37 protein-coding genes, 1 tRNA gene, 1 pseudogene and 1 riboswitch are annotated in these 44,436 nt (G+C 60.7%); of the genes and pseudogenes, 13 read left to right on the plus strand and 26 right to left on the minus strand.

The features are described from left to right. Positions 1 to 652: 652 nt before the first annotated feature. A pseudogene (locus tag OKC40_RS14495) lies at positions 653 to 1,396 on the minus strand (ADP-ribosyltransferase); the annotation flags it as partial. A 198-nt stretch (positions 1,397 to 1,594) separates the two neighbouring features. Between OKC40_RS14495 and OKC40_RS14500 the strand changes: the two are divergent. Beyond that, positions 1,595 to 1,951, plus strand: coding sequence for a CesT family type III secretion system chaperone (locus tag OKC40_RS14500; RefSeq protein ID WP_270795672.1), 357 nt, complete (start codon positions 1,595 to 1,597; stop codon positions 1,949 to 1,951). A 7-nt stretch (positions 1,952 to 1,958) separates the two neighbouring features. Here the strand turns inward: OKC40_RS14500 and OKC40_RS14505 are convergent, their stop codons facing one another. The 3 genes from OKC40_RS14505 to OKC40_RS14515 all read right to left on the minus strand — a co-directional run bounded on the left by OKC40_RS14505 (position 1,959) and on the right by OKC40_RS14515 (position 6,353). Then, positions 1,959 to 2,795, minus strand: coding sequence for a hypothetical protein (locus tag OKC40_RS14505; protein ID WP_270795673.1), 837 nt, complete (start codon positions 2,793 to 2,795; stop codon positions 1,959 to 1,961). A 36-nt stretch (positions 2,796 to 2,831) separates the two neighbouring features. Beyond that, the gene (locus tag OKC40_RS14510; protein ID WP_270795674.1) at positions 2,832 to 5,096 is read right to left on the minus strand and encodes a methyl-accepting chemotaxis protein; all 2,265 of its coding nucleotides are present in this window, start codon (positions 5,094 to 5,096) and stop codon (positions 2,832 to 2,834) included. A gap of 252 nt (positions 5,097 to 5,348) precedes the next feature. Further along, positions 5,349 to 6,353, minus strand: coding sequence for a substrate-binding domain-containing protein (locus OKC40_RS14515; protein ID WP_042656775.1), 1,005 nt, complete (start codon positions 6,351 to 6,353; stop codon positions 5,349 to 5,351). Between the two features lie 434 nt (positions 6,354 to 6,787). Between OKC40_RS14515 and OKC40_RS14520 the strand changes: the two genes are divergently transcribed. From OKC40_RS14520 to glpG, 7 genes are all read left to right on the plus strand, one after another. Beyond that, positions 6,788 to 7,909 carry a branched-chain amino acid ABC transporter substrate-binding protein gene (locus OKC40_RS14520; RefSeq protein ID WP_058053194.1) on the plus strand — a complete coding sequence of 374 codons (1,122 nt, stop codon included), beginning with the start codon at positions 6,788 to 6,790 and terminating at the stop codon, positions 7,907 to 7,909. Between the two features lie 67 nt (positions 7,910 to 7,976). Further along, complete coding sequence (gene livH, locus OKC40_RS14525; RefSeq protein ID WP_270795675.1) at positions 7,977 to 8,903, plus strand: high-affinity branched-chain amino acid ABC transporter permease LivH; 927 nt, start codon at positions 7,977 to 7,979, stop codon at positions 8,901 to 8,903. Continuing rightward, positions 8,903 to 10,171, plus strand: coding sequence for a high-affinity branched-chain amino acid ABC transporter permease LivM (locus tag OKC40_RS14530; protein ID WP_162518203.1), 1,269 nt, complete (start codon positions 8,903 to 8,905; stop codon positions 10,169 to 10,171). Before livH ends, OKC40_RS14530 begins: the two co-directional genes overlap by 1 nt. A 100-nt stretch (positions 10,172 to 10,271) precedes the next feature. Further along, complete coding sequence (gene livG / locus OKC40_RS14535) at positions 10,272 to 11,045, plus strand: high-affinity branched-chain amino acid ABC transporter ATP-binding protein LivG (RefSeq protein WP_042060828.1); 774 nt, start codon at positions 10,272 to 10,274, stop codon at positions 11,043 to 11,045. Positions 11,046 to 11,055: 10 nt separating this feature from the next. Further along, positions 11,056 to 11,757 (plus strand): ABC transporter ATP-binding protein, encoded by a 702-nt coding sequence (locus tag OKC40_RS14540; protein WP_005339433.1) that lies wholly within the window; start codon positions 11,056 to 11,058, stop codon positions 11,755 to 11,757. A gap of 122 nt (positions 11,758 to 11,879) precedes the next feature. After that, positions 11,880 to 12,203: a thiosulfate sulfurtransferase GlpE gene (gene glpE / locus OKC40_RS14545; RefSeq protein WP_042060826.1), complete on the plus strand. Its 324-nt coding sequence runs from the start codon at positions 11,880 to 11,882 to the stop codon at positions 12,201 to 12,203. Next, positions 12,200 to 13,033, plus strand: a complete 834-nt coding sequence (gene glpG / locus OKC40_RS14550; RefSeq protein WP_058053190.1) for a rhomboid family intramembrane serine protease GlpG — start codon at positions 12,200 to 12,202, stop codon at positions 13,031 to 13,033. Before glpE ends, glpG begins: the two co-directional genes overlap by 4 nt. 66 nt (positions 13,034 to 13,099) lie before the next feature. Here the strand turns inward: glpG and OKC40_RS14555 are convergent, their stop codons facing one another. Then, positions 13,100 to 15,535 carry a VolA/Pla-1 family phospholipase gene (locus tag OKC40_RS14555; protein WP_270795679.1) on the minus strand — a complete coding sequence of 812 codons (2,436 nt, stop codon included), beginning with the start codon at positions 15,533 to 15,535 and terminating at the stop codon, positions 13,100 to 13,102. 297 nt (positions 15,536 to 15,832) lie between these two features. Here OKC40_RS14555 and ubiK point away from each other — a divergent pair, with 297 nt between their 5' ends. Further along, positions 15,833 to 16,090 carry a ubiquinone biosynthesis accessory factor UbiK gene (gene ubiK / locus OKC40_RS14560; RefSeq protein WP_005339429.1) on the plus strand — a complete coding sequence of 86 codons (258 nt, stop codon included), beginning with the start codon at positions 15,833 to 15,835 and terminating at the stop codon, positions 16,088 to 16,090. A gap of 54 nt (positions 16,091 to 16,144) precedes the next feature. Here the strand turns inward: ubiK and OKC40_RS14565 are convergent, their stop codons facing one another. The 6 genes from OKC40_RS14565 to trxA all read right to left on the minus strand — a co-directional run bounded on the left by OKC40_RS14565 (position 16,145) and on the right by trxA (position 22,641). Further along, a complete protein-coding gene (locus OKC40_RS14565) occupies positions 16,145 to 17,179 on the minus strand; it encodes a GGDEF domain-containing protein (protein ID WP_270795680.1) in 1,035 nt (344 codons plus the stop codon). 208 nt (positions 17,180 to 17,387) lie between these two features. Beyond that, the gene (fre, locus tag OKC40_RS14570; RefSeq protein WP_058053186.1) at positions 17,388 to 18,086 is read right to left on the minus strand and encodes an NAD(P)H-flavin reductase; all 699 of its coding nucleotides are present in this window, start codon (positions 18,084 to 18,086) and stop codon (positions 17,388 to 17,390) included. A gap of 155 nt (positions 18,087 to 18,241) precedes the next feature. Beyond that, positions 18,242 to 19,711, minus strand: a complete 1,470-nt coding sequence (ubiD, locus tag OKC40_RS14575) for a 4-hydroxy-3-polyprenylbenzoate decarboxylase (protein ID WP_042060819.1) — start codon at positions 19,709 to 19,711, stop codon at positions 18,242 to 18,244. A 33-nt stretch (positions 19,712 to 19,744) separates the two neighbouring features. Continuing rightward, positions 19,745 to 20,737, minus strand: a complete 993-nt coding sequence (locus tag OKC40_RS14580) for a hypothetical protein (RefSeq protein ID WP_270795681.1) — start codon at positions 20,735 to 20,737, stop codon at positions 19,745 to 19,747. A 108-nt stretch (positions 20,738 to 20,845) separates the two neighbouring features. Next, entirely contained in the window at positions 20,846 to 22,111 is a 1,266-nt protein-coding gene (gene rho, locus OKC40_RS14585) for a transcription termination factor Rho (protein WP_042060814.1), read from the minus strand. A gap of 203 nt (positions 22,112 to 22,314) precedes the next feature. Next, positions 22,315 to 22,641 carry a thioredoxin TrxA gene (trxA, locus tag OKC40_RS14590; protein WP_005339416.1) on the minus strand — a complete coding sequence of 109 codons (327 nt, stop codon included), beginning with the start codon at positions 22,639 to 22,641 and terminating at the stop codon, positions 22,315 to 22,317. A 113-nt stretch (positions 22,642 to 22,754) separates the two neighbouring features. On the opposite strand from trxA, the gene rhlB reads away from it, so the two are divergent. Genes rhlB through OKC40_RS14605 form a run of 3 tightly spaced genes read left to right on the plus strand, consistent with a single transcriptional unit; the run spans position 22,755 to position 25,832 of the window. Continuing rightward, positions 22,755 to 24,044, plus strand: coding sequence for an ATP-dependent RNA helicase RhlB (gene rhlB, locus OKC40_RS14595; protein WP_042656763.1), 1,290 nt, complete (start codon positions 22,755 to 22,757; stop codon positions 24,042 to 24,044). Between the two features lie 12 nt (positions 24,045 to 24,056). After that, a complete protein-coding gene (gene gppA, locus OKC40_RS14600; RefSeq protein WP_270795682.1) occupies positions 24,057 to 25,547 on the plus strand; it encodes a guanosine-5'-triphosphate,3'-diphosphate diphosphatase in 1,491 nt (496 codons plus the stop codon). 30 nt (positions 25,548 to 25,577) lie between these two features. Next, positions 25,578 to 25,832 (plus strand): Rho-binding antiterminator, encoded by a 255-nt coding sequence (locus OKC40_RS14605; RefSeq protein ID WP_234605825.1) that lies wholly within the window; start codon positions 25,578 to 25,580, stop codon positions 25,830 to 25,832. A gap of 71 nt (positions 25,833 to 25,903) precedes the next feature. On the opposite strand, the gene OKC40_RS14610 is transcribed toward OKC40_RS14605, so the two are convergent. The 3 genes from OKC40_RS14610 to prlC form a co-directional block, all read right to left on the minus strand. After that, positions 25,904 to 26,665, minus strand: coding sequence for a class I SAM-dependent methyltransferase (locus OKC40_RS14610; RefSeq protein WP_267967859.1), 762 nt, complete (start codon positions 26,663 to 26,665; stop codon positions 25,904 to 25,906). A 54-nt stretch (positions 26,666 to 26,719) separates the two neighbouring features. Beyond that, positions 26,720 to 29,269, minus strand: coding sequence for a putative bifunctional diguanylate cyclase/phosphodiesterase (locus OKC40_RS14615; RefSeq protein ID WP_182938548.1), 2,550 nt, complete (start codon positions 29,267 to 29,269; stop codon positions 26,720 to 26,722). 198 nt (positions 29,270 to 29,467) lie between these two features. Beyond that, complete coding sequence (gene prlC, locus OKC40_RS14620) at positions 29,468 to 31,510, minus strand: oligopeptidase A (protein ID WP_270795683.1); 2,043 nt, start codon at positions 31,508 to 31,510, stop codon at positions 29,468 to 29,470. 450 nt (positions 31,511 to 31,960) lie between these two features. Further along, positions 31,961 to 32,045, plus strand: a riboswitch (cyclic di-GMP riboswitch). A 47-nt stretch (positions 32,046 to 32,092) separates the two neighbouring features. On the opposite strand from prlC, the gene OKC40_RS14625 reads away from it, so the two are divergent. Continuing rightward, a complete protein-coding gene (locus tag OKC40_RS14625) occupies positions 32,093 to 34,288 on the plus strand; it encodes an immunoglobulin-like domain-containing protein (RefSeq protein WP_139409685.1) in 2,196 nt (731 codons plus the stop codon). 273 nt (positions 34,289 to 34,561) lie between these two features. Here the strand turns inward: OKC40_RS14625 and hemB are convergent, their stop codons facing one another. The 12 genes from hemB to OKC40_RS14685 all read right to left on the minus strand — a co-directional run bounded on the left by hemB (position 34,562) and on the right by OKC40_RS14685 (position 44,436). After that, a complete protein-coding gene (gene hemB / locus OKC40_RS14630; protein WP_033112882.1) occupies positions 34,562 to 35,578 on the minus strand; it encodes a porphobilinogen synthase in 1,017 nt (338 codons plus the stop codon). 3 nt (positions 35,579 to 35,581) lie between these two features. Then, positions 35,582 to 36,367: a TatD family hydrolase gene (locus tag OKC40_RS14635; protein ID WP_139409684.1), complete on the minus strand. Its 786-nt coding sequence runs from the start codon at positions 36,365 to 36,367 to the stop codon at positions 35,582 to 35,584. A 188-nt stretch (positions 36,368 to 36,555) separates the two neighbouring features. Then, complete coding sequence (gene tatC, locus OKC40_RS14640) at positions 36,556 to 37,311, minus strand: twin-arginine translocase subunit TatC (RefSeq protein WP_270795685.1); 756 nt, start codon at positions 37,309 to 37,311, stop codon at positions 36,556 to 36,558. After that, positions 37,308 to 37,772: a Sec-independent protein translocase protein TatB gene (gene tatB / locus OKC40_RS14645; RefSeq protein ID WP_115522059.1), complete on the minus strand. Its 465-nt coding sequence runs from the start codon at positions 37,770 to 37,772 to the stop codon at positions 37,308 to 37,310. Before tatB ends, tatC begins: the two co-directional genes overlap by 4 nt. Before the next feature lie 3 nt (positions 37,773 to 37,775). Beyond that, the gene (tatA, locus tag OKC40_RS14650) at positions 37,776 to 38,027 is read right to left on the minus strand and encodes a Sec-independent protein translocase subunit TatA (protein ID WP_005339385.1); all 252 of its coding nucleotides are present in this window, start codon (positions 38,025 to 38,027) and stop codon (positions 37,776 to 37,778) included. 42 nt (positions 38,028 to 38,069) lie between these two features. Beyond that, positions 38,070 to 39,710, minus strand: coding sequence for a ubiquinone biosynthesis regulatory protein kinase UbiB (gene ubiB, locus OKC40_RS14655; protein ID WP_088868107.1), 1,641 nt, complete (start codon positions 39,708 to 39,710; stop codon positions 38,070 to 38,072). Beyond that, on the minus strand, positions 39,710 to 40,318 hold the full coding sequence (locus OKC40_RS14660) for a ubiquinone biosynthesis accessory factor UbiJ (RefSeq protein WP_139427932.1): 609 nt from the start codon (positions 40,316 to 40,318) through the stop codon (positions 39,710 to 39,712). The genes ubiB and OKC40_RS14660 overlap by 1 nt, the downstream gene beginning before the upstream one ends. A gap of 8 nt (positions 40,319 to 40,326) precedes the next feature. Then, positions 40,327 to 41,079: a bifunctional demethylmenaquinone methyltransferase/2-methoxy-6-polyprenyl-1,4-benzoquinol methylase UbiE gene (gene ubiE / locus OKC40_RS14665; RefSeq protein WP_005342396.1), complete on the minus strand. Its 753-nt coding sequence runs from the start codon at positions 41,077 to 41,079 to the stop codon at positions 40,327 to 40,329. Between the two features lie 65 nt (positions 41,080 to 41,144). Next, the gene (gene crcB / locus OKC40_RS14670) at positions 41,145 to 41,522 is read right to left on the minus strand and encodes a fluoride efflux transporter CrcB (protein WP_270795690.1); all 378 of its coding nucleotides are present in this window, start codon (positions 41,520 to 41,522) and stop codon (positions 41,145 to 41,147) included. A gap of 94 nt (positions 41,523 to 41,616) precedes the next feature. Then, entirely contained in the window at positions 41,617 to 42,882 is a 1,266-nt protein-coding gene (locus tag OKC40_RS14675; protein ID WP_270795691.1) for a cytosine deaminase, read from the minus strand. Then, entirely contained in the window at positions 42,876 to 44,120 is a 1,245-nt protein-coding gene (gene codB / locus OKC40_RS14680) for a cytosine permease (RefSeq protein ID WP_075113661.1), read from the minus strand. Before codB ends, OKC40_RS14675 begins: the two co-directional genes overlap by 7 nt. Before the next feature lie 240 nt (positions 44,121 to 44,360). Continuing rightward, positions 44,361 to 44,436, minus strand: a tRNA-Thr gene (locus OKC40_RS14685).

Below are 44,436 nucleotides of genomic sequence, written 5' to 3' on the forward strand. Positions count from 1 at the left end.
AGGTCCTGCATCGAGAAAACCGACTACCCGTTCCCGGAGGAGTTGGTGCTGTCAACACCGTCCCGGTGAACGGTTACGAGACCTGAGCCACCGCGAAGTCGCAGATAGCCCTGGCCCGATCACCAAAAGCCCCTTCCAGCTGTTGCAGCACCTGCCGTGCCTCGCTGTCGCCGAGACGCCCCAGCTCCGCCTGCATATGGCCGGTGTCAAAGCGCAGTCGCGCCCCGGCATCTAACCGTTCCTCTCGCGGCTTGAGCGCGGTATGGTCCACCCACGCCTGCTCGGTCTGACCGGCAAACTGCATCAGGCCGCCCAGCACCAGCCGCTGGTTGGGACGCGCCGAGGCGAGGCTGTCGAGGGCATGACCAAGGGAAGAGCCCTTGGCATCGCTGCCGCTGGCCAGCGAGAGCGCCAGAGTGCGCAGGGTTTGCAGGTCGCCGCGGGTCTGCAACTTGGCCATGTGGGAACTGTTGATGGAGCCATCGGCAATGTGTTGATGCAGGGCATTGAGATCGCTGCTGCTCAGGGTCACCTCGGTCGAGGTTTGATCCCGCAGCAGGTAGCTGGCCTGATAGCTGATAAGATCCAGCGCCAGCTTGTAGCCGGTGGCCGGGGTCTGCCGCGCCATGGCGACCTGTTCGCGGGCAGCCCCTTTGCTCTCACCGCTTTGGACGGGCACCGCATCCGCTGTTGTGGCCGCGCTTTGCGCCGGTTCGCCAGCGATTTCAGCCTTGACGGCCCGCTGCAGGTCGGCCACTTCACCCATCGCGGTGTGCAGCTGGCTCATCGCCTCCTGCAGCAGTTCGGGGGTGGCGCTGGCGAGCAGCTCGGTCACCTTGCCCCCGACAGTGCCCCACTGCTGGAGCGGGATACCGGCGATGGGGCGGGCCAGCAGCCCGGCAGCCAACTCCCGGAGTTGCGGCTGCTCGGAGCCGACGACAACAGCCTGCAACGCGGTGCAGAGAGAGCGCAGTGGGCCGTTGCCGGTCGCCAGAGTGGCGTGCTCCTTGCCCAGTTGTTCGGCGGCAATGTTGTTCAATACGTCCGCCTTGGCAAAGCCACCCAGCGAGCTACCAAATGCAGCCTGCTTCATCAGACGCTGAAGATCCTCGGGGGAAGTGGCGGTTTGCACCTTCGGCGCAGCGGCACTCTTGCCACTCCCCAGCAAGTTGCCGATCCACTCTTTGATGGCCACAAACGGGCGGGCCAGTTGGGCCCCCAATCGCGAGAGCAGCCCCTGCCCTTTCTGCGGTTCGCTGCGGTTGCCCAGCAAGATCGCATCTTGCCCGGTAGCGACCTGACGCGCCTCCAGCTGGCCCATCCGGCCAACCCCTGTGGTTGCATCACTGTGGTGAGCGACGGCCTGTGTGCCGACGGTGTTTGCTTGAATCTGCATGATGATTGTCTTCTTGTGATGTTTCGCCGCCAGTCTAGGAGAGGCCATCAACAGGGACTATCGGGATTGGTCGCGATTTTTGTACTGAGCGCGGCGCGCTATCTCGCTGACCGGAAAGCTAAAAAAAGAGAGCCACCATTAACAGTGCCGCGGGCGGCGACCTGCTCTAATGGCGCCATCACCAATCTGGAGCCATCAATGAACTCTCTTTATCACGCCGCCATACACCAGCTGTATCTCTCCCTCTCGCTGCCTGCGCCGCAGCAGGAGGAGAGCGTCACCAGCCTGCAGATCGGCGAGCTGACCTGCCATTTGACCGAACACCCGGCCAACTATCTGCTGATGTTTACCCGCCTCGACGCGGCCACCAGCGCCCAGGCCGCCGCCCAGAACCTGTTTAGTCAGGACCCGTGCAAGCCGGTGCTGGGGTTCGATGCCGAGAGCCTGACGCCGGTGTTGTGGAGTCGCCAGCCGTTGCAGCAGCTGGATCGCGCCCAGATCCACCACCAGCTGGAGCAGCTGGTGCACGCCGCCAGCGAGATCAACAAAGGCTGATTTCCCGCTAGATGCGGGTGCTGGTCGCGCGGCGAACCAGCTGCGGGGTTTCGCCGCTGATGCGGGCCACGTCGCGCTTGAGCTGGTCAACCCGCGCCGGATCCTGCTCGCACAGATAGAGGAAGTAGTGGGGCTCGCCATCCCGGTTCTTTTGCACCGCCTCGAAGGTGACGTTCTGCTGGCGCGCCCAGCGCCGCCACTTCTCGACGTTGTTCACCTGCTTGTAGACGCCGATCTTGAGCTTGGCCGGTCGCTCGTGGCGGGCGACCACCGGCTGCGGGATGGCGGTTTCCCGCGCTGGAAAGGCCAGATCCATGGAGTAAACCACCTCGGGCTGGTCAATATCGGCAACGCCAATCTCCACCAGCGGCTGCGCACCGCTGGCCACGAGCGGCGTCGTTGCAATATGGGAACGGGCAATAAAGACGAACGAGGCGACCAGCGCCAGACAGACACAGAACAGGGCACCGACCAGCGTATTGCGAGCGCGTGGCGCGGATGGCAGCGCAACCGGTACCACCACGATCGGCGCTGCAGGCATCACGGTAGCGGCCAAGCGGGATGGCGGAATGGACGGCTCGGCAGGCACAGCGGCTTGCACGGTTGGCGCCGGGGTCTCTGCCGCAGACGGCGCATGCTCGTCCTCGTCAGGCTGCGGTTGCGGGATCTGGCGCTCGGGGAGGGACAGCAGGGATTTGTTGGTCGGTTTCACGCTCTCGGTTCCAAATTCGGCAGCTGGCGCAGGGGGCCAGCTCGGGGCGGCGGCATTATCGGCGAGCCCCCTTGTACCGGAGCTTAAGCGGTGACTGCTTTTGCGCGGCGCGGCACGAAAAAGGGCTGACATCGCTGTCAGCCCTTTGGCTATCCGGCCCGCGCATGACTAGCGCGTGGGCTTGGTCATCTCCTGCAACAGCTGATCGATGTAGCCCACCACCTGCCCGGAGTTCTGTTCGATCTCGCGGTAGAGGGCCTCTGCCGCCTCATGCTTGTGCTGGTTTTTCAACTCGATGACCTGCTGGATCACCTGATGCAGTCTGGCGTGGGGAGTGGCAATCGCCTTGAAGGCCGGGTGCGAACTGCAACAGGATGCCCCCTCGCTGAAGTACCAGCGGCCAAGGCGGCACTCCTTGTCACTGACCGCCTCGCTGCGCGACAGCCCCTCCTGCCCATCCAGATAGGCGCGCACCCGGGTCTTCCAGCCCATGTGGGCGGCGCGGGCGCGGGTCAGCACCATCCTTACGTTGGAACCATCCTGGAACTGCCCGGCCAGATCCCCCAGTTTGTCCACCAGGGTAGCCACATGGGTGGCAATCTGGGCGGTATCCCGCGCCACCAGCGTGGTGGCCTGTGAGATCTCGTGGACGCTGACGATATTGCGGGTGATCTCGTCGCTCACCGAGGATTGCTCCTCGGAGGCGGCGGCGATCTGGGTGTTCATGTCGCGAATACTGTTGACCGCCCCCTTGATCCGGCTGAGGGCGTCCCCCGCCTGATTGGCCCGCTCCACCGATTCCCCCGCCCGCGAGACGCTGTGCTCGATCATGGTGACCGTAGTGCCCACCGCCCGTTGCAACTGCTCGATGGTGCCGCGGATCTCGGCCGTGGAGTGCTGGGTGCGGCCCGCCAGCGAGCGCACCTCTTCGGCCACCACCGCAAAACCACGCCCCTGCTCACCGGCCCGGGCCGCCTCGATGGCGGCGTTGAGGGCCAGCAGGTTGGTCTGCTCGGCGATGGACTGGATCACCGCCAGCACCGAGCCAATCTGCTCGCTGGCCCTGGCGACCTCTTTCACCGTGTCGCCCGCGCTGGCGATCTCCGCGGCCAGCTGTTCGATCATGCTGACGCTCTGCTGCACCACCTCATCGCCGGTGACTGCCTGATTGTCTGCTTCGCTGGCCGCTTCGGCCGCCTGCACCGTGTTGTGGGCCACCTCATGCACCGTGCTGGTCATCTCGGTCATGGCGGTGGCGAGCTGGGTAGTCTGCTCCTGCTGACGCGTCATGCTGCCAAGGTTGCCCGCCGCACTGCGCGATAGCCGCTCGCTCTCGCCAGCCAGATCGCCCAGCGTGGCGGTGAGCTGGCTGATGGTGTCGCGGATCTTGCCAACGAAGGCATTGAACGCCGTGCCGAGGCGGCGGATCTCTTCCGGCCCGGCCACCGGCAGCTTGCTACCGAGATCGCCGGAACCATTGGCCAGCGCCTCCAGCGCCTTGACGCTCTCCAGCAGCGGGCGGTTAAGGCGGCCCAGCAGCCACACCAGCGCCACCGCAATCAGGGCGGTGCCGAGCAGTGCGATCATCACCATCTGCCAGCTCTGGCGCGCCAGCGCGGCGACGACCTCACTGTGATCCCGCGCCAGCTCGATCACCCCGACCGCCTTGCCGGAGAAGTCGCGCAGCGGCGCCGCCATCACCAGAAAATCGCTCCCCTGCTGCTTGATGGTGGCGAAGCGGCTTTCGCCCGCCAGCACTCCCTGATACCAGTCCGCCGACTCGCCGAGCATGGCGGTGCCGGTCAGCAGCACGGGTTTGCCCTGTTCAAACAGATAGATGGCCAGCCGACTGTCCTTGCCCAGCAGATCGGCAAACAGCGAGGCATCGAGGGCACGGCCAAACTCCACCGAGCCGACCGGCTGACCGTTGAAGGTGACCGGCACCACGCCACGGATCCCGGTGCCGCCCTGACCGGTCTCCAGCCCGCCGACCGGTTGATGGTTGCGGTTCACCTCGACCACCGCCAGCCGGGTGGTGGAGAGGTCGTCGCCATGGTTTGCGGGCTTGTGTACCCGATAAAGGGAGGTAGCCGGGGGAACGTGGAAGTGAAACTGCTGGATCCCCTGCGCCTTGAGGGCAGGCCAGAGCGGGTCGAACAGGCTGGCGAGGGCCTGCCAATCCTGATCGGCCACCGCCTTGGCCGCATCCGGCCGCTGGGCGATCAGGGTCGCCGCCAGCACGGTTTCATGGCTGGCATTGCGGATCACCGATTCGATATTTTGCAGCTCTGTTTGCAGTGCACCCTGTTCGGCCGTCACCGCCCGCTGGCGGTTTTCAAACAGGTTGAAGGTAAGCAGGACCACGGCGAGCAATACGATGCCGCTGATTGCCAGCAGCGTGATCTGGTGACCCAGCTTGCGAGGGGGGAACATAAGACACCATCCTTGATAGTCATATCCAACTTACAGGATGGAACGGATAAGGTGGGAGTCCATCAGAACTCGTTTGTTTGTTGATAATGATCAAACGATTAACAGACAAAATGCGAGGTGGATCAAACGGCTGGAATATTCGCCAACGAGGTTGAAATCGGGTCTACGGGTCACTGATTCAAGGTAAACCGCCCATAAACAAAAACCCCCTCGTGATAGAGGGGGTTTTTCGTTTTGGCAACGGGTGCGGGATTAACGCAGCGGTTTGACCGAGCGACGGATAATCAGCTCGGGCTGGACCGTCATCGATTCCACTTCCAGCTCCTTGTTGCGGATCCGGCTGACCAGATGCTTCACCGCCAGCTGGCCCAGTTCGGCCTTCGGGTGACGGATGGTGGTCAGCGGCGGGCTGGAGAAGCGCGCCATCTCCACATCGTCGTAGCCGATGACGGAGATATCGTCCGGCACCTTGACTCCGGCTTCCCAGGCAGCGCAAATCGCGCCGATCGCCATGGGATCGTCGAAGGCAAAGACCGCGGTCGGACGCGGCTGCAGGGCCAGGATGCGCTGCATGGCATCGAAGCCGCTCTGGCTCTCGTAATCCCCTTCAAAGATTTGCTCATCTTTGAGGGTCAGACCCTGCTCGCCCAGCGCATCACGTACCCCGTCCAGTCGCTGCTGGGTGGTCGGCTTGGAGAGCTGGCCAGTGATGCAGACGATGTCACGGTGCCCCAGCTCCAGCAGATGGCGTACGGCCATGCGGGCGCCGATGCGGGCGTTGTCGTTGATGACGTTGGCGAAATCGCACTCCGTGCCCCAATCCAGTACCACCTGCGGTACGTTCTTGTGGATGCGCAGCATGTCGCGCAACGGGGTGTCGATATCGGTACCCAATACCAGCAGGCCATCCACCCGTTTTTCCATCAGCATTCTCAGGTAATGCTGTTGGCGAGGCGGCTGGTTTTCGGTGTTGCAGAGGATCAGGCTGTAGCCCTGTTCGAAGCAGTACGCTTCAACCCCTTGCACCACTTCTGCGAAGAAGGGGTTTACGCTGGTGGTCACCAGCATGCCAATGGTCTTGGTCGAATTTATTTTAAGACTGCGCGCTACCGAGTTGGGCGCGTAGTTGAGTTCTGCCACCGCCTCAATCACTTTCTGGGTCGCGTCTTCGCTGACCCGCCGAGTGTGGTTGAGCACATGTGAGACGGTGGAGATGGATACGCCTGCGCGCGAGGCGACATCCTTGATAGTGGCCATCTCTGTCTCCTGACTGTCAAAGGCGGAACATTAGCAGATTTCCCGAATAAAGGCTTGGTTTTAACGAGCTCTGCCACGGAATTGTCAATGCTGGCTAATCTAGGCGCTCATTTCTGTTTGCGCAAACAGGTTGTGGTCAAAATGGGAGCGCCGTCAGAGTAAAATATCGCCAGATTAATCCTCTGGCGTTCGTCAGAATCGCCTGTCGTTACCAAGATGTTAAGTCAACAAATCGATATTAAGCTCTGATCTGCGAAAAATAACAGGTCATTTGTTTCAAAATAAGCCCATTAAACCCCCTCTGGTTAGTATCTTTAACAGCTTGTTATTGCCCCGTGAGGAATGATAGAACCATACCTATAGCCGGATGCACGGGATGTAGATCCGGAATGACACACGGAAATGAAACAATCCACTGATTAAGGGACGAATCAATGCATAAGTTGAGCAAAATAACAGTAAGCGCAGCGGTTTCTTTGGCTCTGTTTGGATCGATCTCCATCGCACACGCGGCAGACACCATCAAGATCGGTATCGCAGGCCCGGTCACTGGCCCGGTCGCCCAGTACGGGGACATGCAGTTCACCGGCGGCAAGATGGCGGTCGAGCAGATCAACAAGGCAGGCGGCATCAACGGCAAGCAGATCGAAGCGGTCGTCTATGACGATGCCTGCGATCCCAAACAGGCGGTGGCCGTCGCCAACAAGGTGGTGAATGACGGCGTCAAGTTCGTGGTCGGCCACCTCTGCTCCGACAATACCCTGCCCGCCTCCGATATCTATGAAGACGAGGGGATCCTGATGATTACCCCCGCCTCCACCAACCCCAAGATCACCGAGCGCGGTTACCAGCTGACCCTGCGCACCATCGGTCTGGATAGCGATCAGGGCCCGACTGCCGCCAAGTACATCATCGAGCAGGTCAAACCCCAGCGCGTGGCCGTTATTCACGACAAGAAGCAGTACGGTGAAGGGATCGCCTCCAGCGTGAAAGCGGCGCTCGACAAGGCTGGCGTGAAAGTGGTGGCCTTTGAAGGGATCACCGCCGGTGACAAGGACTTCTCCGCGCTGATCGCCAAGCTGCAGAAAGAGAACGTCGATTTCGTCTACTACGGCGGCTATCACCCTGAGCTGGGTCTGATCCTGCGTCAGGCTGGCGAGAAGGGGCTGAAAGCCAAGTTCATGGGCCCGGAAGGGGTGGGTAACAAGGATATCTCCGCCATCGGCGGCCCGGCGTCTGAAGGCCTGCTGGTGACCCTGCCGAACAAATACGATCTGGTGCCCGCCAACGCCCCGCTGGTGGCGGCGTTCAAGGCCAAGGGTCAGGACTCCTCCGGCCCGTTCGTCTGGACCACCTATGCCGCGGTGCAAACCCTGGCAGCCGGTATCGCCAAAGCGGGTGAAGATGACCCGGCCGCTGTGGCCGCCGCCATCAAGGCCACCCCGGTCGAAACCGTGATGGGCCCCCTGAGCTGGGCACCGAACGGTGACCTGAAAGGCTTCGAATTTGGTGTGTTCCAGTGGCACGCTGACGGTACCTCCAGCCAAGTCAAATAATCTGCCGATTGGGGGGTGAGTACGCTCACCCCCTCCTCTCTTTGCGGGCAAGTACAGGGAACGCAGTATGTCCGAACACCTCCTCTATCTGGTTCAGCAACTGCTGAACGGATTAACCATAGGCAGCACCTATGCGTTGATCGCCATCGGCTACACCATGGTCTATGGCATCATCGGCATGATCAACTTCGCCCACGGCGAGGTTTACATGATCGGCTCCTATGTCGCTTTCATGGTGATGGCGGGGCTCATGATGATGGGCATCGACAGCACCTTTCTACTGCTGGGAGGCGCCTTCCTGGTCAGTATCGTCATCACCGGCACCTATGGCTGGAGCATCGAACGGGTCGCCTACCGGCCGCTGCGCGGCGGCAACCGGCTGATCCCCCTTATCTCCGCCATCGGCATGTCGATCTTCTTGCAGAACATGATGCGGATGGCACAGGGCTCGCGGGATATCGCCATGCCCACCCTGATTTCCGGTGGCTGGACCCTGGGCGGTGAGGATGGTTTTCAGGCCAGCCTCTCCTACATGCAGCTGATCATCTTCGTGGTGACCTTCATCACCATGCTGGCGCTGACCCAGTTCATCAACCGATCCCGCATGGGCCGCGCCTGCCGCGCCTGTTCGGAAGATATCAAGATGGCCAACCTGCTGGGGATCGACACCCACGTAGTCATCTCCATCACCTTCGTGCTGGGGGCTGCGCTGGCCGCCGTGGCCGGGGTGCTGCTCGGCATGTATTACGGCGTCATCAACCCCTATCTCGGCTTTATGGCCGGTCTGAAGGCCTTCACCGCCGCAGTGCTGGGTGGTATCGGCAGTATTCCGGGCGCCGTACTGGGTGGCCTGCTGCTCGGCGTGGTGGAAGCGCTCACCGCCGGTTATCTCAGCACCGAGTACAAGGATGTGATGGCGTTTGCCCTGCTGATTGGCGTCTTGCTCTTTATGCCCACTGGCATCCTGGGTCGTCCGGAAGTGGAGAAAGTGTGATGAGAAATCAATTTATCCACGCCTGTATCGCCAGCCTGGTGCTGCTGGTGCTCTCCTTCTGGCTGCTCGGCTTCAAGCTGGAGACCGAAGGCTCCCGCCTGCTGGTGGTGAGCCGCCTCGATGTGTCGCTGGCCTGGCTGCTGGGGGGCGCCACCCTCGTATTCTGGTTCCAGATGCTGCGCGGCCAGATTGCCAAGCTGTTTCAGGCCTCCATCAGCGGCTTCTCGGTCGGCTTCACCAAGCTGGTGCTGCCGAGCCCGGAAGAGGCGCCCAAGCTCTATAACCTCACCGCCGTACTGGTGCTGCTGTTCGCGGTGAGCTGGCCCTTTATGGCCTCACGCGGCGCCATCGATCTCGCCACACTCACCCTGATTTACATCATGCTGGGGCTGGGGCTGAACGTGGTGGTCGGCCTCGCCGGTCTGCTCGATCTCGGCTATGTCGGCTTCTACGCGGTCGGCGCCTACAGCTATGCCCTGCTCAACACCTACTTCGGGCTGAGCTTCTGGGAGTGCCTGCCCATCGCCGGGCTGATGGCCGCCACCTTCGGCTTCCTGCTCGGTTTCCCGGTGCTGCGGCTGCGGGGAGACTATCTGGCCATCGTCACCCTGGGCTTTGGCGAGATCATCCGCATCCTGCTCAACAATATGACCACCCTGACCGGCGGCCCGAACGGGATCTCCGGCATCCCCAAACCGACGCTCGCTGGTCTGGAATTCAACCGCACCGTCAAGGATGGCGGCTTTGATACCTTCCACAACTTCTTCGGCATTACCTACAACGCCAACCACAAGGTGATCTTCCTCTACCTGATGGCACTGGTACTGGTGGTGGCGACCCTGTTCGTCATCAACCGCCTGCTGCGGATGCCGCTGGGCCGCGCCTGGGAAGCGCTGCGGGAAGACGAGATCGCCTGCAAATCGCTGGGGCTCAACCCCACCATCATCAAGCTGACCGCCTTCACCATAGGCGCCACCTTTGCCGGTTTCGCGGGCAGCTTCTTTGCCTCGCGGCAAGGCTTTATCAGCCCGGAATCCTTCGTCTTTATCGAGTCGGCCATAGTGCTCGCCATTGTGGTGCTGGGGGGCATGGGCTCCCAGATCGGGGTGGTGCTGGCGGCCATCGTGATGACGGTGCTGCCGGAGCTGGCCCGCGAGTTCAACGAGTACCGCATGCTGATGTTCGGCCTCTTGATGGTGTTTATGATGATCTGGCGGCCACAAGGACTGCTGCCGATGACCCGTCCGCATCTGGAGTTGAAGAAATGAGTACTCATCAGAAGTTCATAGATGTCTCTGATCTGTCGATGCGCAATGTGGCTGGATTGCTGGCAGTGACTTGCTCCACCTTGAATAGGGAGCTGAAAAAATGAGTGCCAATCAGAAGTTATTGGAAGTCTCTGATCTGTCGATGCGCTTTGGCGGCCTGCTGGCAGTCAACGGGGTAAAACTGGATATCGACAAGGGCGAGGTGATCTCCATCATCGGCCCCAACGGCGCGGGCAAGACCACCATCTTCAACTGCCTGACCGGTTTTTACTGCCCGAGCGGCGGCACCATCCGCTACAAGGGTGAGGAGATTCAGGGGCTGCCCGGCCACCTTATCGCCCGCAAGGGGATTGTGCGCACCTTCCAGCATGTGCGGCTGTTCAAGGAGATGACAGCGGTGGAGAACCTGCTGGTTGCCCAGCACCAGCACCTCAACACCAGCTTTATCGCCGGTCTGTTCAAGACCCCGGCATTTCGCCGTGCCGAGCAGGAGGGGCTGGAGCAGGCCGCCTTCTGGCTGGATAAAGTGGGCCTCAAGGATCTCGCCAACCGCGCCGCCGGTAATCTGGCCTACGGTCAGCAGCGTCGCCTCGAGATCGCCCGCTGCATGGCGACCCGTCCCGAGCTGCTGATGCTGGATGAACCGGCAGCCGGTCTCAACCCGAAAGAGACCGACGAGCTGGATGAGCTGATCATGAGCCTGCGGGACGAGTTCGGAGTCTCGGTGCTGCTGATCGAGCACGATATGAAGCTGGTGATGGGCATCTCCAACCGCATCTTCGTGGTCAGCCAGGGCACCCCGCTGGCCCACGGCAAGCCGGATGAGATCCGCAACAACCCGGCAGTGATCAAGGCCTATCTGGGCGAGTCGTAAGGAAAACAAGATGTTAGAACTTCGCAACGTATCGACCCACTACGGCAAAATTCAGGCGCTGCACGATGTCAGCGTCGAGGTGAAAGAGGGGGAAATCGTCACCCTGATCGGCGCCAACGGCGCGGGCAAGACCACTCTGTTGATGACCCTCTGCGGCGAGCCCAAGCCCAGCAGCGGCTCCATCTGGTTTGAGGGGGAACAGATCAGCTCCCTCACCACAGCCCGCATCATGCGCAAGGATATCGCCGTGGTGCCGGAGGGGCGTCGCATCTTCGCCCGCCTGACAGTGGAGGAGAACCTGCTGATGGGCGCCTTCTTCGTCGACAAGGCCGAGCAGCACGGCCTGCTGGATCAGGTGTTCACCCTGTTCCCGCGGTTGCACGAGCGGCTGGAGCAGCGGGCGGGCACCATGTCCGGCGGCGAGCAACAGATGCTGGCCATCGGCCGCGCCCTGATGAGCAAACCGCGCCTGCTGCTGCTGGATGAACCCTCGCTAGGGCTTGCCCCCATCGTCATCCAGCAGATCTTCGACACCATAGAGCAGCTGCGCCAGAAGGGGATGACCATCTTTCTGGTGGAGCAGAATGCCAATCAGGCGCTCAAACTGGCCGACCGCGGCTATGTGCTGGAGAACGGCCACGTGGTGCTACAAGACACGGGCGCCGCCCTGCTGGCCAACCCGGCAGTGCGGCAGGCCTATCTCGGCGGTTAACCCACTGACCCGCATGCCATATCGACAAGGGAGCCACTGGCTCCCTTATCTTTTGTGGGGTTAGTTTGCGCCACAGCTTGCGGTACACTGGCCCGTAATCAACCTATTCGCAGGACATCCAGATGGACCAGTTTGCCCATATCAATGCCCATGATGCCCACCAGAAACTGAGCGCGGGTGAAGCCCGTCTGGTGGATATTCGCGACCCGCAATCCTTTGAAGCGGCCCACGCGGTCGGCGCCTTCCACCTCACCAACGGCACGCTGGTGCGCTTTATGAATGAAGTGGATTTCGATACCCCGGTCATCGTGATGTGCTATCACGGCAACAGCAGTCAGGGTGCCGCCCAATACCTGCTGCAACAGGGTTATGACGAGGTCTACAGCATGGATGGTGGCTTCGAGGCATGGCGCCGGGAATTTCCCATCGAGGCAGGCGAGGCATGATCCAGCTGCTGGTGCTCGACAACGCCCGCATGGCGCAGGCGCTGGTGGACTATCTGGCGACGCTGGGCATCTCCTGCGAGCTGACCCAGTCCGAGCTGGGGGTCACCATCTGGCTGGCGGACGAGCCGCGCCTCGCTCAGGCCCAGCTGGAGGTAAAACGCTTCCTGGCCGAGCCGGGCCACCCGCGCTACATGGAGGCCTCCTGGCAATCCGGCCGCGCCGATGCCCGCATCGACTACAGCAAGGGGATGACGGACCCCATCACCGACTTCCTCCATCAGGCGGGGCCGCTGACGCTGGTGGTGATCATCGCCTGTCTCGCCATCTACGGCATTGATGCCATCGGCCTGCCGATCTACGATGAACTGGCGTTCCACCCGACCCTGGCCCAGTTCACCGACTGGCAGGCATGGCGCTATTTCACCCCCGCCCTGATCCACTTCTCGGTGCTCCATCTGGTGTTCAACTTGCTGTGGTGGTGGTATCTGGGGGGCCAGATCGAGCAGCGCCTCGGCAGCGGCAAGCTGCTGATCCTGCTGCTGGTTGGTGCGGCCCTGCCCAATATCGCCGAGTTTTTTGCCAGCGGCCCGCTGTTTGGCGGCCTCTCCGGCGTGGTCTATGCCCTGCTCGGCTACTGCTGGCTGCGCAGCAAGCTGCAACCGGCCTGCGGCCTCACTCTGCCACCCGCGCTGATGGGCTTTATGCTGTTCTGGATGGTGCTCGGCTTCTTCGACATGCTCGGCACCAGCACCGCCAACATCGCCCACCTGACCGGCCTGCTGGTCGGCCTGCTGCAAGGCTGGCTGGATCGCAACCACCAGCCGGGCTGATTTTTCAGCTGCCGCAGAAACAACAACGCCGCCCCGAAGGGCGGCGTTTTTTTACACGACAGGCAGTTACTGCTTGATCAGGGTGTCATCGGTTACCTTGACCGCCGCACCGCCACTCATAAAGAAGCTGGCGAACTGGGTCTGGATCTCGGTGGTGACCGCGCCAACCTGATCGAAGTTCTCGTCAGGGGCCAGTAGCGAGCTATGGCCCCCTTTCAGGAAGCGTGCAGCATGGTGACCCGCCGGGAGCACACCGGAACCCTTCAGCTCTTGCAAACCCAGCACCCGGAACAGTGGCTCGGTACCACCCAGCGGTGCGGAGGCGATGCTGTTGGGGATCACCTGATCCGGCAAGCTGAGCGCACCATCGCCAACAATTTCGGTGGCGAATAGCGGGAAGCTCTTGGCGACGCCACTGCCCAGATTGATCGGGTCGGCAGAGTCCAGCAATGACTGGGCGGCAAAGGTATAGCTCTGCAAGGTGCTCGCAGCCCCCGCCTGAGTGGCCGCATCCAGACTGGGCAGGAACTCGTTGACGAAGCAAGTGGCGGCAGGCGTTTTGCAGTTCGGTGCATAGGCGGTAAAGCCCGCTTTCAGCTCCGGACTGCCCGAGGTGAGCACGCTCATCTTGATGGTCGGCCCGAAGCTCGGCGAGTTGAGCAGCAACGGCGCTATGCCGCCACCCGGCATCGCCAGACCGCCGGTATCGAACTTGAACAGGGCATCAGCCAGGGCACTGCCGGTGGTCTGGTTCGCCACCGCCAGCAGATTGGCTCCGGCAATTGCCCCCAGCGAGTGGCCGAGGAAATGTACCTTCAGTCCGGCGCCGCCCAGTTGACCACCCAGCCCCTTGGCATTGGCCAGCCCGACGGCCAGTCGCAGTCCCAGCAGATCGGCCACGCTCTGTTTCAGGTTGTCCCGCGCCACCGTCAGATAGCCCAGATTCAGGTAGGGCGTCGGGTTCTCGGAGGTGGTGACGGTATCCGTGCTGCCACTCAGGGCATAGCCACGCTCACCGTGCAGCGGATGATCGATCACTACCACAGCGACGCTCTTGCTGGCTGTGGCACCGGCGCCGATTTGGCCCAGCGCCAGCGCATAGGCGTTCTCCTTGATGGAGGTGACCCCGTGCTGATAGATGATCACATCGGTGACATTGGCCAGCGGCCCGGTGGCAAAGATCCGCAGCGGTACCGATTGCACTTCGGTCAGGGTCGGCAGCGGATTGAAACGGCCGATATTGCGCTCGGCATCCAGCGGTTTGCCACCGGAGGTGAGGGTCACCCCGATCAGCTTGCTCGCCTCGGTCAGCAATTCACTCTGACGGCTCGGGTCGGCGATCAGCTCACCCAGCAGTGCCGGATCCACCCCCGCCCCGACCAGTCCACCGATCACCTCGGTATCGCCCGCTTTCAGCGCGTTGGCGATGGCATAGAGGCTGGGAATGGCACCATGCCAGGATTGGGTCTTGGCCTTGTCCCAGGAGCCAGCCAGCGCGGGTGTAGAGAGGAAGTAAGGGAGCTTGACGGTGCCGGTGTAAACCTTGGTCAACAGGGCAACACCGTTAAGCGGCATGCCAGTACCAAAGGCGGCACTCAATGCATCTTTCTGATCCTGCGGCAGGAATGGCTCAGCAGCCAGCTGGGTCAGAAAATCCACGCCGCCATTAAGGCTGCTGATGGTATAGGTTGCCGGCAAGCTGGTATTGCCCCTGGCATCCTGTTTCCACAGCGACGCGGCGTCCAGACTCGGGCTCTTCAACACGGAAGCGGCGGCACTCTTCACTGCCAGCAGCACATCGGCACCAGATTGGGTGGCAAACCAGTCGGAGAAGATCACCCGGTCGCTGGTGATTCCGGTGGCCGCCTTGAACAGACCTTCCTGCAGCGAGATCAGGCCGTTGATGGTCTGCTCCTGCGTGGTTGCGCCAGCAGCCGATTTGAAGTTGCTGTAATCACCCCCCGCTTTGAGCGGTGTGCCGCGACTGTCCTTGAGGGAATCGGTCGCCACAATCATGTAGTAAGAAGAGGGATTAAGCGGCTTGAGCGGAACCAGATTGAGTTTGCCGCCGCCATCGCTCACCACAAAGTCGGTGCCATAGGTCAGAGGCTTGTTGTTCTTCACCCCAACAGGTCGCTGAGTCACCGGATCCAGCACCAGCTCCAGCAGATAGAGGGGCGCAACGGCAGAGGCGTACTCGCTGGCCGCAGGTGCTGGCACAGAGACACCGGTCACGGTCGCCGGTACCAGCTGGACAGGTTGCGTTGTAGACCAGCCATCCAGGGTGGAGAGGGCAGACACCGGGTTCGACAGATCCGCAGTCTCGGTCGAAAACTTCAGGGTGCCATCGCTGGCACGGGGGGCCAGCACGCTCGGGCGAATCCCGTTGGCGCCACTCAGGGCGTAGTCGAGGGAGCTGGTGGTATCTCCCTTGTTGTCATCCCCACCACATCCGGCCAGCAGGGCGCTGAGCACAGCGGCATAAATTAGCTTCTTCTTCATTTTTTGTTCTCTTTATAGGTTGTTGTCCATCACAAGCCAACGAAGCATTCACCGCTTCGACCGCACAAAGTTAACATAAAACCAACAACCAACGAGACTCATGTTGGTCATCTTCTGCTCAGGTTTGTGGCGAGAATCAAGGTTTTACGTCAACAAGGGGGCGCAAGGGTAACAACAGCGGAGGATTAACCAGACCCGACCAGCCAGCAGCCATCGTCACGACTAAAAAGCCGCCGCGATCTCGGCAAAGTGAGGGAATTGTCGGTAGAATGTCCGCCAACGCTTAAGGAGGACATCATGATCGACCCGAAGAAACTGGAAGAGATCGCCAAGCAGGTGCACAACTCCCTGCCGCCCGGCATTCGCAGCATGGGTGAAGAGGCCGAGAAGAAGATGCGTCAGGTACTGCAAGCCCAGCTGGGCAAGCTGGATCTGGTCAGCCGCGAAGAGTTCGATGTGCAGACCAAGGTGCTGCTGCGTACCCGGGAAAAACTGGCCGCCCTCGAAAGCAAGCTGGCTCAGCTCGAGCAACAGCTCGGCGCCAAAGGCGAATAACAGAAACCCCAGCTCGGCTGGGGTTTTTACTCTGGGCTGACTCTGTCAAAGCGGTCACATCTGAAGCAGATACCAGGCTCGCTTGCCGCGCGCCTTCGCCTCGTACATGGCTCTGTCGGCCACCTCCAGCGCCTGCCGGAAGGTCAATGCCTCCCCCTCCCATAACGCGATGCCGATGCTCAGTCCCACCCGTTGCGAGCAGCCGGGTTTGGGCACATAGCCGTGCATCCGGCTGATCAGCGCATCGGCCAGTTGCGCCAACCTATGGTGTGAAACATCCCGGTGCAGATGCACCACAAACTCGTCGCCGCCGTAACGGCCGCATAGCGCCGAGCCCGGCATGATGAGGCGCAACCAGTCCGCCATCTGCTGCAGCACCTGATCACCGCAGGCATGGCCCAGCTGGTCATTGATCCCCTTGAAATCATCCAGGTCGATAAAAAGCAGCGCCCCCGCCCCTTGCGGTTTCTGCTGGGCGAACGCCTTGCCAAATCCCTGCCGGTTGAGCAACCCGGTGAGGGCGTCGCTGTTGGCGCGATCGGCCAGCCGCTGTTCATAGGCCTTGCGCTGGGTGATATCGATATGGGAGCCCATGATCCGCAGCGGCTTGCCATCACTATCCCGATCGACGACACGGCCCCGATCCCACAGCCAGGTGATCTCGCCAGCCGGGCTAACGGTACGGTATTCGGCTTCGTAGAAGGGGGTTTTGCCCTCAAGATGGGCGAAATAGCTACCTATGGCGTGGGCGCGATCATCGGGATGGAGCTTGGCGCTCCACTGCTCGAAATGGGGAGCCATGTCACCGACCTGAAAGTTCTGCAGATTGAAGACCCGCAGCTCACCGGTGGGGATGGTGCCCTGCCAGAGGCAGATGCCGGTGCCATCGAGGGCGGCGTTGAGCTTCTCCTGTAGCAGGCCGTTTTCATGTTTCAGCGCGGCGATTTCAGCCTGCAAACGGGCCAGGTCACCACCATGAGAGCACGGGAACAGGGTCGCACCGCGCTCCGCAGCGCCGCCCACCGCCTTGTCATCCGTTGCCGATATCCTGCCCTGTTCGCCCAACCCGACCTCTCCTTGCGCTATCACTACGGATATCCTTACCCTGCTTGCTGACAATCTTCACAAAGATGCCACTAGCCATGGCTGATTAGTAGCCATTCATGTCCAGAATGACGAAAAATCACGAGATAATGCGACTGTGAATGCGCCATTTGACGCCATTTTTATGGCCGCAGGTGAAAAAACAAAAGCCCCCGGCAAAACCGGGGGCTCCATCATCCAAACGGGGATCCCGTCAGATAAATTCGTAGGCGTCACCGAAGATGCGCTCCGGCTCGGCGCCGAGGATCTTGAACTCCTCCCGCGCGGCCCCAGCCATCTCGAAGCGACCGGCGACATAGATGTCGTAATCGTGGAGGCTGACGAAGTCATCCATGATCGCCTTGTGTACCAGTCCGCTCTTGCCGGTCCAGTCAGCATCCGGCTCCTGCACCACCGGGATAAAGGTGAGCGGCGCGTAGTCACGCTCCCACTGCTGCATCTGCTCCAGCTCGTAGAGCCAATGAGCCTGACGCACGCCCCAGTAGAAGAACACCGGGCGCTTGCTGCCCGTGTCGATCAGGTACTCCAGAATGGAGCGGGCGTAAGAGAAGCCGGTGCCGCCCGCCATCAGGATCAGCGGACGGGGGGATTCATCGCGCAGGAACGCCTTGCCAGCCGGCAATTCGACCTCGATCTCGCCCTGCTCGCGCATGCGGGCCAGCACCTGACCGGCGTAGGCATTTTCGGGAGTGGCACCAATTTGCAGCTCCAGCACGCCCGGGCGGGTCGGCGAGTTGGCGATGGAGAAGGGGCGCTTGTCCGAATCGCTCATCACCACCAGCAGATACTGGCCCGGCTTGAAGCTGATCGCTTGCTGCGGCGCCAGGGCCACATGCCAGATGGTGTCGACATATTCGCGCAGTTCCTCTACGCGGCATTTGATACGTTGCATTCTTGTCCTTGTGGCGGGCTCGCTCGGCCCGCTTCGCTCATTGTTTCACTATGGAGTGACGACCAGCAGCCCTGGCCCCGTCAGTCGAGAATACTCAAATAACTGCGGATCGCATCACTTTTTGCAGCAAATGCAACAAAGCAGCCATGTTTGCCTCAGTCGAGGATCTTCAGCTCATCCCAGATGGCATCGACCTTCTGCTTCACCGCCTCGTCCTGCACGATCGGCTGACCCCACTCCCGATTGGTCTCGCCCGGCCACTTGTTGGTGGCATCCAGCCCCATCTTGGAGCCGAGGCCGGAGACCGGCGAGGCGAAGTCCAGATAGTCGATCGGCGTATGCTCGATCAGGGTGGTGTCCCGTGCCGGGTCCATCCGGGTGGTGATGGCCCAGATCACATCCTTCCAGTCGCGGGCGTTGACGTCATCGTCACACACCACCACGAACTTGGTGTACATGAACTGGCGCAGGAAGGACCAGACCCCCAGCATCACCCGCTTGGCGTGGCCCGGGTAGCGCTTCTTGATGGTGACCACCGCCATCCGGTAGGAGCACCCCTCCGGCGGCAGATAGAAGTCCACAATCTCGGGGAACTGCTTCTGCAGCAGCGGCACGAACACCTCGTTCAGTGCCAGCCCCAGCACCGCCGGTTCATCGGGCGGACGGCCGGTGTAGGTGCTGTGATAGATGGCATCGCGCCGCTTGGTGATGTGGGTGATGGTGAAGACCGGGAACTCGTCCACCTCGTTGTAGTAACCGGTGTGATCGCCGTAGGGCCCTTCCGGCGCCAGCTCACCCGGCTCCAGATAGCCTTCCAGCACGATCTCGGCGCTGGCGGGCACCTCCAGATCGCAACTGATGGCCTTGATCACCTCGGTACGGCTGCCGCGCAGCAGACCGGCAAAGGCATATTCGGAGAGGGTATCCGGCACCGGGGTCACCGCGCCGAGAATGGTCGCCGGATCGGCGCCGAGCGCCACCACCACCGGGAAACGCTCACCGGGATGGGCCTCCTGCCACTCGCGAAAATCGATGGCGCCGCCACGGTGATCGAGCCAGCGCATGATCAGCTTGTTTTTGGCGATCTTCTGCTGGCGATAGATGCCGAGGTTCTGCCGCTTCTTGTAGGGGCCGCGGGTGATGGTGAGACCCCAGGTAACCAGCGGCGCCACATCGCCGGGCCAGCAGTGCTGGATCGGGATCTGGTCGAGATCGACCGCATCCCCCTCCTGCACCACCTGCTGGCAGGGGGCGGAAGAGAGGCGCTTGGTCGGCATGTTGAGCACCTGCTTGAAGATCGGCAGCTTCTCCATCAGCTCCTTGAATCCCTTGGGCGGCTCGGGCTCCTTGAGATAGGAGAGCCAGACCCCGACCTGACGCAGGGCACCCACATCGGGCTGGCCCATGCCCATGGCAACCCGATCCGGCGTGCCGAACAGGTTGGTCAGCACCGGCATGGTGTAGCCTTTGGGATTTTCGAACAGCAGAGCCGGACCGCCCGCACGCAGTGTGCGATCGCTGATCTCGGTCATCTCCAGATAGGGATCTATCTCGCGGGTGATGCGCTTGAGTTGTCCGTTTTGTTCCAGCTGCGCGATGAAATCACGCAAATCCTTGTATTTCATGCAAGTTCCCAACCGGGTTCAGGAGGTCAGGCATTATAACCCTGGCCGTCCATCGGGTGTACCCGAATCGGGCAGCAGGCTCGGAGCAATGGGGGGCGTGTCACGCTGGCCGAGCCGTCTGGCCAACGCAGAGAGCAGCTGGGGCTCGTCCACCTCCATCAACAGACCGGCCACCAGTGCGCCGTATTGGCGGTTGGAGAGTTCGGCCAGCAGGTATTTCTGGGCCTGCGGCGGCAAGGGCGAGAGCGCACTGAGCTGGCGCAGGGCCGATGCTTTCAATCCGGGATTGTCACTGGCGGCGATCAGCAGGTCGCTGGCAACATTGCCCTGATGGAAACGGTTGATGGTGAGCAACGCCGTGAGTGCATCCTGATCCACCGGCCGGTGCCACAAGCGGGCATACAGCGCAGGCTCACCGGTACCTTGCAACAGATACAGCAGCAGGCGGTTGTCGGGCAGATAGATATTCTGCGCCGCCAGTTGTCGCGCTTCACGTACCCAGACCGACAGCGGCTGGGTGTCGAGGGCCCGCAACAGAGCTTGCTGCTGCTGGGCAAGCGCGGGATTGCCACGGTAATAGATGCTCTTGAAGCGGAAATTGCCGAGCTCCAGCTGGCGGCGATAGCTGGCTTGCAGCGCCTGTATCTGCCACTCCCCCAGCAACTGCCGGGCGCGCGCGGCAAAATCGTAGACCGGCTGCTGCACCAGAAAACCGTCGACCTGCTGCTCCACCAGCCACTTCGGGGCCTTGCCAGCCTGAGCCTCGACCCACTGTTGCAACGCGGGGGAGGCCGGTTCGGCCGCCGGAATATCGCGCAGCAGTTGCAGCAGCAGGAACTCCCGCTGCTCGCGGCTGAGGGCCGCCAGCAGAGAGTCGATGGCGGCAAATTGCCCCTGTTGCAGACGGCTAGCCAGATAACGCTGGTGCGTCTGCAGCGTCTCGGCGGTCACCGTAACCGGTGCAGCCTGCGCATGAACCGGGATTGCGCTCAGCAACCCCAGCAACAACCAGAAAACAGGCTTCATGACGTCTCCATCCTTGTGACATCGGGATCTCATACTACTAGGGCGACCGGAAAACAGATAAACAAAAACCGCGACCAGGGCCGCGGTTTCGTCATTTTGTGACCGGACTTACTTCTGCTGGCGCCGCATGGCGTCGAAGAACTCGTCGTTGGTTTTGGTGCCTGCCAACTTGTCGATCAGGAACTCGATGCTGTCAATCTCGCCCATCGGGTGAATGATCTTGCGCAGGATCCACATCTTCTGCAGCTCGTCAGGCGCGGTCAGCAGCTCTTCCTTACGGGTGCCGGAGCGGGTGATGTCGATAGCCGGATAGACGCGCTTCTCGGCAATCTTGCGCGAGAGGTGCAGTTCCATGTTGCCGGTACCCTTGAACTCTTCGTAGATAACCTCGTCCATCTTGGAACCGGTATCGACCAGCGCGGTGGCGATGATGGTCAGGCTGCCACCCTCCTCCACGTTACGCGCGGCGCCGAAGAAGCGCTTGGGACGGTGCAGGGCGTTGGCGTCCACACCACCGGTCAGGACCTTGCCGGATGACGGGATGACGGTGTTGTAGGCACGGGCCAGACGGGTGATGGAGTCCAGCAGGATCACCACGTCTTTCTTGTGCTCGACCAGACGCTTGGCCTTCTCGATCACCATTTCGGCAACCTGAACGTGACGGGAGGCAGGCTCGTCGAAGGTGGAAGCGATCACTTCACCCTTCACCATGCGCTGCATCTCGGTCACTTCTTCCGGACGCTCGTCGATCAGCAGAACGATCAGTTCACAGTCCGGGTGGTTGTAGGCGATGCTCTGGGCGATGTTCTGCAGCAGCATGGTCTTACCGGCCTTGGGCGGCGCCACGATCAGGCCACGCTGGCCTTTACCGATGGGGGAGGCCAGGTCCAGCACACGGGCGGTGATATCTTCGGTAGAGCCGTTACCCCGTTCCATACGCAGACGTTCGTTGGCATGCAGGGGGGTAAGGTTTTCAAACAGGATCTTGTTGCGGGAGTTTTCCGGACGGTCGTAGTTGACCTCGTTGACCTTGAGCAGCGCGAAGTAACGTTCGCCCTCTTTCGGTGGCCGGATCTTGCCGGAGATGGTATCGCCGGTACGCAGGTTGAAGCGGCGGATCTGGCTCGGGGAGACGTAGATATCGTCCGGGCCTGCCAGATAGGAGCCGTCTGCACTACGCAGGAAGCCGAAACCATCGGTCAGGATTTCCAGCACACCGTCGCCAAAGATATCTTCGCCACCCTTGGCGTGTGCCTTGAGGATTGCAAAAATAATATCTTTCTTGTGCGCCCGAGCCAGATTTTCCAACCCCATGGATTCGCCAAGCTTGACCAGCTCGGACACAGGAGTGTTCTTTAATTCAGTCAGATTCATAGTGGTGAAAGTCTGTAAGCAAGGATTGAATGAGGAGACAGTCTGCTGGATTGATGCTGATCGGATTTGATTGCCAGGCTGTAGTTAGCAAAGAGTCAGGCAAAAAGGTTAGCAAACGAGCGATAAATTAGCACCAATCGGGGTGAGCGTCTAGGTGATAAAACACAAGGAGCGCATTATTGCAATGCGCTCCTCTTTGATTATTACAGGTTGCCGTCCAGGAACTCTTTCAGCTGAGTCTTGGACAGTGCACCGACCTTGGTCGCTGCCACTTCGCCATTCTTGAACAGCAAGAGGGTCGGGATACCACGAATGCCGTACTTGGGCGGAGTATCAGAGTTATGGTCGATGTTCAGTTTGGCTACGGTCACGCGACCTTCGTACTCTTGGGCAACTTCTTCCAGGATCGGGGCAATCATCTTGCACGGACCACACCACTCGGCCCAGAAGTCGACCAGAACGGCGCCATCGGCTTTGATTACATCTGCCTCGAAGCTGGCATCGCTCAGCTGAACAATCTTGTCACTCATCTCCAACTCCAGTCAGTAATTAAGGCTTTATTGACATATCAACAAAGGCAATAGTTGCCCTATTTGAAATGATCCTGTTTATTATTGCAAGCCTAACCTGATAACCTACCGCCATGAGCAAAACACACTTAACGACCGACAAATTCGCCCAAATGGGCCTCGAACCCGAAGTTCTGGCTGGTCTGGAATCAAAGGGATTTCACTATTGCACGCCCATCCAGGCACTGTCTCTGCCACTGCTGGTAGAAGGTCATGACCTCGCCGGTCAGGCCCAGACCGGAACCGGCAAGACCATTGCCTTCCTGGCCGCGACATTCAACTATCTACTGACTCACCCGCTAACCAAGCCCCGTCTGGTTAACCAACCCAGAGCCATCATCATGGCGCCCACCCGGGAACTGGCAGTACAGATCTATAACGATGCCGACAGCATCGCCGCTTCTACCGGCCTGAAACTCGGCCTCGCCTACGGTGGCGAAGGTTACGACAAGCAGTTGGCCGTGCTGGAGCAGGGCGTCGACATCCTGATCGGCACCACGGGTCGCATCATCGACTACTTCAAGTCCAAGGTGATCGATCTGAGCAACATTCAGGTCGTGGTACTGGACGAAGCGGATCGCATGTTCGATCTCGGCTTCATCAAGGACATCCGCTTCCTGTTCCGCCGCATGCCTGCCCCGACCGAACGTCTGAGCATGCTGTTCTCCGCCACCCTCTCCCTGCGGGTGCAGGAGCTGGCCTACGAACACATGAACCACCCGGAACATGTGCAAGTCGAGCCGGAGCAGATGACCGGTGTGCGGATCAAGGAGGAGCTGTTCTACCCCTCCAACGAAGACAAGATGTTGCTGCTGCTCTCCCTGATGGAAGAGGAGTGGCCAGAAAAAGCCATCGTCTTCGCCAACACCAAGCATGTCTGCGAAGATGTACATGCCTGGCTGGAGAACGATGGCCACCGCGTCGGTCTGCTGACCGGTGACGTGCCGCAGAAGAAGCGGATGAAGATCCTCGAGGATTTCACCAAGGGTGCGCTCGATATTCTGGTCGCCACCGACGTGGCCGCCCGTGGTCTGCACATCCCTGACGTGACCCACGTCTTCAACTACGACCTGCCCGACGACGCCGAAGACTATGTACACCGTATCGGTCGTACCGGTCGTGCCGGCAAGAGCGGTCACTCCATCAGCCTGGCCTGTGAAGACTATGCCTTCAACCTGCCGGCCATCGAGGAGTACATCCACCACGCCATTCCGGTCAGCAAGTACGACCGCGAAGCGCTGCTGGATGATGTGACCCCGCCGAAACGGGTGTTCCGCAACCGTCAGCCGGTGAACCGCAACATGCGGGATCGTCAGGGCGGTGGCAACAGCAACAACCGTCGTCGTCCGCCACGCAAGAGCTAAGGACAGGCCCAGTTGCACAACTCGCCTCTCTATGCCGCCATCGACCTCGGCTCCAACAGCTTTCATATGCTGGTGGTGCGCGAGGTCGCCGGTGCCCTGCGCACCGTCGCCAAGGTCAAACGCAAGGTGCGCCTCGCCGCCGGGCTCGATCAGGAATTTCGTCTCAACCGCGCCGCCATGGAGCGGGGCTGGGACTGCCTGCGTCTCTTCTCCGAGCAGTTGCAGGACATTCCGGCCGACAATATCCGGGTCGTGGGTACCGCCACCCTGCGTCTTGCCACCAACGTCGATGAGTTCCTCAGCGAAGCGGAACGGGTGCTCAACCACAGCATCGAGATCATCTCGGGCGAGGAAGAGGCCAAGACCATCTACGAAGGGGTCTCCTGGACCTCTGCCGGGGAAGGCAACCGGCTGGTGATCGACATCGGCGGTGCCAGTACCGAACTGGTGATCGGCGAACATAGCGAAGCAAAACTGCTCAACAGCCTGCACATGGGCTGCGTCACCTGGCTCAACAACCACTTCGGTGATGGCGAGCTCTCCGAAGCCCGTTTCGAGCAGGCGATTGCCGCCGCCAAGGCAGTGCTGGAGAAGGTGGCGGAAGATTACCGCGCCCTCGGCTGGCGCACCTGCGTCGGCGCCTCCGGCACGGTACAGGCGCTGCAAGAGATCATGCTGGCGCAAGGAAAGAGCGAACGGGTCACCCTGCCGAAGTTGCAGGAGCTGATGGGTCAGGCCATCGCCTGCGGCAAGCTGGACCGACTGCAGCTGGAAGGGCTGGCGGCCGAACGGCTGACCGTGTTCCCCTCCGGCCTCGCCATCCTGATCGCCATCTTCGAAACCCTGAATATCGAGAGCATGACCCTCGCGGGTGGGGCCCTGCGTGAAGGGCTGATCTACGGTCTGCTGGGCAACAATCACGACTGTGATGCCCGGGATCGCACCGCCGACAGCCTGATCAGCCGCTATCAACTGGATAAAGAGCACGCCGAGCGGGTACGCGATACCGCCGTCGAGGCGTTCAACCAGTTGCAACCGACCTGGCGACTCTCGAAACGCTACGGTCGCCCAATCTTGCGTTATGCCGCGCTGCTGCACGAGATCGGCCTCTGTATCGAGTACAAGAAGGCGCCGCAACACGCCGCCTATATCATCGACAACATCGACATGCCGGGCTTTACCCCTGCGCAAAAGAAGCTGTTGTCGGCCCTGCTGTTCAACCAGCGGGACGAATTCAAGCTGGAACCGCTGGAGAAACAGGGTGCCGTCACCGGTCGTCAGGCGATCCGGCTGGCCCGTATCCTGCGCATCGCGCTGATCCTCTGCATGCGCCGCACCCAGGGCACTGTGCCCAGCTTCACCCTGCAGGCAGAAGAGGAGTCACTGACCCTGACCCTGCCCAAGGGCTGGATGGATGAACACTACCTGCGCGCCAGCGAGCTGCGGCTCGAGGTGGAACGCCAGCAGAAGATGGGCTGGCCAACCCACGTACAGGAAGCCTGACTCAGCAACCTGGCTGTTTTGGAGCCGATCATGCCGGATTATCACCCCATCAGCTGCGATCTCTACGACTGGCTCGAAATTGCCGCCAGCTGGCAACTGCCGGTGATCCTCACCAGTCGCGAGGGTCGCCAGTGGGATGACAAGATCCGCACCATCGAAGCCAGCGAGGGGGTCGAGTATCTGTTGCTGCACAGTGGCGAGCGGCTCAGTCTGGCGGAGTTGGCGACCCTGCGCCTGAACTGGCAAGGGGAAGAGAAGCTGATCCGCTTCGCGCCTACCCGCTGAATCCGCTACGAAAAAGGAGGGCCAACATGACGTTGGCCCTCCTTTTTTGCATCCGCAGCTCACTCCGGCTGTTAACCCGCGGCCAGCGCCGCCATCACGTAGACATCGAAGCGGTTGCTCTTGGTCTCGATGGCCATACTGGGTTTGTGCTCGTTGAGCCAGCCCGCATAGTCCGGCCGCTTCACCACCACCCGCTTCTCAGCCATCTTGAGCGCAGCAGGCAGCAGGACATCCGCATCGAGATCCGGCCCCACCAGCGACTGGAACACCCGCATCTCTTTTTTCACCAGCGCCGACTTCTGCTTGTGAGGGAACATGGGGTCGAGGTAGATCACCTCGGGCCGCTCCGGCAGCGCCAGCAGGTTGTCCACCGCCGGGCCCTGCAGCAGTTGCATCCGCTCGCTGACCCAGGGGCCAATCTCGGGATCCTGCGCCGCACGCGTCAGCCCGTCTTGCAACAGAGCCGCCACCACGGGGCTGCGTTCGATCAGGGTCACCTTGCAACCGAGGGAGGCCAGCACAAAGGCATCGCGCCCCAGCCCGGCAGTGGCATCCACCACGGTCGGAGTGGCACCGGCCTTGAGCCCCACCGCCTTGGCGATGGACTGGCCGCGACCGCCGCCAAACTTGCGGCGATGCGCCACTGCCCCTTCCACGAAGTCCACATAGACGGCACCCAGCTTGGGCTCATCCAGCTTGCGCAGTTCCAGCCTCTCTTCAGTCAGTACCAGCGCAAACGGGGCCGGAAACTCCACGTCGGCAAGGCGTAAACGCAGAGCGTCGAGCTCGCCATCACGGGCGGGGACTTCACTGAAAACCTGAATATGGGGCATAGGGGGCAAACTCATGGCACGTACAGAAGCGGCCATGATAACAGAAGCGGTGGATCAGCTCACGACAGTGAGGTTCATCCCCTGACGGTTGAGGGCGAGGTAATCGGTGAGGTCATCATAGGCCAGCGGGCGGCTGAGCAGATAACCCTGGGTGAAGGCACACCCTTTCTGGCAGAGGAAGTTGAGCTGCTCGCGGGTCTCTACCCCCTCGATCACCACCTGCATGCCGAGGTTGTGCACTATGTTGATGATGCCGTCGAGCAGCAGCCGATCCTGCTCGTTGAAGGGGATATGGCGCACGAAAGAGCGGTCGATCTTGACCAGATCCACCGGGAAGGTGCGCAAATAGTTGAGGGCCGAGTAGCCGGTACCGAAGTCATCGATGGCCAGCTTGCAACCCGCCTCGCGCAGGGCATCGATCCGCACCCTGTGCTGATCGCTACTCTCCATCAGCAGAGATTCGGTGATTTCGATGACGATGTCGGCAGGATCGAGCCCAAAGTGCTGGATCACCTTGAGCCACTCGCTCGCCTCGGGGTCGATGGTCTGAAACTCCATGGTGGAGCGGTTGATCGACATCTGCAGATCCGGGAAGCCGGACTGCTGCAACCGTGCCAGATCCCGGCACGACTGCCACAATACCAGCGCCCCCAGCCCCTGAATCAACCCCGCCTCTTCCGCCAGCGGAATGAACTCGGCAGGGGAGACCTGTCCCCATTGGGGGTGATACCAGCGCACCAGCGCCTCCAGCTTGGCGACCCGCCCGCTGCGGTTGTCCCAGATCGGCTGGTAGGCCATGGTCAGCTGCTCAAGCTTGATCGCTTCGGCCAGATCCTGCTGCATCTGGTGGCGCTGGCGCACCTCTTCCCGCATGGAGGAACAGTAAGAGCCTATCAAGCGCCCCTGCCGCTTTGCCGCAAACAGCGCCTGCTCGGCATTGCGCAGCAGCTCGTCGCTCTCGCTGCCATCGATCGGACAGAGGGTCATGCCGACGGTGGCCGTGACGTAGAGATGCTGATTCGCCAGCATAAACGGACGGGCAAAGCTGCCGATCACCTGCTTGGCAAACACCTCGGCCTGACGGCGGGTGACGATGCCGGGCACCAGAAAGGCAAATTCGTCGCCGCCGATGCGGGCCACCAGATCTTCGGTGCGCACCCGGCTCACCAGCCGATCCGACACCTCTCGCAGCAGGGCATCGCCAGCATGGTGATCCATGCTGTTGTTGACCGCCTTGAAGTTGTTGAGATCGAGCACCATCAGTGCAAAGCGCTCGCCCCGCTCGCAGAAGCGGGTGAGGCAGCGGCCAAACAGCCAGCGGTTCGGCAGGCTGGTGAGGTTGTCATAGTTGGCTTGGGTCGCGATCTTCTGCTCGGCCTGCTTGGTCTGGGAAAGATCGCTAAAAATGGCAATATATTGCTGAATCTTGCCGGCTTCGCGCAGGGTACTGATCATCAGCTGCTGCGGATAGAGCTTGCCGTTCTTGCGCTTGTTCCACACCTCGCCACGCCATACCCCCACCCGCTCCAGCGCATGGTACATGTCGGCATAGAAGGTCTGGTCATGCAACCCGGACTTGAGCATGCTGGGCCGCTGACCCCGCGCCTCGTCACCGCTGTAACCGGTGATCTGCTCGAACGCCGGGTTGACCGAGACGATGCGGCTGTCGGCATCGCACACCAGAATGGCCTCGGAGAGGTTGTCATAGACCCGGTGGGAGAGCTTGAGCTGCTCCGCATGGCGCTTGAGAGGATCGATATTCTCCAGCAGCACCATCAGGTAGTCCGGCTGCTGCTGCTCATCGCGGATCAGGGTGACGGTTACCCGCCCCCACAGGATCTCGCCCCCCTTGCAGAAGTAGCGCTTCTCCTGGGTGAAGCTGCTGCGCTCGCCACGGTGGATCTGCTCGTAACATTCGAGACTGCGCTGCCAATCTTCGGGGTGATTGATGTCGGAGATGGAGCGATACAGCAGCTCGTCGAGGGAATAACCCAGCATCTTCTCGATGGCCGGATTGGCCCAGAGAATCCGGCCGGTGAGATCGAGCTTGCCGATCCCCACCGGCGCCTGAAACAGCATGCTCTGCAGCAGCTGGGGGGCATCGGGCACAGGTTGCGGCAATTGCCGCTGCAACATCAGCGCCAGTTCACGCCCGGCCAGCGCCCCCAGCAACCGGAGCAGCCCCATCACCTTGCCCATATTGGCCTGCGGCTGGTGATAGAGCAGGCAGCAGACGCCGATGGTCTCGCCATCCGCATCCTTGAGGGCAATCCCGGCGTAGGCCTGGGCTTGCCACGCCTCGGCGAGCGGCATTGCGGGGAACAGTTGCAACAGACGATCGCTGAACCAGGCCTCTCCCTCCTGCCAGGTAATGGCATCAGGGGTGTCAGTCAGGGGCAGCGTCAGGGTATCGGGGTCAAGGGAGGAGGGGTAGGCAGCCTGCACCGTCAGATGGGAAGCATTTGATTCCCTGCTGGCGATCAGGACGACATCAGCCATCACAGCAGCGGCGATTTCACTCACAAAAGTATCGAAATATCCCTGGCCGCTCGAATGAGCCAGACTGGAGATGATTTGATAGACGGAATCGAGTGCTCGCCTCATGGCAAGTGGCTTTCTCTCCTTGAAGGTTAGAACACGACTCTACTGAAGAGCCGTGGGCAGTGCAAATATGCAATCAGCAAGATATTAAAAAGCCTTGAAAAAAGGGACCAAAAGGTCCCTTTTTGTCGTAAAAATCACGGTTTGATCCCACTATGCCGCAAAAAGTATCTACTTGAAGCTCAGTACGGTAAGGGGCCCTCAGGCGGCAATCCCGCTGTGTCTGAGCAGGGCATCCACCTTGGGCTCGCGACCACGGAAAGCACGGAACAGCTCCATCGGCTCCTTCGAGCCGCCCTTCTCCAGAATATTCTTCAGGAAAGATTGGCCGGTCGCCGGGTTGAAGATCCCCTCCTCCTCGAAGCGGGAGAAGGCATCGGCAGAGAGCACTTCGGCCCACTTGTAGCTGTAGTAGCCCGCCGCATAGCCGCCCGCGAAGATGTGGGAGAAGCTGTGCTGGAAGCGGTTGAACGCCGGTGGCGTCATCACGGCCACCTGACTGCGCACCTCGTCCAGCAGCGCCGGGAGTTGCGCCGGATTGGCCGGGTCAAACTCCTGATGGAGACGGAAGTCGAACAGGGCGAACTCCAGCTGGCGCAGCATCTGCATCGCCGCCTGGAAGTTGCGAGCCGTCAGCATCTTCTCCAGCAGATCGGCAGGCAGCGGCTCGCCGGTCTCGTAATGGCCGGAGATAAAGGCCAGCGCCTCGGACTCCCAGCACCAGTTCTCGAGGAACTGGCTCGGCAGCTCCACCGCATCCCAGGCCACGCCGTTGATACCGGCGACACCGGCCACGTCGATGCGGGTCAGCATGTGGTGAATGCCGTGGCCGAACTCGTGGAACAGGGTGACCACTTCGTTGTGGGTGAACAGTGCAGGCTTGCCATCCACCGGGCCGTTGAAGTTGCAGGTCAGGTAGGCCACCGGCTTTTGCAGCGAGCCATCCTGACGGTAGCGACGACCCAGGCAGACGTCCATCCAGGCACCGCCCTGCTTGTGCTCGCGGGCGTAGAGGTCGAGGTAGAAGCTGCCACGCAGCTCGTCCTCGGCGTCGAAGATGTCGTAGAAACGCACGTCCGGGTGCCAGGTGTCGATGCCGAGGCGCTCGCGCACCTTCATGCCGAACACCCGCTTGACCACCTCGAACAGCCCCTTCACCACCTTGCTGGCGGGGAAGTAGGGGCGCAGCTGCTCGTCGGAGATGGAGAACTTGTGCTGCTTGAGCTTCTCGGCGTAGTAGGCGAGATCCCAGGCAGCCAGCTCGCCCTGACCGTGTTGCTCGGCGGCGAAGGCGCGGATCTCTTCCAACTCGGCCTTGCCCTGCGGCAGGGACTTGGCCGCCAGATCGGTGAGGAAGCTCACCACCTGTTCGGTCTTGTCCGCCATCTTGGTGGCCAGGGAGAGCTCGGCATAGTTGGCAAAGCCCAGCAGCTGAGCCAGTTCGCGGCGCAGGGTGAGCAGCTCGCTCATGATGGCGGAGTTGTCCCACTTGCCCGCATTGGGGCCCTGATCGGAGGCGCGGGTGGTGAAGGCCTGATACATCTCGGCACGCAGTTCGCGGTTGTCCGAGTACATCATCACCGGCAGGTAAGAGGGGATATCCAGGGTGAACAGCCACCCCTCTTTGCCCTTGAGCTCGGCCATCTGACGGGCAGCGGCACGCACGCTGTCGGGCAGACCGGCCAGTTCGGCTTCATCGGCCACCAGCTTGTGCCAGCCCTGGGTTGCATCCAGCACGTTGTTGCTGAAGCGGGAGGCCAGCTCGGAGAGGCAGGCCTGAATTTCGCCATAACGCTGCTGCGCCTCGGCAGGCAGACCGATACCGGAGAGGCGGAAGTCACGCAGGGTATTCTGGATCTCCTTGCGCTGGGCGCCGCTCAGCAGCGGGAAATCATCGCTCTGGGAGAGGGCCAGATAGGCCTGATAGAGCCCTTCATGCTGACCGACATAGGTCTGGAATTCGGAGAGCAGCGGCAGGCAGGCGTCATGGGCCTCGCGCAGTGCTTCGCTGTTGAGTACGGAGTTGAGGTGGCTGACCGGTGACCAGATCCGTGACAGACGGTCATTTACCTCTTCCAGCGGGGCAATCAGGCTATCCCAGGTATGGGGTTCACGCTGGGCCAGCACATCGCTGATCTTCTGCTTGCAATCAGCAATCGCCTGAATCACGGCAGGCTGTACCTGCTCCGGCTTGATCTGGCTGAAAGGGGGCAGCGAATCCATTGTCAGCAAAGGGTTATTCATCCCGGTTACCTCTTGTTTGGTCTTGAACAGACCGCTTTAGCAGCTCTGTATGGCTTTCTAACATGTGGGCAACCCATGCAATAATCAAGCTGGAATCACACTCCCGCCCCCTTTTTGCCATTCGTCTCACAACCAGCGCTCCGCCTGCCCCCTGCGCGTCAACTCATGACACAAGCCGCCGGGCCTGTGACCCATATTTCCCGCGCGACAAAACGGGAGTTCGCTCGCGCCGATTGTGATGGCCAAAGTCCTCACCAAGCCTGTGGCCATCAGCGTTTGCCCCTTGTCGCGCATCGCGTTATTTAAGCAAACATCGTATGGAACACATTGAATTATTAAATTTTTCCAAAATGTGACATACAGAAGAGCACATTGATTAATTTATCTTCCCCCTCCTACCATATGCGGCTAATTTGGGGGCTGCTTGATTCTCTGTACCAGACAGAGGTCGGGTGAAAAAGGCAAGGTGGTTCGAAAGACCTCCACGCAAAGCCACCGGTCTAAGGGATTTTCCTATGACAGCGGAGCTGCCCCCGAAGCCCATCCCCTGATGGGCCTCCTTTTGCAATGTACGGAGCAATGATGAACAAGTTCAAACTCTCCCTGCTGGGCTGCCTGATCGGCGCCACCAGCCCCATGCTGCACGCAGCCACCGCTGGCCAGAGCATGGTCAACCCGCAATCCGGCGTAGTGGTCGGCTACTGGCACAACTGGTGCGGCGGCGCCGGTTATCAGGGTGGCACAGCCCCCTGCGTCAAACTCGATCAGGTCAACCCGCAATACAACGTGGTCGATGTCTCCTTCATGAAGGTCTATGGCAGCAATCCGATCCCGACCTTCAAGCTGGATACCGCCACCGGCATGAGCGAAAGCCAGTTCATCGAGCAAATCGCCGAGCTGAACCGCCAGGGCCGTGCCGTGCTGCTGGCGCTGGGCGGTGCCGATGCGCACATCGAACTGCGTACCGGTCAGGAGCAGGCCTTCGCCGACGAGATCATCCGCCTGGTGGAGACCTATGGCTTCGACGGTCTGGATATCGATCTGGAGCAGGCTGCCGTCACCGCCGCCAACAACCAGACCGTGATCCCGGCCGCCCTGCGTCTGGTTAAGGATCACTACCGCGCCCAGGGGAAAAACTTCCTCATCACCATGGCGCCGGAGTTCCCCTACCTGACCGCCAACGGCCTCTACACCCCCTATCTGCGGGCACTGGAAGGTTACTACGACTGGATCAACCCGCAGTTCTACAACCAGGGTGGCGATGGCATCTGGATCGACGGTATCGGCTGGATTGCCCAGAACAACGATGCGCTGAAAGAAGAGTTCATCTACTACATCGCCGACTCGCTGATCAACGGCACCCGCGGCTACTACAAGATCCCCCACGACAAGCTGGTGTTCGGCATCCCGACCAACATCGATGCCGCCGCCACCGGTTACGTCAAGAATCCGCAGGATCTGTTCGATGCCTTCAACAAGCTGAAGAACCAGGGTCAGCCCCTGCGCGGCGTGATGACCTGGTCCATCAACTGGGACATGGGTCGCAATGCCGCCGGTCAGTCCTACAACGAATCCTTCATCAAGAGCTACGGCCCCTTCATTCACGAGCAGGAGATCACCCCGCCGATCGACAACGGCAAGCCGGTGTTCAGCGGCGTGAGCGATACCCGCATCAAACAGGGCACCGCCTTTGATCCGCTGGCCGGGGTCACCGCCAACGACAAGGAAGATGGCGACCTGACTGGCCAGATCCAGGTGGAAGGCTCGGTAGACAGCCAGCGCATCGGTCTCTACCCCCTCACCTACAAGGTGAGCGATCGCGACAACAACGTCACCGAGCAGGTACGCAGCGTCGAGGTCTACAGCATGAAGCCGGTATTCAGCGGCGTCACCGATACCACGCTGGAGCTGGGCACCCCCTTCGATCCGATGACCGGCGTCAGCGCCCATGACGAAGAAGATGGCGATCTGACCGCCCAGATCAAGGTCAACGGCAGCGTCGACAGCAACAAGGTTGGTCGCTACACCCTCACCTATCAGGTGAGCGACAGCGCAGGCCAGCTGGTGACCCAGCAGCGCAACGTGACCGTCAAGGAGCAGGGCGCCATCTGTGAAAACAGCTGGGATGCCAAGAAGGTCTACGTGGGCGGCGACATCGTCAGCCACAACGGCAAGAACTGGCTGGCAGGCTGGTGGACCCAGAATGAAGAGCCGGGCACCACAGGTGACTGGGGCGTCTGGAAAGTTCAGGGCGACAGCGATTGCGATGGTGGCAACAAGCCGCCGGTGATCAACAGCAGCGACTTCACCGTCAGCGCCATGGGCTCCGACTACACCATCGTCAACGGTCAGGTCAGCATCCGTTTCAACGTGACGACCGCCAACCCGGTCCAGATCACCGCAACCCTGGAGCAGAACGGCCGCAGCCACGGCACCACCAGCAGCAAGGTGAACGGTACCAGCACCCTGGTATTGCAGGGCAGCAACGTCACCGATGGCAGCTACGACGTGGTGATTACCGGTCTGGCTGACGGCCAGAAGCCGGTGGTACAGCGCTTCCCGGTCACTCTGGCCGAAGAGAGCGACAACGGCGGCAACGATGGCGACTACCCGGCCTATGCCCCCAACACCGGCTATCAGGCTGGTGATCGGGTCAGCAATGCCGGTGGCAACTACGAGTGCAAACCCTGGCCCTACAGCGGCTGGTGTGGCGGCTCGACCAGCCACTATGCACCGGGTACCGGCTCTGCCTGGAGCGATGCCTGGACCAAGCTGTAATCAGCAGGTCATAACCAAGAGGGAGCCGTTGGCTCCCTCAGCCACTACGCATCAACCGCGACCGGCTCTGCCTGGAGCGATGCCTGGACCAAGCTGTAATCAGCAGGTCATAAGCAAGAGGGGGCCGCTGGCTCCCTCAGCCACTACGCATCAACCGCGACCGGCTCTGCCTGGAGCGATGCCTGGACCAAGCTGTAATCAGCTATCAGTAACGAAAGAGGGGAGCCATCGGCTCCCCTCTTTTTTATCCGTTACACGCTCGGACACATCAGCTTAGCGGGCATCTTCTTTCAGCCACTGCGCCACGCGCTTGGCGAAATAGGTAAGGATGCCGTCGGCCCCGGCCCGCTTGAAGCAGAGCAGGGACTCCATGATGCACTCCTTCTCTTTCAGCCAGCCGTTCTGGATCGCCGCCATGTGCATGGCGTACTCGCCACTCACCTGATAGGCAAAGGTCGGCACGCCGAACTGATCCTTCACCTGACGGATCACGTCCAGATAGGGCATGCCCGGCTTGACCATCACGCTGTCGGCTCCTTCCTGAATATCCAGCGCCACTTCGTGCAGGGCTTCGTTGCTGTTGGCCGGATCCATCTGATAGGTGGCCTTGTTGCTCTTGCCGAGGTTGCCGGCAGAGCCGACTGCGTCGCGGAACGGGCCGTAGTAGCAGGAGGCGTACTTGGCGGAGTAGGCCATGATCTGGGTGTTGATGAAGCCGTTCTCTTCCAGCGCGGCGCGGATGGCACCGATGCGGCCATCCATCATGTCGGACGGCGCCACGATATCGACCCCGGCCTCGGCGTGGGAGAGCGCCTGCTTGATCAGGATCTCGGTGGTGATGTCGTTCAGCACATAGCCTTCGTCATCGATGATGCCGTCCTGACCGTGGGTGGTGAACGGGTCGAGCGCCACGTCGGTGATGACCCCTAGCTCCGGGAAGCGGGCCTTGAGGGCACGCACGGTGCGCTGGGCCAATCCATTCGGGTTGTAGGCCTCTTCCGCCATCAGGCTCTTGCTCTCCAACGGCGTCACCGGGAACAGGGCGATGGCGGGCACGCCCAACTCCACCAGCTCGGCAGCCTCTTCCAGCAGCAGATCGATGGAGAGACGCTCCACCCCCGGCATGGAGGGAACGGCTTCCCGACGATTCTCCCCTTCCAGCACAAACACCGGATAGATGAGATCGTTGACGGTCAGTACGTTCTCGCGCACCAGACGACGGCTGAAATCATGTTTGCGCAGACGGCGCAGGCGGCGGCCCGGAAAGGCGCCCGGAAGAGTTGTAGCCATGAATCACTCCTGGAGAGGAAGTTGGAAGAACGCGGCGGAGGTGGCCCGGGTGTGGGCCAGCAAGGCCTCGGGCGCTTCACCACGACAGGCCGCCACCACCTGGGCGATGTGCGGCAAAAAAGCGGGTTCGTTGCGTTTCGGTCTGGGTTTCAGATCCCGCGGCACCAGATAGGGGGCGTCAGTCTCGATCATCAGCCGACCGGCCGGAATGCGGGCCACCTGTTCGCGCAGCAGCTGACCACGGCGCTCGTCGCAGAGCCAGCCGGTCACCCCGATATGCAGACCCAGCGCCAGACACTCGTCCAGCTCCTCATCGGAGCCGGTGAAGCAGTGCAACACGGCCCCCGGCAGCTTCGGCAACCAGGGACGGAGGATCTCGATGAAACGGGCGTGGGCATCGCGACAGTGGAGAAACACCGGCATTCCGAGCTCGGCGGCCAGTGCCAGCTGGGCGTCGAACACCGCATCCTGCACCGGACGGGGGGAGAAATCGCGGTTGTAGTCGAGACCGCATTCGCCGATGGCCACCACCTGCGGCAACGCCGCCAGCTCGCGCAAGGCGGGCAGGGTCGCCTCATCGACACTCTTGGCGTCGTGAGGGTGTACCCCGGCGGTGGAGAAGCAGTAGCCCGGCCAACAGGCGGCCAACTCGGCGCTCTCGCGGCTGCCAGCCAGATCGGTACCGGTGAGGATCAGGGCCTCAACCCCGGCGGCGCGGGCGCGGGCCACCAGCTCAGGCTGTTCACCGGCGAACTGTCTGCTGGTCAGGTTTAAACCGATATCGATCATGGGATAAGACGTTCCGAACAAAAGGAAGACATATCAGGTATTTGAAAACCATCTACTCGATGGGCCAACACCATACGCCTCGAACGGGAGCATGAAAAGAGGAAGGGAGCCTCAGCTCCCCTCGTTCTGCTATTCCTGCGGACTTCGTCATCCTCTCGCCGTCCGGCAAACAGGTGACGAACAGAGCCTCAGCTCTCCCCATCCGGTTGTTCCTGTTGCTCTTCATCCTCTTTCTTCACGTAGAAGCGGGCGAAGAACAAACCTATCTCCCACAGCGCCCACATCGGGATGGCGAGCAGGGTCTGGGAGAAGACATCAGGCGGCGTCAGCAACATGCCGACCACAAACACCCCGACGATGACGTAGGGACGCTTCTCCTTCAGGTTCCTGGGCGTGGTCACACCTGTCCAGCACAGCAATATCGTGGCTACCGGAATTTCGAACGCTACCCCAAACGCGAAGAACAGGGTCAGCACGAAGTCCAGATAGCTGGCGATGTCGGTCGCTACAGTCACCCCGGCGGGGGCGGTACTGGTGAAGAAACCGAACACCAGCGGGAACACCACGTAGTAGGCGAACGCCATGCCCGCATAGAACAGCACGGCACTGGAGGCGACCAGCGGCATGATCAGCCGCCGCTCATGCTGGTACAGACCGGGGGCGATAAAGGCCCAGGCCTGATAGAGCAGATAGGGGATCGCCACGAAGAAGGAGACCACCAGGGTCAGCTTGATCGGCGTCAGGAAGGGGGTCGCCACATCCGTCGCTATCATGCTGGTCCCTTCCGGCAACTGGCTGAGCAGCGGCTGGGCCACGAAGTCGTAGATGTTGTTGGAGAAGTAGATCAGCGCCAGAAACACCACGAGGATGGCGGTAATGGAGCGCAGCAAACGGGTTCTCAGCTCAACCAGATGGCTGATCAGGGGTTGTTCGGCCTGACTCATGACTTCACCTCCCCTTTTACTGCGGAGTCGCTGACCGGCACCGGCTCGCTCTCCCGCTGGCTGTTGACCGGCGGCACGTCGTGGCTCAGCTGCACCGCAGGCTCAACCGGCGTGGCAGGCTCAGCCTGGGCGACTGGCTCTGGCCGCGGCGGACGGATCTCGTTCTCCACCTGATAGGGGCGATTGACCGACTGGGCCGCCGCTTTGAGCTGTTCGATGGACTCCTGCAGCTCGGGGCTCAGATTGCTCATCTGCAACTGTTCGGCCTTCTTGAGGTCGTTATGCAGCTCTTGCAACTTGAGCTCCTGCTCCAGCTCGGACTTGACCGAGTTCGCGGTCGAACGAATGAGGCGGATCCAGTGGGTAGCCGTGCGGATGGCAACCGGTAGCCGCTCGGGCCCCAGTACCACCAGTGCTACCACACCGATAACGACCAGCTCCCAAAAACCGATATCGAACATGGCTTAGGCCTGGTCTTTGTCTTTCTGCTTGGCGGTCTCACTGCTCTGAGTGGCCGCTTCGTTCAGCTGTTTCGGGGGAAACTCGGCATCTTTCTGCTCGGCCTTGGCATCAGCCGGCTCGTCGGAGAGGGCTTTCTTGAACCCTTTGACCGCCGCGCCCAGATCACCGCCAATACCGCGCAGTTTCTTGGTACCGAACAGCAGCACGACGATGACTGCGATGATCAACAATTGCCAAATACTGATACCACCCATGATTTTCTCTCCAGAACAGGCGCCTGACGGCGCGGTTGTTGATTAATGGGAACGGGTTCGCAACCAGCCGACCAGCCAGCAGAGGGCTGCACCGGCGAGACTGGCTTGTCCCCACTCAATGTGTTGTTTTTGGGTCAGCAAGAATACACCCGCCAATAGCAGGCTGGCTCCAACCCCTAAGAGGTAGCGGGCCTGCCCCTGCCGACGGCTGTGACGGCGGAACTCGGCAAACATCTGGTCGAAATGACGCTGCTGATGACGGGTCTGACGCAGAGTCTCATAGACCAGCTCCGGCAGCTCCGGCAGCTTCTCCGCCCAAAATGGCGCCTTCTCCTTGATGGCGTTCAATACCGACTTGGGCCCGACCTGTTCGTGCATCCAGTTTTCGAGGAACGGCTTGGCGGTCTGCCACAAATCGAGTTGCGGGTAGAGCTGACGCCCCAACCCTTCCACATAGAGCAGGGTCTTTTGCAGCAGCACCAGCTGCGGCTGCACCGTCATATGGAAGCGACGCGCGGTGTTGAACAGGTTGAGCAGCACGTGACCGAACGAAATTTCGGAGAGCGGCTTCTCGAAGATGGGCTCCAGCACGGTGCGAATGGCGAACTCGAACTCGTCCACCTTGGTATCTGACGGTACCCAGCCCGACTCCACGTGCAGCTCCGCCACCCGACGATAGTCGCGATTGAAGAAGGCGAGGAAGTTCTCAGCCAGATAGCGTTTATCTTCCCGATTGAGGGTACCGACGATGCCGCAGTCGATACCGATCCAGAGCGGGTTTTCCGGATGTTCGTAAGAGACGAAGATGTTGCCCGGGTGCATATCGGCATGGAAGAAGCTGTCGCGGAACACCTGGGTGAAGAAGACCTCTACCCCGCGCTCGGCCAGCAGCTTCATGTTGGTGCCGTTGGCTTCCAGCGCAGGAATGTCGGAGACCGGAATACCGTAGATGCGCTCCATCACCAGCACCTGCTCGCGGCAGAGATCGGTGATGATTTCAGGCACATAGAGCGCCTCGGAGCCGGTGAAGTTGCGGCGTAGCTGGATGGCGTTAGCCGCTTCGCGCATCAAATTCAGCTCGTCGAGGATGGTCTTGCGATACTCCTCCACCACCTCGATGGGTCGCAGCCGCGCGCTCTGGGGCACGAAGCGGGCCACCAGACGTGCCAGCGCCTGCATCAGCCGCAGGTCAGCCTCGATAACCGGCTCGATGTCGGGACGGATCACCTTGATGACGATCTCGCGGCCACTCTCCTTCAAGCGGGCGGTATGCACCTGCGCGATGGAGGCCGACGCCAGCGGCGTCTCGTCGAAGTCGTCAAACAGGGTTTCGATGGGACAACCCAAGCTCAGCTCGATCTGCTGGCGCGCCGCCTGACCACAGAAGGGGGGCACCCTGTCCTGCAGCAGGGCCAGCTCTTCGGCGATATCCGGCGGCAACAGGTCGCGGCGGGTCGAGAGCATCTGGCCAAACTTGATGAAGATGGGGCCAAGGGCCTCGAAGGCGAGGCGGATGCGGGCACCGCGGCTGAGATCCGGTTGCTTGTTCTTGAGCCAGAACAGGGAGCGACGGGCCAGACGACCCGGCCAGGGTTGATAGCGGGCGGGCACCAGTTCGTCGATGCCCTGCTCCAGCAGGATGGTGATGATGCGATAGAGGCGTTTGAACTCCTTCGGGGTCATCAGGTCACCTGCTGTTCGAAGCGGGCCAGCCGCAGTTCGACGGCCTTGAGCTGCTGGGCCAGCACCTCGACGTCATCGTTGAAACTCGCCACTTCCAGCGGACCGGGGGCGAGGCGGGCCTCTTCGGTCAGATATTCCGCCAGCTGGCTGCGGGTGCGGCACAGCTCGCGACCGACCAGGCGACGCGCCTGACGGGCACCGCTGAACAGGGTGTGGGCCAGCACATCGCCGGTATAGCGCGACAGCTCCTCCTCCCAGTCGATATCCAGCTCACCCAGCAGCACGCTGAATGCCTGTACCAGCTGGGGATCACCGCTCAGATCCAGCTTCTCCTCGCGGATATAGCGGGTCAGGGCGGAAGGGTCTTTCAGCAGACCGAGGGCGGTCAGGGAGAGACTGAGCACCGCATCGGCCTCCCCTTCATGCAGGGCCAGCACATCCAGCCGACGCTCGGAGAAGACAAACCAGAGCGGCTTGAGTTCACGCAGCTCCAGCTTGAGCACCTTGCCCACCAGTTTGCGCAGCCGCTCCGGGCTCTGTTTGTCCAGCGCCAGCAACTGGTTGAGGCTGGTTTCGATCACCGCGGTGACCATGGCATCCATCGGCATAGGCAACCTTAAAACTTGTAACCGCGGTGCAGGGCGACCACACCCTGAGTCAGATTGAAGTACTCCACCTGCTCGAAACCGACATTTTCCATCATGCCAGCCAGGGTCTGCTGATCCGGGTGCATGCGGATGGACTCTGCCAGATATTTGTAGCTTTCACTGTCGTTCGCGACAATTTCGCCCATTTTCGGCAGCAGTTTGAAGGAGTAGAGGTCATAGAGCTTGGCGATCACTTCACTGACCGGCTTGGAGAACTCCAGCACCAGCAGACGGCCACCCGGCTTGAGCACCCGGAACATGGAGGCGAGCGCCTTGTCCTTGTCGGTGACGTTGCGCAGACCGAAGCCGATGGTAATCACGTCGAAGTGGTTATCCGGGAAGGGGAGCGCCTCGGCATTGGCCTGCACGTAGGAGACGTTGTTGGCGACCCCCAGATTGCGCAGCTTGTCGCGGCCCACTTTCAGCATGGAGTCGTTGATATCTGCCAGCACCACCTGACCGGTCTCGCCGACGATGCGGGAGAACTTGGCGGTCAAGTCACCGGTACCACCGGCCAGATCCAGCACCTTCTGGCCCTTGCGCACACCGGAACAGTCGATGGTGAAGCGCTTCCACAGGCGGTGGATGCCGAACGACATCAGATCGTTCATCAGATCATACTTGGCTGCCACCGAATGGAAGACACCTGCTACCAGAGTTTCCTTCTCGGTCGCGGCCACGGTTTTAAAGCCAAAATGCGTTGTCGTTGCTTGTTCTGACATCCCTTAAACACCCATAGAGCAAAGAATGGCCGCCAGTTTACCAGAGCCACTGGCGTCCGGACACCTTAAACCCGGCTCGCAACCAACTGCATGCCCAGCACCACCATGGCCAGACAGAGGAAGAGATTGAGACCGATATTGAGCAGCGCTTTCAGATAGGCCCCATGTTGAGCCAGCACTACCGTATCGAGGGCAAAGGAAGAAAACGTGGTCAGGGCACCGAGGATCCCCACCATCAGCAGCGGCTTCATCGGGTGTTCTACCACATGACCATGACTGATGAGGGCGAATGCCACCCCCATGATGAAAGAGCCCACCACGTTGACCACCAGAGTCCCGTAAGGAAAGTGGCGCCCCAGCAGCAAGGCCATCAGTTCGGCAATCCCAAAACGAAGGCAGGCGCCGATGGCTCCGCCGGCAGCAACAAATAACCAGGTTTGCATGGAGTCACTCCCTCAGGATAAGGCCGCCATTATGCGCAATGGCAGCCCTTGTGCCCAGAGGCGGAACTAATCGCCACACTCCCTGATTGAAAACTCAGCGGCGAAAATCGATCGGCTCCGGCTTACCCAACAGCACCTCGGTTTGTGCAGGACGGGTCTGGGCGATCACCTTGCCATGGCGGATCGAATAACGCACCGGCACCTGACGACGCACCGCATCGAAGCCATTGTCGGCGGGCAGGATCAGCAGGTTGGCCGGTTTGCCCACCTCGATACCGTAGCGATCCTGCACGTTCAGGGTGCGGGCGCTGTGGCTGCTGATCAGCTTCAGACCGTCGTTGATCTGCTCGTAGCCCATGATCTGGCAGACATGAAGCCCCATATGCAGCACCTGCAACATGTTAGCGGTGCCCATGGGATACCAGGGATCGAACACGTCGTCATGGCCGAAGCAGACGTTGATGTTCGCCTCCAGCATCTCCTTCACCCGGGTGATGCCACGGCGCTTGGGATAGGTATCAAAGCGCCCCTGCAGGTGAATGTTCACCAGCGGATTGGCCACAAAGTTGAGGTCTGCCATCTTGAGCAACCGGAACAGACGGGAAGCATAAGCTCCGTTGTAGGAGTGCATGGCGGTGGTGTGGCTGGCAGTGACTCGATGACCGATACCACGCTCGTAGGCAAGGGTCGCCAGCGTCTCGATAAAACGGGACTGCTCGTCATCAATCTCGTCGCAGTGAACATCCACCAGAACCTGATACTTCTCGGCAAGATCGAAGATGTAATGCAGACTTTCGACCCCATATTCCCGGGTAAACTCGAAGTGGGGTATTGCTCCGATCACGTCGGCCCCCAGCTGGAGCGCCTCCTCCAGCAATGCCTTGCCATTGGGATAGGAGAGGATCCCCTCCTGCGGGAAAGCGACGATCTGCAGCTCCACCCACTCCTTCATCTCTTCCCGCACCTCCAGCATCGCCTTCAGGGCAATCAGATTGGGGTCGGAGACATCAACGTGAGTACGCACAAACTGGATGCCGTTGGCGATCTGCCACTTCAGTGTCTGGATGGCGCGCTGTTTCACATCCTCATGGGTCAGCAGCGCCTTGCGCTCGGCCCAGCGCTCGATCCCCTCGAACAGGGTGCCGGAGAGGTTCCAGCTCGGTTCGCCCGCTGTCTGGGTGGTATCGAGGTGAATATGGGGTTCGATAAAGGGAGTGATAGCCAGACCACCCTCCCCGTCCAGTACCCGACCAGCTACGGCATGTTCGTCATGGGGTTCGATGGCGGTGATGACCCCATCCTGACAGCGGATCTGCCACAACCCTTCCCGATCGACAAAACGAATATGTTGAATCAGCATTTGCTAGCTTCCTGTACCAGAACCGGCCGCTGGGTGAGGCGAACCAGAATGAAATAGGTGAAAGCGGCGCCCAATACCGCGTTGAGTGGCACTATGCCCGGCAGCCACTTGCCGACAGCTACCCCGACTGCCGTGGCGACCAGCGCCTGCCAGCGCACCGTCTCGAATTGCTGATCGGCAAACTGACGGTAACGCTCGCGATTGAGCAGGAAATCCATGATGATAATGCCACCGATCGGCGGAATTGCCGTACTCAAAAAGGCCAGCCAGCCGACAAAGTTGTTGTAGAGCCAGAGGGCGCAAGCCGTTCCAATCAGGCCGTTGATCACGCTGAGCGGCTTGCTCTTGAGACCCGTTATGTTGGCAAAACCAAGACCGGATGCGTAGAGGGCGTTGTCGTTGGTGGTCCAGATATTGAGGCCCAGTACCAGAATGGCGGGGATCAGCAGCCCCTGCATCAGCATCACTTCCGAAATATCAGCCTGACCGGTCACCGCCGCGCCAGCTGCACCGAAGATAAACATCAGAGTGTTGCCCAAAAAAAACGCCACCATGGTAATCATGACGGCGCCCCAGGGTTTGCGACCAAATCGGACAAAGTCGGCGGTCAGAGTTCCTGCACTGATAAAGGAACCGACCACCATGGTCAGCGCCGTGGTGAACTCGATGGGATTGGTCGGTTGCACCTGCTGCAACGCCGCCATGCCACCGGTCGAGGTCACCGCCAGCCAGACAGAGTAACCACCGAGCAGCGCAATGGCCGGCACGGCCACAAAGCTCAGCACCATCAGAGCGGAAATGCCGAAGTAGACGGTCACCGTCATCAGAATGCCCGAGATGGCGATCAGCCAGTTCACATCGATGCCGGTCGCCTTCTGTACCGGCAGCGCAAACATTGCCACACCAACGCCGAACCAGCCAACCTGAGTGCCACCCAGCAGCAGCGAAGGCAGCCAGGAACCTTTCACCCCAAAGGAGTAACGGGCCAGCAGATGGGTAGAGAGACCGGTTGAAGCACCGATATAACCGAGACAGGCGGTGTAGATCCCCAGCAGCAAGTTGCCGATCAGTACCGCCTTGATGAAGTCATCGAACACCAGCCCGGTACCGAGCGCCCCGCCGGTCCACATGCTGGCAGAGAAGAAGGTCAGGCCGAGCATCACCAGCATCAGCGACAGCACACCTTTGCGCCCCTTGGCGGGAACCGCCCCCAAACAGTATTCGTTATCCTGCGCCATGCTCTCTCTCCACGTAATAGGCAAAACGCGCCGGATTTTACATGTAAAACGTTTTACGTCAATCAAACCACGATGAATATCTGGAAATTAATAGGTTTTGTGGTCAAACGAACCACAAAAATGGAGAGAGATGGAGAAGTATGAAACCCTGAGAAATGGGGATCAGCAGAGAATATGGTGACATTTATCCGAGAGACAAATGCAAAAAAGCCTCCCTTTTCAGGGAGGCTTTTGCTTTCATGGTGCTGATACCCAGAGTCGAACTGGGGACCTCATCCTTACCAAGGATGCGCTCTACCAACTGAGCCATATCAGC

This window comes from Aeromonas sp. QDB11, assembly GCF_027705265.1.
In the GTDB taxonomy this organism is placed as follows: Bacteria; Pseudomonadota; Gammaproteobacteria; order Enterobacterales; family Aeromonadaceae; genus Aeromonas; species Aeromonas allosaccharophila.

What these genes read in the sequence shown, in the direction of transcription:
- OKC40_RS14500 (WP_270795672.1), top strand. Translation starts at nt 1,595, where the DNA reads ATGAACTCTCTTTATCACGCCGCCATACACCAGCTGTATCTCTCCCTC.
- OKC40_RS14505 (WP_270795673.1), bottom strand. Translation starts at nt 2,795, where the DNA reads ATGTCAGCCCTTTTTCGTGCCGCGCCGCGCAAAAGCAGTCACCGCTTA.
- OKC40_RS14510 (WP_270795674.1), bottom strand. Translation starts at nt 5,096, where the DNA reads ATGTTCCCCCCTCGCAAGCTGGGTCACCAGATCACGCTGCTGGCAATC.
- OKC40_RS14515 (WP_042656775.1), bottom strand. Translation starts at nt 6,353, where the DNA reads ATGGCCACTATCAAGGATGTCGCCTCGCGCGCAGGCGTATCCATCTCC.
- OKC40_RS14520 (WP_058053194.1), top strand. Translation starts at nt 6,788, where the DNA reads ATGCATAAGTTGAGCAAAATAACAGTAAGCGCAGCGGTTTCTTTGGCT.
- livH (WP_270795675.1), top strand. Translation starts at nt 7,977, where the DNA reads ATGTCCGAACACCTCCTCTATCTGGTTCAGCAACTGCTGAACGGATTA.
- OKC40_RS14530 (WP_162518203.1), top strand. Translation starts at nt 8,903, where the DNA reads ATGAGAAATCAATTTATCCACGCCTGTATCGCCAGCCTGGTGCTGCTG.
- livG (WP_042060828.1), top strand. Translation starts at nt 10,272, where the DNA reads ATGAGTGCCAATCAGAAGTTATTGGAAGTCTCTGATCTGTCGATGCGC.
- OKC40_RS14540 (WP_005339433.1), top strand. Translation starts at nt 11,056, where the DNA reads ATGTTAGAACTTCGCAACGTATCGACCCACTACGGCAAAATTCAGGCG.
- glpE (WP_042060826.1), top strand. Translation starts at nt 11,880, where the DNA reads ATGGACCAGTTTGCCCATATCAATGCCCATGATGCCCACCAGAAACTG.
- glpG (WP_058053190.1), top strand. Translation starts at nt 12,200, where the DNA reads ATGATCCAGCTGCTGGTGCTCGACAACGCCCGCATGGCGCAGGCGCTG.
- OKC40_RS14555 (WP_270795679.1), bottom strand. Translation starts at nt 15,535, where the DNA reads ATGAAGAAGAAGCTAATTTATGCCGCTGTGCTCAGCGCCCTGCTGGCC.
- ubiK (WP_005339429.1), top strand. Translation starts at nt 15,833, where the DNA reads ATGATCGACCCGAAGAAACTGGAAGAGATCGCCAAGCAGGTGCACAAC.
- fre (WP_058053186.1), bottom strand. Translation starts at nt 18,086, where the DNA reads ATGCAACGTATCAAATGCCGCGTAGAGGAACTGCGCGAATATGTCGAC.
- ubiD (WP_042060819.1), bottom strand. Translation starts at nt 19,711, where the DNA reads ATGAAATACAAGGATTTGCGTGATTTCATCGCGCAGCTGGAACAAAAC.
- OKC40_RS14580 (WP_270795681.1), bottom strand. Translation starts at nt 20,737, where the DNA reads ATGAAGCCTGTTTTCTGGTTGTTGCTGGGGTTGCTGAGCGCAATCCCG.
- rho (WP_042060814.1), bottom strand. Translation starts at nt 22,111, where the DNA reads ATGAATCTGACTGAATTAAAGAACACTCCTGTGTCCGAGCTGGTCAAG.
- trxA (WP_005339416.1), bottom strand. Translation starts at nt 22,641, where the DNA reads ATGAGTGACAAGATTGTTCAGCTGAGCGATGCCAGCTTCGAGGCAGAT.
- rhlB (WP_042656763.1), top strand. Translation starts at nt 22,755, where the DNA reads ATGAGCAAAACACACTTAACGACCGACAAATTCGCCCAAATGGGCCTC.
- OKC40_RS14605 (WP_234605825.1), top strand. Translation starts at nt 25,578, where the DNA reads ATGCCGGATTATCACCCCATCAGCTGCGATCTCTACGACTGGCTCGAA.
- OKC40_RS14610 (WP_267967859.1), bottom strand. Translation starts at nt 26,665, where the DNA reads ATGCCCCATATTCAGGTTTTCAGTGAAGTCCCCGCCCGTGATGGCGAG.
- OKC40_RS14615 (WP_182938548.1), bottom strand. Translation starts at nt 29,269, where the DNA reads ATGAGGCGAGCACTCGATTCCGTCTATCAAATCATCTCCAGTCTGGCT.
- prlC (WP_270795683.1), bottom strand. Translation starts at nt 31,510, where the DNA reads ATGAATAACCCTTTGCTGACAATGGATTCGCTGCCCCCTTTCAGCCAG.
- OKC40_RS14625 (WP_139409685.1), top strand. Translation starts at nt 32,093, where the DNA reads ATGAACAAGTTCAAACTCTCCCTGCTGGGCTGCCTGATCGGCGCCACC.
- hemB (WP_033112882.1), bottom strand. Translation starts at nt 35,578, where the DNA reads ATGGCTACAACTCTTCCGGGCGCCTTTCCGGGCCGCCGCCTGCGCCGT.
- OKC40_RS14635 (WP_139409684.1), bottom strand. Translation starts at nt 36,367, where the DNA reads ATGATCGATATCGGTTTAAACCTGACCAGCAGACAGTTCGCCGGTGAA.
- tatC (WP_270795685.1), bottom strand. Translation starts at nt 37,311, where the DNA reads ATGAGTCAGGCCGAACAACCCCTGATCAGCCATCTGGTTGAGCTGAGA.
- tatB (WP_115522059.1), bottom strand. Translation starts at nt 37,772, where the DNA reads ATGTTCGATATCGGTTTTTGGGAGCTGGTCGTTATCGGTGTGGTAGCA.
- tatA (WP_005339385.1), bottom strand. Translation starts at nt 38,027, where the DNA reads ATGGGTGGTATCAGTATTTGGCAATTGTTGATCATCGCAGTCATCGTC.
- ubiB (WP_088868107.1), bottom strand. Translation starts at nt 39,710, where the DNA reads ATGACCCCGAAGGAGTTCAAACGCCTCTATCGCATCATCACCATCCTG.
- OKC40_RS14660 (WP_139427932.1), bottom strand. Translation starts at nt 40,318, where the DNA reads ATGCCGATGGATGCCATGGTCACCGCGGTGATCGAAACCAGCCTCAAC.
- ubiE (WP_005342396.1), bottom strand. Translation starts at nt 41,079, where the DNA reads ATGTCAGAACAAGCAACGACAACGCATTTTGGCTTTAAAACCGTGGCC.
- crcB (WP_270795690.1), bottom strand. Translation starts at nt 41,522, where the DNA reads ATGCAAACCTGGTTATTTGTTGCTGCCGGCGGAGCCATCGGCGCCTGC.
- OKC40_RS14675 (WP_270795691.1), bottom strand. Translation starts at nt 42,882, where the DNA reads ATGCTGATTCAACATATTCGTTTTGTCGATCGGGAAGGGTTGTGGCAG.
- codB (WP_075113661.1), bottom strand. Translation starts at nt 44,120, where the DNA reads ATGGCGCAGGATAACGAATACTGTTTGGGGGCGGTTCCCGCCAAGGGG.